47 protein-coding genes and 2 pseudogenes (1 of these 49 cut by a window edge) are annotated in these 56,277 nt (G+C 71.0%); 28 read left to right on the plus strand and 21 right to left on the minus strand.

The window, feature by feature from the left end; translation table 11 throughout:
- The first annotated feature begins 191 nt into the window (after positions 1–191).
- Positions 192–518 carry a GYD domain-containing protein gene (locus tag ABZT93_RS25680; RefSeq protein WP_356108646.1) on the plus strand — a complete coding sequence of 109 codons (327 nt, stop codon included), beginning with the start codon at positions 192–194 and terminating at the stop codon, positions 516–518.
- A gap of 105 nt (positions 519–623) precedes the next feature.
- Positions 624–1,025 (plus strand): hypothetical protein, encoded by a 402-nt coding sequence (locus ABZT93_RS25685; RefSeq protein ID WP_356108648.1) that lies wholly within the window; start codon positions 624–626, stop codon positions 1,023–1,025.
- Between the two features lie 278 nt (positions 1,026–1,303).
- On the opposite strand, the gene ABZT93_RS25690 is transcribed toward ABZT93_RS25685, so the two are convergent.
- Entirely contained in the window at positions 1,304–2,203 is a 900-nt protein-coding gene (locus ABZT93_RS25690; protein WP_356108882.1) for a DMT family transporter, read from the minus strand.
- 115 nt (positions 2,204–2,318) lie between these two features.
- On the opposite strand from ABZT93_RS25690, the gene ABZT93_RS25695 reads away from it, so the two are divergent.
- Together ABZT93_RS25695 and ABZT93_RS25700 are read left to right on the plus strand one after the other, a co-directional pair.
- Positions 2,319–2,870, plus strand: a complete 552-nt coding sequence (locus ABZT93_RS25695) for a helix-turn-helix domain-containing protein (RefSeq protein ID WP_356108886.1) — start codon at positions 2,319–2,321, stop codon at positions 2,868–2,870.
- A gap of 54 nt (positions 2,871–2,924) precedes the next feature.
- Complete coding sequence (locus ABZT93_RS25700) at positions 2,925–3,722, plus strand: hypothetical protein (RefSeq protein WP_356108650.1); 798 nt, start codon at positions 2,925–2,927, stop codon at positions 3,720–3,722.
- A gap of 58 nt (positions 3,723–3,780) precedes the next feature.
- Here the strand turns inward: ABZT93_RS25700 and ABZT93_RS25705 are convergent, their stop codons facing one another.
- Positions 3,781–4,479 carry an ANTAR domain-containing protein gene (locus tag ABZT93_RS25705; protein WP_356108652.1) on the minus strand — a complete coding sequence of 233 codons (699 nt, stop codon included), beginning with the start codon at positions 4,477–4,479 and terminating at the stop codon, positions 3,781–3,783.
- Positions 4,480–5,238: 759 nt separating this feature from the next.
- Positions 5,239–6,585, minus strand: coding sequence for a helix-turn-helix transcriptional regulator (locus ABZT93_RS25710; protein ID WP_356108657.1), 1,347 nt, complete (start codon positions 6,583–6,585; stop codon positions 5,239–5,241).
- 90 nt (positions 6,586–6,675) lie between these two features.
- On the opposite strand from ABZT93_RS25710, the gene ABZT93_RS25715 reads away from it, so the two are divergent.
- Positions 6,676–6,882, plus strand: coding sequence for a hypothetical protein (locus tag ABZT93_RS25715; RefSeq protein WP_356108898.1), 207 nt, complete (start codon positions 6,676–6,678; stop codon positions 6,880–6,882).
- A 70-nt stretch (positions 6,883–6,952) separates the two neighbouring features.
- On the opposite strand, the gene ABZT93_RS25720 is transcribed toward ABZT93_RS25715, so the two are convergent.
- Both ABZT93_RS25720 and ABZT93_RS25725 read right to left on the minus strand, forming a co-directional pair.
- On the minus strand, positions 6,953–7,504 hold the full coding sequence (locus ABZT93_RS25720; RefSeq protein WP_356108660.1) for a tellurite resistance TerB family protein: 552 nt from the start codon (positions 7,502–7,504) through the stop codon (positions 6,953–6,955).
- Positions 7,505–7,582: 78 nt separating this feature from the next.
- The gene (locus ABZT93_RS25725; protein ID WP_356108663.1) at positions 7,583–11,326 is read right to left on the minus strand and encodes a hypothetical protein; all 3,744 of its coding nucleotides are present in this window, start codon (positions 11,324–11,326) and stop codon (positions 7,583–7,585) included.
- A 221-nt stretch (positions 11,327–11,547) separates the two neighbouring features.
- On the opposite strand from ABZT93_RS25725, the gene ABZT93_RS25730 reads away from it, so the two are divergent.
- Together ABZT93_RS25730 and ABZT93_RS25735 are read left to right on the plus strand one after the other, a co-directional pair.
- On the plus strand, positions 11,548–12,321 hold the full coding sequence (locus ABZT93_RS25730; protein ID WP_356108666.1) for an NPP1 family protein: 774 nt from the start codon (positions 11,548–11,550) through the stop codon (positions 12,319–12,321).
- Between the two features lie 105 nt (positions 12,322–12,426).
- Entirely contained in the window at positions 12,427–13,662 is a 1,236-nt protein-coding gene (locus ABZT93_RS25735; RefSeq protein ID WP_356108669.1) for an amidohydrolase, read from the plus strand.
- Here the strand turns inward: ABZT93_RS25735 and ABZT93_RS25740 are convergent.
- Positions 13,659–14,834 carry a hypothetical protein gene (locus tag ABZT93_RS25740; protein WP_356108671.1) on the minus strand — a complete coding sequence of 392 codons (1,176 nt, stop codon included), beginning with the start codon at positions 14,832–14,834 and terminating at the stop codon, positions 13,659–13,661. The two genes, ABZT93_RS25735 and ABZT93_RS25740, sit on opposite strands and share 4 nt — an antisense overlap.
- Positions 14,835–15,082: 248 nt before the next feature.
- On the opposite strand from ABZT93_RS25740, the gene ABZT93_RS25745 reads away from it, so the two are divergent.
- Together ABZT93_RS25745 and ABZT93_RS25750 are read left to right on the plus strand one after the other, a co-directional pair.
- The gene (locus ABZT93_RS25745) at positions 15,083–15,511 is read left to right on the plus strand and encodes a hypothetical protein (protein ID WP_356108673.1); all 429 of its coding nucleotides are present in this window, start codon (positions 15,083–15,085) and stop codon (positions 15,509–15,511) included.
- Between the two features lie 286 nt (positions 15,512–15,797).
- Positions 15,798–16,628 (plus strand): hypothetical protein, encoded by an 831-nt coding sequence (locus ABZT93_RS25750; RefSeq protein ID WP_356108676.1) that lies wholly within the window; start codon positions 15,798–15,800, stop codon positions 16,626–16,628.
- Here the strand turns inward: ABZT93_RS25750 and ABZT93_RS25755 are convergent.
- Entirely contained in the window at positions 16,537–17,865 is a 1,329-nt protein-coding gene (locus ABZT93_RS25755) for a PLP-dependent aminotransferase family protein (RefSeq protein WP_356108678.1), read from the minus strand. The genes ABZT93_RS25750 and ABZT93_RS25755 overlap by 92 nt on opposite strands.
- A gap of 76 nt (positions 17,866–17,941) precedes the next feature.
- Here ABZT93_RS25755 and ABZT93_RS25760 point away from each other — a divergent pair, with 76 nt between their 5' ends.
- The 3 genes from ABZT93_RS25760 to ABZT93_RS25770 are packed head-to-tail and all read left to right on the plus strand — an operon-like array spanning position 17,942 to position 21,588.
- Entirely contained in the window at positions 17,942–18,688 is a 747-nt protein-coding gene (locus ABZT93_RS25760; protein WP_356108681.1) for an alpha/beta hydrolase, read from the plus strand.
- 10 nt (positions 18,689–18,698) lie between these two features.
- Positions 18,699–19,649, plus strand: coding sequence for an endonuclease/exonuclease/phosphatase family protein (locus ABZT93_RS25765; RefSeq protein WP_356108684.1), 951 nt, complete (start codon positions 18,699–18,701; stop codon positions 19,647–19,649).
- Positions 19,650–19,671: 22 nt separating this feature from the next.
- Positions 19,672–21,588, plus strand: coding sequence for an FUSC family protein (locus tag ABZT93_RS25770; RefSeq protein WP_356108687.1), 1,917 nt, complete (start codon positions 19,672–19,674; stop codon positions 21,586–21,588).
- Between the two features lie 82 nt (positions 21,589–21,670).
- Here the strand turns inward: ABZT93_RS25770 and ABZT93_RS25775 are convergent.
- Positions 21,671–21,990, minus strand: a pseudogene (locus ABZT93_RS25775) (snapalysin family zinc-dependent metalloprotease); the annotation flags it as partial.
- Here ABZT93_RS25775 and ABZT93_RS25780 point away from each other — a divergent pair.
- From ABZT93_RS25780 to metG (ABZT93_RS25790), 3 genes and pseudogenes are all read left to right on the plus strand, one after another.
- Positions 21,953–22,463 (plus strand): annotated as a pseudogene (locus ABZT93_RS25780) (LysR family transcriptional regulator); the annotation flags it as partial. The pseudogenes ABZT93_RS25775 and ABZT93_RS25780 overlap by 38 nt on opposite strands.
- 285 nt (positions 22,464–22,748) lie before the next feature.
- A complete protein-coding gene (locus tag ABZT93_RS25785) occupies positions 22,749–24,620 on the plus strand; it encodes a VWA domain-containing protein (RefSeq protein WP_356108690.1) in 1,872 nt (623 codons plus the stop codon).
- Positions 24,621–24,693: 73 nt separating this feature from the next.
- Positions 24,694–26,301: a methionine--tRNA ligase gene (gene metG, locus ABZT93_RS25790; protein WP_356108693.1), complete on the plus strand. Its 1,608-nt coding sequence runs from the start codon at positions 24,694–24,696 to the stop codon at positions 26,299–26,301.
- 4 nt (positions 26,302–26,305) lie between these two features.
- Here the strand turns inward: metG (ABZT93_RS25790) and ABZT93_RS25795 are convergent, their stop codons facing one another.
- The gene (locus tag ABZT93_RS25795; RefSeq protein WP_356108695.1) at positions 26,306–26,725 is read right to left on the minus strand and encodes a PIN domain nuclease; all 420 of its coding nucleotides are present in this window, start codon (positions 26,723–26,725) and stop codon (positions 26,306–26,308) included.
- Complete coding sequence (locus ABZT93_RS25800; RefSeq protein WP_356108699.1) at positions 26,722–26,931, minus strand: type II toxin-antitoxin system VapB family antitoxin; 210 nt, start codon at positions 26,929–26,931, stop codon at positions 26,722–26,724. Before ABZT93_RS25800 ends, ABZT93_RS25795 begins: the two co-directional genes overlap by 4 nt.
- Positions 26,932–27,066: 135 nt before the next feature.
- On the opposite strand from ABZT93_RS25800, the gene metG (ABZT93_RS25805) reads away from it, so the two are divergent.
- Both metG (ABZT93_RS25805) and ABZT93_RS25810 read left to right on the plus strand, forming a co-directional pair.
- Positions 27,067–28,782, plus strand: coding sequence for a methionine--tRNA ligase (gene metG / locus ABZT93_RS25805; RefSeq protein ID WP_356108702.1), 1,716 nt, complete (start codon positions 27,067–27,069; stop codon positions 28,780–28,782).
- A gap of 77 nt (positions 28,783–28,859) precedes the next feature.
- Entirely contained in the window at positions 28,860–29,336 is a 477-nt protein-coding gene (locus tag ABZT93_RS25810) for a hypothetical protein (RefSeq protein ID WP_356108705.1), read from the plus strand.
- A gap of 100 nt (positions 29,337–29,436) precedes the next feature.
- Here ABZT93_RS25810 and ABZT93_RS25815 read toward each other — a convergent pair whose 3' ends face one another.
- The gene (locus ABZT93_RS25815; RefSeq protein WP_356108707.1) at positions 29,437–30,789 is read right to left on the minus strand and encodes a polysaccharide lyase family 1 protein; all 1,353 of its coding nucleotides are present in this window, start codon (positions 30,787–30,789) and stop codon (positions 29,437–29,439) included.
- Between the two features lie 261 nt (positions 30,790–31,050).
- Here ABZT93_RS25815 and ABZT93_RS25820 point away from each other — a divergent pair, with 261 nt between their 5' ends.
- On the plus strand, positions 31,051–34,107 hold the full coding sequence (locus ABZT93_RS25820; protein ID WP_356108710.1) for a VCBS repeat-containing protein: 3,057 nt from the start codon (positions 31,051–31,053) through the stop codon (positions 34,105–34,107).
- Between the two features lie 86 nt (positions 34,108–34,193).
- On the opposite strand, the gene ABZT93_RS25825 is transcribed toward ABZT93_RS25820, so the two are convergent.
- Entirely contained in the window at positions 34,194–35,111 is a 918-nt protein-coding gene (locus ABZT93_RS25825; protein WP_356108713.1) for an intradiol ring-cleavage dioxygenase, read from the minus strand.
- A gap of 131 nt (positions 35,112–35,242) precedes the next feature.
- A complete protein-coding gene (aspS, locus tag ABZT93_RS25830) occupies positions 35,243–37,006 on the minus strand; it encodes an aspartate--tRNA ligase (RefSeq protein WP_356108716.1) in 1,764 nt (587 codons plus the stop codon).
- 144 nt (positions 37,007–37,150) lie between these two features.
- Between aspS and ABZT93_RS25835 the strand changes: the two genes are divergently transcribed.
- Together ABZT93_RS25835 and ABZT93_RS25840 are read left to right on the plus strand one after the other, a co-directional pair.
- Positions 37,151–39,301, plus strand: a complete 2,151-nt coding sequence (locus ABZT93_RS25835; protein WP_356108719.1) for a SpoIIE family protein phosphatase — start codon at positions 37,151–37,153, stop codon at positions 39,299–39,301.
- Positions 39,302–39,426: 125 nt separating this feature from the next.
- A complete protein-coding gene (locus ABZT93_RS25840; RefSeq protein WP_356108722.1) occupies positions 39,427–40,167 on the plus strand; it encodes a hypothetical protein in 741 nt (246 codons plus the stop codon).
- A gap of 83 nt (positions 40,168–40,250) precedes the next feature.
- Here the strand turns inward: ABZT93_RS25840 and ABZT93_RS25845 are convergent, their stop codons facing one another.
- Both ABZT93_RS25845 and ABZT93_RS25850 read right to left on the minus strand, forming a co-directional pair.
- The gene (locus tag ABZT93_RS25845; RefSeq protein WP_356108725.1) at positions 40,251–41,222 is read right to left on the minus strand and encodes a pirin family protein; all 972 of its coding nucleotides are present in this window, start codon (positions 41,220–41,222) and stop codon (positions 40,251–40,253) included.
- Between the two features lie 120 nt (positions 41,223–41,342).
- Positions 41,343–42,833: an MFS transporter gene (locus ABZT93_RS25850; protein ID WP_356108728.1), complete on the minus strand. Its 1,491-nt coding sequence runs from the start codon at positions 42,831–42,833 to the stop codon at positions 41,343–41,345.
- Positions 42,834–42,976: 143 nt separating this feature from the next.
- On the opposite strand from ABZT93_RS25850, the gene ABZT93_RS25855 reads away from it, so the two are divergent.
- On the plus strand, positions 42,977–43,714 hold the full coding sequence (locus ABZT93_RS25855; protein WP_356108731.1) for a TetR/AcrR family transcriptional regulator C-terminal domain-containing protein: 738 nt from the start codon (positions 42,977–42,979) through the stop codon (positions 43,712–43,714).
- A 45-nt stretch (positions 43,715–43,759) separates the two neighbouring features.
- On the opposite strand, the gene ABZT93_RS25860 is transcribed toward ABZT93_RS25855, so the two are convergent.
- Complete coding sequence (locus ABZT93_RS25860) at positions 43,760–44,236, minus strand: SseB family protein (RefSeq protein ID WP_330265677.1); 477 nt, start codon at positions 44,234–44,236, stop codon at positions 43,760–43,762.
- A 120-nt stretch (positions 44,237–44,356) separates the two neighbouring features.
- Here ABZT93_RS25860 and ABZT93_RS25865 point away from each other — a divergent pair, with 120 nt between their 5' ends.
- From ABZT93_RS25865 to ABZT93_RS25880, 4 genes are all read left to right on the plus strand, one after another.
- Complete coding sequence (locus tag ABZT93_RS25865; RefSeq protein WP_356108734.1) at positions 44,357–45,181, plus strand: intradiol ring-cleavage dioxygenase; 825 nt, start codon at positions 44,357–44,359, stop codon at positions 45,179–45,181.
- 129 nt (positions 45,182–45,310) lie between these two features.
- Entirely contained in the window at positions 45,311–47,137 is a 1,827-nt protein-coding gene (locus ABZT93_RS25870) for an acyl-CoA dehydrogenase (protein ID WP_356108737.1), read from the plus strand.
- Positions 47,138–47,225: 88 nt separating this feature from the next.
- On the plus strand, positions 47,226–48,521 hold the full coding sequence (locus ABZT93_RS25875; protein WP_356108740.1) for a M18 family aminopeptidase: 1,296 nt from the start codon (positions 47,226–47,228) through the stop codon (positions 48,519–48,521).
- A gap of 68 nt (positions 48,522–48,589) precedes the next feature.
- Entirely contained in the window at positions 48,590–48,832 is a 243-nt protein-coding gene (locus ABZT93_RS25880) for a DUF6458 family protein (protein ID WP_355750145.1), read from the plus strand.
- Positions 48,833–48,960: 128 nt separating this feature from the next.
- On the opposite strand, the gene ABZT93_RS25885 is transcribed toward ABZT93_RS25880, so the two are convergent.
- Both ABZT93_RS25885 and ABZT93_RS25890 read right to left on the minus strand, forming a co-directional pair.
- Positions 48,961–50,814, minus strand: coding sequence for an NHL domain-containing thioredoxin family protein (locus tag ABZT93_RS25885; RefSeq protein WP_356108743.1), 1,854 nt, complete (start codon positions 50,812–50,814; stop codon positions 48,961–48,963).
- A 29-nt stretch (positions 50,815–50,843) separates the two neighbouring features.
- Positions 50,844–51,236, minus strand: coding sequence for a cupin domain-containing protein (locus ABZT93_RS25890; RefSeq protein WP_356108745.1), 393 nt, complete (start codon positions 51,234–51,236; stop codon positions 50,844–50,846).
- A gap of 52 nt (positions 51,237–51,288) precedes the next feature.
- Between ABZT93_RS25890 and ABZT93_RS25895 the strand changes: the two genes are divergently transcribed.
- Together ABZT93_RS25895 and ABZT93_RS25900 are read left to right on the plus strand one after the other, a co-directional pair.
- Entirely contained in the window at positions 51,289–52,272 is a 984-nt protein-coding gene (locus ABZT93_RS25895) for a helix-turn-helix domain-containing protein (protein WP_356108748.1), read from the plus strand.
- Complete coding sequence (locus ABZT93_RS25900; protein ID WP_356108751.1) at positions 52,269–52,766, plus strand: LURP-one-related family protein; 498 nt, start codon at positions 52,269–52,271, stop codon at positions 52,764–52,766. The genes ABZT93_RS25895 and ABZT93_RS25900 overlap by 4 nt, the downstream gene beginning before the upstream one ends.
- A gap of 67 nt (positions 52,767–52,833) precedes the next feature.
- Here ABZT93_RS25900 and ABZT93_RS25905 read toward each other — a convergent pair whose 3' ends face one another.
- Positions 52,834–53,607, minus strand: coding sequence for a carbon-nitrogen family hydrolase (locus ABZT93_RS25905; RefSeq protein ID WP_356108753.1), 774 nt, complete (start codon positions 53,605–53,607; stop codon positions 52,834–52,836).
- 182 nt (positions 53,608–53,789) lie between these two features.
- On the opposite strand from ABZT93_RS25905, the gene ABZT93_RS25910 reads away from it, so the two are divergent.
- On the plus strand, positions 53,790–54,614 hold the full coding sequence (locus ABZT93_RS25910) for a maleylpyruvate isomerase family mycothiol-dependent enzyme (protein WP_356108756.1): 825 nt from the start codon (positions 53,790–53,792) through the stop codon (positions 54,612–54,614).
- A gap of 85 nt (positions 54,615–54,699) precedes the next feature.
- Here the strand turns inward: ABZT93_RS25910 and ABZT93_RS25915 are convergent, their stop codons facing one another.
- The gene (locus tag ABZT93_RS25915; RefSeq protein ID WP_356108759.1) at positions 54,700–55,995 is read right to left on the minus strand and encodes an MFS transporter; all 1,296 of its coding nucleotides are present in this window, start codon (positions 55,993–55,995) and stop codon (positions 54,700–54,702) included.
- A protein-coding gene (locus ABZT93_RS25920) for a GntR family transcriptional regulator (protein ID WP_356108762.1) crosses the window boundary here: on the minus strand, positions 55,992–56,277 show its 3' end. It continues 377 nt past the right edge of the window; the window shows 286 of its 663 coding nt (coding positions 378–663); the start codon falls outside the window, past its right edge; it ends in the stop codon at positions 55,992–55,994. The genes ABZT93_RS25915 and ABZT93_RS25920 overlap by 4 nt, the downstream gene beginning before the upstream one ends.

The following is a 56,277-nucleotide window of genomic DNA, read 5'->3' on the forward strand; positions in this document are numbered from 1 at the left end:
GAACTGGCCTTTTCGCATGATCGCGGCCGTGCCCATGGCACCTCCCACCCAAAGTCCCTCCACGGCCCGCTCACCCGTCGACTGTAGGCCGTGCTGGTCATCGTCTCTGACTGTTCGGGGGATACGCGGGCCCCTCCGGCGCCTCTCCCGCTCAGCGGGGACATCTCTTGATGAAACGAAACGGAGGCACGATGCCGCTCTATCTATCGAGGTTCAGCTACACGCCGGAGACTTGGGCGAGGCTGATCGGCCATCCCGAGGACCGTGCAAAGGCTGCTCAGTCGTACATCGAGTCCGTCGGCGGGAAGCTCCATGGCTTCTGGTATGCCTTCGGCACGAACGACGGCTACAACCTGTGGGAGGCTCCCGATAACGTGTCCATGGCCGCCGTTGCGCTGGCGATCAGTGGGGGCGGCGCGCTTAGCTCGTTTGAGACGAGCGTTCTCCTGACCATCGATGAAACGATGGATGCCTTGCGCAAAGCCGAGCGAATCCAGTACCGGGCTCCTGGCGCGTAACGGTGAACTGTGGACTATCTGTGTACAGCTGGTCCCTCAGAGAGCCTTGGCGGCTGTGTGCCATCACCGAGCAGCGTCGTCAGTGGCCGGCTGTACGTTCCGCCCATGAGCGAACGACCCACGACAGGTTGGCGCAAGGGCATAGAGAAGGAGCAGCGCGAGCTGGCTGCCGGCACGTTGGATCCCGATTGTGCGTGTATGGCACAGCTGTTCCCAGAGCAACTGATCACCAGAACCGACAGCGTCCTGGACGCGTTCGAAGCCGAGGTCTCAGCACTCCAAGATGCTGCCGATGAGCGCGTCTTCGCTGCGGTTCAGCGTGTTGTCCTGGCCCTGAACGCCGTCAACGACGAGCACGACGGTGCCGCTTACGACACCGACGAACGTGAGCAACTGTGCCACTACATCGACGAAGCCTTCACCGAGCAGGGAGTCGATGTCGTTGCCCTGACCGCACGACACGGCTTGGGGCGCTACGAACTCACGGACCAGTGGCGCGACTGGTAACGACGCCGCCTCGTCGAATGCGTGTCGGAGCGAGCTCCCCAGCCAATAGCGCAAACGGAAGTACGCAGTTCAGGCGATTTCCTCTCCCTTACCGACCAAGCGCCTTCCAAGCGCCAGGCCGCAGTTTTGGCGATCCAGTGCGATCAGTCAGGGACGGCCCGCGTGGGGCGAACCGCGGCGCCGGGTGACAGCATTCCGTGTGCGCGAGCACGGCGGCGACAACGTGCTGTGGAGGTCACAGCGGCGTCCCCGCCGAGTAGCGGTGTCTCCGGGGCCCGTCAGCGGGTCCGGGCAGCCTCCGCCTCCCCCGTCCGAGAGCTCGCTCCGCGTACCACGGCCACCGCCGCGAGGCCGACCGCCAGGCCCGCCGCGGTCTGGACGGTGAAGGGCTCGCCGAACATCAGGGCGCCCCAGACGGCGGTGACGGGGGCCATGAGGAACATGAGGGTGTTGACCTCGGTGACTCCGGAGCGCTGGAGGACGAGCCAGTACAGGCCGTAGCCGCCGAAGGTGGAGAGGGTCACGAGCCAGATCGTCGCCAGCCAGAAGGATCCGGTCGTGGGCGGGGTCGCCGTGCCGGTCGCCACGGCGGCTGCCGTGAAGACGACCGCGCTGGTGGCGCAGTGGACGGTCATCGACACGGCCGGGGTCGCCGGGGTGCGGGAGCGCCGTTCGAGAAAGGTGGCCGCGACCAGCGAGAGCATCCCGGCGAACGGGACGAGGTAGGTCCACCAGGCCACGCCCGTCGTCGAGGCGGCGTCGGCCGTGGTGACCAGGACGACTCCGCCGAGGCCCAGGCACAGGCCCAGCCACTGCCGGGCCGAGACGTACTCGCGCAGCAGGGGGCCGGCGAGCGCTCCCGCCACCAGCGGCTGGGTGCCGTCGATCAGGGCCGTCGTACCGCTGGAGACACCGAGCTGGATGGCGTAGTAGACGGTGAGCAGGTAGCCGCTCTGGGAGAGCAGGCCGATCAGGACCTGCCGTGCGATGTCGCGGGGCGCGAGACCACGCCATCGGGCGCGGCCCCGGTGGACGGCGAACACGGCGAGGACCGCCGACAGCGGCAGGAACCGCCACATCAGGAGGGTCATCGCACCGGCATCCTGCGTGCCCAGCTTGGCGCCGACGAATCCCGAGCTCCAGCACACGACGAAGGCGGCGGAGAGCAGGACGTTCATTGAGGTCACCACCCGAAACTAAACAGATCTGTATATGACCTTGGCCCCGCCGACTATACAGATCGGTATAGTGGTGTGGGTGGGAGACCAAACACACGGGGGCCGGCGGATCAGCATGACTCCGGGCGCGCGACGCGCCCTCGCGGCGGCGTCCCGGCTGTTCTACGAGCGCGGCATCCACGCGGTCGGCGTGGACCTGATCGCCGCCGAGGCCGGGGTGACGAAGAAGACGCTCTACGACCGGTTCGGCTCCAAGGAGCAGATCGTCGTGGAGTACCTCGCCGACCGGGACGAGCGCTGGCGGACGTACGTCACGGAGCGGCTGGAGGCGGCGGGGCCGGGAGCCGCCGACCGGGTCCGCGCGGTCTTCGAGGCCTCCCGCGAGTGGATGGACGACAACAGTCCCAAGGGGTGCGGCATGGTCAACGCCCACGCCGAGATCAGCGATCCCGCCCACCCGGCGTACGCCGTCATCATCGGCCAGAAGCAGTGGATGCTCCGCCTCTTCACCGACCTGGCCCCCGGAGGGGGCCGCACGCTCATGCTGCTGCACGAGGGCGCACTGGTCGCCCACGGGCTGCGCGTCTTCGAAGATCCGATCGGGCAGGCCTGCGAGCAGGCGATGAGGGTGGTGGAGGGCGGCGGAGACGCTCGACACACCCGGTAACCCGTACGGCCCAGACCGCTGGTGACCTCCGTGAACACGGTGATCACTTGAACCATGACCCCGCCCCGCGCCGCCCGCGCCGTCGCCTCCGCTCTCGCCGTCTCCGGGCTCCTCGCCGCCACCGCCTGTTCCGCGCTCTCCACTCCCCCCACCGCTCCCAAGCCGCCGATCACGCCGCCCAGCAGCGCGCCTCCGCCCTCTGCCAAGGCGTCTCCCAGGTCGTCCTCCGCCGCGTCCTCGGGCCTCACCGAGGCCATGGCGCAGGCCGCGCTGGTCACCGACGCGGACCTCGGTGAGCCCTGGACGCCGACCCAGGGGGTGGCCACCTGGCACGACGAGGTGCTGAAGGCGAAGGCCGACCGGCAGGACTGTCAGCGGCTGCTGGACGCGCTGTACGCGGACGAGTTGTTCGGGGCCGGTGTCGAGCCCCGTGCGGTCGTCGGGATGGACGACATGTGGAACCAGGCGCAGATGCGGTATCAGGTGCTCGGGCGTCCGTCGGCGGAGATCGACAAGACGCTGGCCTGGCTGCGGAGCCTTCCCGGCAAGTGCGCGCAGTTCGCCGCCACCACGACCACAGGGGCCGTGCTGGGAGTACAGGTCACCGAGATGCCGTTGCCGGACGCGGGGGACGCCCGGCAGGGGCTGCGGGTGCTGCTGACCGGGCAGTCGCCGGGCCGCGAGCCGATGACGCTCACGCTGGACGTCGCGGCGCTCCGCGTGGGACAGGATGCGATCAGTGTGACGAACGGGGGCTTCGGTGAGGTACTGACGCAGGCCACGCAGGCGGCCGTACAGCTGGGTGCCGAGCGGCTGACGGAGGTGCGGAGGCAGGGGCGGGTGCAGGTGTGAGCGGTCGATGAGCAGCCGATAGCGGGGGACGACCGGTCACTGAGCGGTCGGTGAGCGGTCAGTCCCGGTCGAACCGCTTCCGGTGCCGGACCACGTCGTGCGCCACCTCGAGCGCGGTGCGGCCGTGCGCGAAGGCGTGCGCACGCAGCCGGGCCAGGGCCTCGTCCGAATCGACGCCGAGCTGCACCATGATCATGCCGACGGCCTGGTACACCTCGTCGTGCGCGGTGGCCAGGCCACTGAGCCAGGGGTCGTCGCCGTCGGGGCCGTTCTCCGCCCCCCGGGGCAGGGCCATCAGTGCCACCGTCATGGCACCGGCCACGAGCTCGGCGACGCGCAGTTCACGCCGGGTGAGCTCGCCGGGGACGTCGCGGTAGAGGTCGAGGGTGCCCACGCACACGGTGTCGTTCCCGAGCGGCATCGAGTACACCGCCCGTATCCCGGCGGCGGTGGCCTGCTGGGCGAAGACCGGCCAGCGGCCGGCGTCCCGGCCGGCCGTCAGATCGGTGGCCGACACGGCGGCGCCGGTCGCCGCGGCGGCCGTGCAGGGGCCGTCTCCCAGGGTGGCCTGCATGTCCGACAGTCGAGCGGCCCGGTCACTGCTGGCGCTGAGCTGAACGGGCATGCCGTCGCTGCGCAGCGACACGCTCGCACCGGCCACCGGCAGCAGCTCGCAAGCGGCGACACACAGCCTGCCGGGGATCTCCGCGGGCTCGGCGCCCCGCACCCCCGCCGCGATCACATCGGAGACCCGCACGTGGTCCTGCGGGGGCTGGGGGGCGGGTTCGTGGCCCGGCTCGCTTTCGTTGCCGTGAGGGGTTTCGTCGCTGGGGCGGGCGTCGCGAGCGGGTTCGGCTTCGTGGTCGTGGCCGGCTTCCTCCCGGTTCCGAACGGCCCCACACCCACGCCCGCCGCCGCGGTCCCGCTCCCGTCCGACCAGACCTTCGCGTTGTGGCTCGTGTCCCGGTCGGCGCCGCACGGTCACCGCCTCCTTCGCCAGAGCGGGGCTGTCCGTCAACGGCCCCCGAGCAGGCTCACCGGGAGCGGGGGGCGCCGCTCGTGGCGCACCGCCCAGGGGCACCGCCCGGCTACCCCTCGTCCACTGGGCGAAACCGCCCGTGGAGACCCCGGTGCACGAGTCCTCTCCTGCGCCCTTCACAGAGAGCACACCCATTCATTACGGTCCTACGTGACGGTCAGGGAGCGGCCGCACAGCGTCGAACCGTGCCGGAGCCGCCCGTGCGCCCCCACCCGTCCCTCTCCCCGCCAGACCTGAGCCGTGCCGTGCTCCACGTCCCTGTTCCGCGACGCCGACCGGGGCGCCTCCCGCCGTCCCGAGCGGGCCGGGGACCTTCCGGGAGGACCGCGTGCGACAGGGCGCGCGTCCCCACCGGGGCGGCCGCCGTCCACTGACGGAGACGGTGGCCGCCCCGGCACCCCGGGGGAGGACGGGGGCGGGGGCGGTGACGGCGGTCCGGGCGATGTTCCCGGGCAGGCCGACCGGCCCTGGTACGCCTCACAGAGGGGGCTGTGCGGGCGCCGGTCCGAGGGTGGTGGTGCCGGGGGCCGTACGGTGTCCGAGGCCGGTGCGGTACGCGTCGAGCGCCGCCTCGACCCTTCCGGTACGGCGGAGCAGATCGCCCAGCAGCCGGCACAGGTCGGCCAGGTCACCGGCGGCACCGGCCCGCTCCAGGAGGCTCAGGGCGCGGACGTAGTGCTCCTCGGCGGCCTCGGTGTCCCGGGCGTCCTCGGCGATGATCCCGAGGAGGCGGTGGGCGGCGGCGGAGTGCAGGGCGCCGCGCTCGGAGCTGAGGTCGCTGAGCACGTCGTGGAGAAGCGCGGCGGCCTCCTCGGACTTGCCGCGCCGGTGCAGCACGTCGGCGAGTTCGACGGCGGCCTGGCTGGAGTACAGAGCGGCCCGCTTGGCGGAGAGCATGGCGAGCGCCTGCCTCAACTCGGCCTCGGCACGCTCCAGTTCGCCGTTCTGGGCGTAGACGTATCCGCGCATCCAGTGGCAGTTGGCGAGTTCCGTACGGAGTTGGAGCCGCCGGTACAGTTCGGCGGCCTTGGCGAGGGAGGCGTCGGCCTCGGCGAGGCGGCCCTCGGCGAGCAGGGTGCGGGCGACGGAGCGGTGCATCCGGGCGACGAGGGCGAGGTCGCCGGACTGCGGGGCGAGGGCGAGGGCGAGTTCGGCGGCCTGGGCGGCGCGCGCGTGGGCGCCCATGTCCATGTAGGGACCGATGACGCTCGCGTAGAGGAGGAGCAGGGCGTCCGGATCGTGGAGGCCACCGCGGTTGAGCTCGTCGATGGTGGATTCCAACAGGTAGACGGAGTAGCGGAGTTCGCCGGTCAGGTAGTGGGCCACGGCGCGTCCGCGCAGGGCGGGGACGCGGGCCGGCAGGGGCGCGTCGACGCCGACGGCCTGTTCGGCCCGCTCGAAGTACTGGCGGGCGGCGCCGAGTTCGCCCGTCTCCACGGCGCACTCCCCGAGCCCGAGCAGGGCGGCGGCCCGCACCTCGGCGAGGTCGAGCGCGTCGGCCTCGGTGAGCAGAGCGGCGTACTGCGTGGCGGACTCCTCGGCCTCGCCGGTGGCGAGGGTGCGCTGGGCCTCGGTGAGGCGGAGCCGCAGATCGGTGACGAGACGGGCCGGACGGCCGGTCGCCAGTTCCTCGAAGCCGACCCCGAGGCGGTCGGCGAGATGCCGGAGCGCGTCGTCGGAGGGCCGCACCCGCCCGGACTCCAGGGTTGAGATGTAGGCCGGCGTGTAGGCCGGTTCGGCCAGCTGTTTCTGGGTCAGCCCGCGGTCCACCCGCAACTGCTGCACCCGTCGCCCGATGACGCCCGGGTCGTCCCGCTCCGACATGGCCAACTCCCCAAGCCCCTCTTGCCGTTCGGCTCCCGCAGCCCCTAGGTTAAACGGCGTATTAACCCTGCTTAATACGCCGTCACCGCCATGGGTACTCACCGCCACCGCTGCGAGGTCGCCGTGCTCGAACGCACCAGCACCACCGCGCGCTACGCCAGGGGTTTCGCCGCCGCGGTCGTGGCCGTGGCCACACTGGTCCTGGCTGCCAACGCGGGGCCGGCGAAGGCGGCGGGACCACCCCCGGCCGAGCAGGTCGCCCAGCTGCAGCACGCGGCCGGGCACACCTCGGACTGAGCCTTCGCCGACTCGGTCGGTCTCCGGACCGGGCATCATGTCCTTGCCGCCGTACGCGTGGAGCGGCTCCTCAGAGCTGGAACTCCGCCGGCGGGACACCGAGGGCCGCGCAGGCCTCCCGCAGGACCGACTGCTCCGCCTGGGAGAAGTGGCCGTCGGCACCGGCGATGACGATGCCGGTCTGGATCACCGCGCGCGCCTCGGTGGGCTTCTTGGCGGCCTTGGCGATCTCCTGGAGCGCCTCGGCCTTGCCCTGCGCGAAGTTGCGGGTCAGCTGGTCCACATGCTTGTGGAAACGGGTGCGCAGCTGCTCCGGCGGGAAGTTCTGCAGCACCTCGTTGCTGAGGATCAGGGACTCCATCTGCTGCATCTCGGCCGCGTCCACCTGGCCGTCCGCGGCCGCGACCAGGGCGCACATCGCCATGCTGGCGTCCCGGTACGCGCCGCTCTTCAGCTCGGCCTTCAGGGAGCCGAGCTGCGTCTTCAGCACACCGACGAGCTGGGCCCGCGAACCGCCGCGCGCGCTGCCCTGTCCGTGCCCGCCGGTCGTCGCGCCGCGCCCGCCCTGCGCCTGCTGCTGCAGGTTCTTGGCCTGGTCCTTGAGCCGGTCGAACAGTGCCATTGACGTCACCTCGGTACTCGTCTGAGTGATCTCACCCGGTCAACGGACACGCCCGGGTAAAGGTTCCACCAAGTGACGTCAGCAGATGTCCCGGTACTCCACGTCGGGAATGTACGTCCGCCACTGCGCCCGGGTCAGCCCGCCGCCCGCGCGGGCGCACACGCTCGTGATCGCGTGGCCGGGGGTGATGACGTACCGCTGGAGCGGGACGTGGGCGCCGCCCGCGTACAGGGAGCTGCCGCCGGGGCTGAAGGCGAGGGCGTCGATGCGCTCGCCCGGGGTGGTCAGCGGGCCGCCGAGCGGCTGGAGGGTGGAGACGTCCCAGAGCTGGAGGCTGCCGGCGTCCCCGGCCACGGCGAGGGTGCGGCCGTCGGGGCTGAAGGCGAGCGCGGAGACGGCTTCCGCGGTGTCGCCGAGCGGGGCGGAGAAGACGTTGCGCAGCACTCCCGCGCGGTGCCTGAGCGTTCTGTCCCACAGGGCGACCCGTCCCGTCTGGTCGCCCGCCGCGAGCCGGGAGCCGTCCGCGCTGAAGGCGAGGGCGCCGACCTGTGCGCCCTGGACCAGGTCGAGGCGGCGCACCTCGGCGGACGGCAGGTGTGCGGCGCGGCCGTCCCCGACGAGGAGCCCGCCGTCCGGGGCGACGGCCAGGTGGACACTCGTCATCCCGCCGAGGACCGCGGTCATGCGGCGGCGGGCCGTGTCCCAGACCTCGCCGCGGATCCGGCCGGCCGGATCGTCGTATCCCGGTTCGCGGGCGGCGTACAGGGTGCGTCCGCCAGGGCCGAGGGCGAGGGTGGAGACAGCCCGTCCGGGCAGGTCCACCGTGGAGCGGACCCTCCCGTGCTTCAGGTCCCACAGGGTGAAGGGCTGGGTCCTGGTGTCGCTGCCGTGGACCGAGACGCCGTAGCCGAAGGTGCCGCCGTCCGGGCTGAACTCCATCAGCGGGAAGGCGTCCGCCGCCTCGACCGGTGTGCCCGGGTCGCTGGAGACGGGCAGGCGCACCGGGGGCAGGGTGCGCGGGGGGAGGCCGGCGGCGGTGGCGAAGAGCCGGAAGAGGTAGTGGTCGCCGGAGCGCCGGACGGTGGCGTAGGTCCGCCCGTCGGGGCTGAATCGCACGTCGTCCACGGGGTCCCGGCGCCAGCCGGAGGCCAGGGCGCTGCCCAGGTCGAGGCTGTGGACCGTGCCGCCCTCCAGATAGCGCAGGACCGGGAGGCGGGGGTCCCAGGCCAGGCCGCCGTACAGGTGCTGGTTGTTGAGGGAGCTGCGGAAGACGGGAGCGGCCGCGTCCGAGAGCCGCCACACGCGCAGTTCCTGGCCGTCGGTCGTGGCGAGGAAGGAGCCGTCCCGGCTGAAGGCGGCGTACGTCACGCGCTGGTCCATGATCTCGGCGACCTCGTCGCCGGAGCCGGTGTCCCAGACGCGGACCTCGTCGGGGGTGACGGCCGCGAACCGCGTGCCGCTGCCGGCGCCCGCCACCAGCATCGAGGTGTCCCAGCCCGCGCAGGCGTCGGCGACGGCCGTCCAGTGACCCGGCAGCACCCGGCCCCCGGTGTCCTGGACCCGGGGCGTGCGCTCCCGCGACGGGCAGACCGCGATGCGTCGGCCGTCCGCGCTCACGGCCACGTCGGACAGGCTCGGCGCCCGCGTCTCGACCAGCACCCGGCCGTCGGTGACCGCGCGCAGGGTCACCGTGTCGTTGTCCATGCGGTCCGTCGTGTAGCCGCGGCCGTCGGCGGTGAAGCGGACGTCGACCGTGTCCTCGGGCAGCGCCGGGGCGGACGTCCAGCGTCCAGCGGCCGTGCTCCACAGCCGTACACCCTTGCCGACGACCTGCACGGCGAGCAGCCCCGCGTCGGGGGAGACGGCGAGCACCGAGCCGCCCTCGGGCAGCGGTCCCGTGGCGATCCGGCGGTGTCCGACCACGTCCCAGGTGCGCCAGGTGCCGTCCTCGGCGCTGAACAGGACTCGGCCGGAGTCGGTGAGGAGGCGGCGTGGGGAGTCGCCGGGCGCGGGGTCGGTGAAGGTGTCGGTCTCTGGCTGGGTGAGGGAGCCGAGCAGGGCCCGCCGGGTCTCGGGCAGCTGGGCCACCTTCCAGGCGGCGGCGCCCAGGAGCTGGGCGGTGCGCGGGTCGGTGGTGCGCATCGCGTCGGCTATCTCGGCGATCCGGCGGGCGCTGTCGTCGGTGCGCCGCCGCTGGTTGTCCCGGTGCTGCTGGAAGGCGGCCAGGCCGCTGACCAGGGCCACCGCCAGCAGGACGGAGAGCGCGGTCCTCAGTCGGCGGCCCCGGCGGGCGGACGTCCGGGCGGCCCGGTCGTCGGCCTCGCGGGCCGCCAGCGCGGCGGTGAGATACGTCCGTTCCCGCGCGGTGAGCAGGGCCGCGCCGGTCTCGTCCGTCAGCAGTTTCGCCGCCTCGTCGAGCCGGGCGCCCCGGTACAGGGCGCCGGGATCGCGCCCACCGGCCTCCCAGTCGGCGGCGGCGTCGCTCAGCCGGCGCCTCCGGCGCAGCAGGTCGCGCTCCTGCTCGATCCAGCCGTGCAGCCTCGGCCAGCAGGTGAGCAGCGCCTCGTGCGCGAGCTGGACGCCCTCCTCGTCCACGGTCAGCAGCCGGGCCCGGGCCAGCCGGTCCACCACGACCGGCACCTCGGGGTCGGCGTACTCGTCGAGTTCGGGCCGACCGAGCGGGCGCCGGGTGTCGGGCGTGCCCTGTCCGGGTTCGACCATCCGCAGCAGCAGCTGCCGGGCGGTGCGGGCCTGGGCCGCGGTCAGCTGCCCGTACACCTCCTCGGCGCTCGTCGCGATCGCGCCGTGCACTCCCCCGGCCGCCTCGTACGCGGCCAGGGTCAGCAGCCGGCCCTTGCGCCGCCGCCAGGTCTCCAGCAGGACGTGGGAGAGCATCGGCAGCCCGCCGGGCTGGTCGATGATGTCGTCGACGAGCCGTGCGGTCAGCTCCCGTTCGACCAGGTGCCCGACCGCCTGCGCGGGCCGCACGACCGCCTCCCGCAGTTCGTCGGCGGTCATCGGCCCGAGCAGCAGTCCGGCGCCGCCCAGGGCGTCCGCGAGGTCGCGGTGCTCGGCGCAGCGGGCGTAGAAGTCGGCCCGTACGGTGATCAGGACCCGCAGCCCGCTGTTCGGGGCGCGGGCGGCGAGAAGCAGCTCGATGAACTGGGAGCGCTCCCGGTGGTCGTGGCAGAGGGTGAAGACCTCCTCGAACTGGTCGACCACGACCCAGCTCTCGGGGTCCCGGGGTCCCGGCGTCAGCAGATGGCCGTAGGTGGCGGCGGGCCGAGCTCCCGGGGTGAGCACGCGCAGCACCGCGGGGCGCTCCCGGCGGGCGATCTCCTCGCGCAGACGGGGGATGAGGCCGGCCCGCAGCAGGGAGGACTTGCCGCTGCCGGACGCCCCGAAGAGCACTGCGAACCGGTGGTCGCACGTGAGGCGCCGGAGCTGCTCGGTCATCCGGTCGCGGCCGAAGAACAGCTCCTGGTCGTGCGGCTCGAAGCGGGCGAGGCCGCGGTAGGGGGGTGGGGTGTCCGCCGGTTCCTCCCGGCCCACCTCGTCCAGCCGGGCCTCCGCCTCCTTCCAGCGGGGCTCCCACTCCCCGGGTTCGCCGCCGCAGGCCCGGACGTATCCCTGGACCACGGCGAGCGAGGGCAGCCGTTCGCCGGCGGCGGCCTGGGACAGCGTGGTCGCCGAGAAGCCCGCCGTCTCGGCCATGGCCCGGTACGACGGGCAGCCCGCCTGCCGGCGCAGTTCCCGCAGGTCGTGGGCGAGGCGCTGGACCGGACCGGCTTCGGGGTCCAGCGGTCGTTCAGGACGTCCCATGGGCGACAACGTACGTTTCCACATGATCCGTCGTAAACGAACACCAGATGTGGGGTTGATGACGGGTCCGGAACGCCACCGCGATCATCCGGGAGCGGTTGATCGGGTTGATTGCCCTGATGAAAGGGGCTGTCGATCAACACTCCGGTTGCCAGGCTCGGTCCCGTCACGCCGGATCCCGGTGTGGCGCCTCCACACTCGCAACCGTCCGGAGCACTCGCATGTCCCAGACCCGCAAGACGAAGTCCCGCCTCGGCAAGGCAGTCCTCGTGCTCGGCAGCGCCGCCGCCCTGGCCGTCGGCATGGCGGGCAGTGCCAGCGCCGGCGTCCTGAACCCCCTCCCGTACAGCGGCGCCACGTTCCAGGCGAAGTACCAGCCGTACTTCGACTACGACTCCGACAGCTGCTTCCCAGCGGCGGCCGTCGACGCCAACGGCAACGTCAACGGTGGCCTCAAGGAGTCCGGCTCGATGACCGGCGGGTGCCGCAGCGGTCACCTCGGCAAGGCGAACACCTACGCGCAGTCGCTGTGCAAGAACGGCTGGTGCGCGTACGCGTACACGCTGTACTTCGAGAAGGACCAGTGCGACCCCACAGGCATCACCAACTGCGGACACCGCCACGACTGGGAGTCCGTCGTGGTCTTCCAGAAGCAGGGCGAGGAGAAGCCGCGCTACCTGGCCGCCTCCCGGCACGGTGGTTACAGCACCCACCCGATCAACGAGGTGCCGATGAACGGCAACCACGTCGAGATCGTCTACCACAAGGACAGCGTGAAGGATCACTCCTTCCGCTTCGCCAAGTGGGGTGAGAAGCCGGTGGCCTGGGGCAACGGTGGCTGGGACACTCCCGCACTGGTCAACTTCACCGGGCTGAGCAGCTTCCTGCAGGGCAAGCTGAACAACACCGACTGGCACAGCGCCAACTTCCAGATCGGCAAGAACTTCATCAGCAACGTCAACAAGGCCCGGCCCTCCGCGGTCCCCGCCTTCTGACGCAGGCCCCCGTACCGCGGCCGCCGACGCCCACTCCCCCCTTGGCGTCGGCGGCCGCTCCCCCGTGTCCTGCGGGGGCCGTCTCCCGGCGCCTACGCTGCCCGCATGACGTCTGCCGCCGCCCGTACCGCGCTGGAGCTCACCGCCGACCTCCCGGTCCCCGGCCTGGAGGACTTCTACCGGGACCTGCACCGCCACCCCGAGCTGTCGACCGAGGAGCACCGCACGGCGGCCCGGCTCGCCGAGCGACTGAAGGCGGCCGGGTTCGAGACGGCCGAGGGCGTCGGCGGCACCGGTGTCGTGGGCGTCCTGCGCAACGGTGACGGACCCACCGTCCTCCTGCGCGCCGACATGGACGCGCTGCCGGTCGAGGAGCGGACCGGGCTGCCGTACGCCTCCCTGACGCCCGGGGTGATGCACGCCTGCGGGCACGACCTGCATGTGACCTGGCTCGCGGGGGCGGCGAAGGCGCTCGCGGACGGCCGGGACGCCTGGTCCGGGACGCTCCTCCTGGTGGGCCAGCCCGCCGAGGAGGCCGGCGGCGGGGCGGCCGCGATGGTCGCCGACGGGCTCTACGACCGCTTCCCGCGCCCGGACGTGCTGCTCGGCCAGCACGCGGTGCCGGGCCTGGCGGGTCTGTACCCGCACGTGCCCGGCCTGATCATGTCGGCGACGACGGACGTGGAGATCGTGGTGCACGGCCGGGGCGGCCACGGCTCGCGCCCCGAGACGACGGTCGACCCGGTGGTGACGGCCGCCTACATCGTCACGCGGCTGCAGACGGTCGTCAGCCGGGAGATCAGGCCGCGCGAGTCGGCCGTCCTGACCGTCGGCCGGATCGAGGCGGGCACGGCCCCGAACCTCATCCCCGCCACCGCCCGTATCTCCCTCAACCTGCGCACCCAGTCCGAGACGGTCCTGGACCGGATGCTGGCCGCGATCCGCCGGATCGCCGAGGGCGAGTGCCATGCGGCGGGCTGCCCGCGCGAGCCCGAGGTCGTCCTGGGCGGCTCGTTCCCGGTCACGGTCAACGACCCGGAGACCGACCACCGGATCGCCGCCGTGCACCGCGAGGTCTTCGGCACCGCCACTGTCTTCGACTCCGGCCCGGCGATGGGCAGCGAGGACTTCTCCGTGCTCGCGCTCGGCGAAATCCCTTACTCCTACTGGTTCGTGACCTCCACCCCCGCCGCGACCTGGGAGGCGGCGCCGGGCGCGGACCTGATGGAGAAGTTCGACGCCGTCCCCAGCAATCACAGCCCGCACTTCGCCCCGGACCTGTCGACGGTGGCGCCGGGGGTGCGGACGCTGGTGTCGGGGGCGCTGGCGATGCTCGGCTAGAACGGCGTCGCCTGCAACTCCCTCAGCTGCTTCTGCACGTTCTCCAGAGCACCGGGGCGGCGGCCCGGGACGCGCGTGCGCAACTGGGCGAGCGGCGCGCCGAGTTCCTGGGCCCTGGACTTGTCGCGTACCTGGCCCCACTGGTGGTGGGCCCGGTCGACGGCCTTCTCCACGGCCGGCGAGTCCGGGGCCTGCCCGGCGGCCAGCCGGGTCTCGGCCACCGTCAGCCAGATCCGGCAGCTGCGCGCCGAGTCTCTGGCGAACATCGCGAGATCCGCCCGGACCTCGGACCAGTGCAGGGCCTGCTCGGAGGCGGGGCCGTGGGCACGGGTGGCGGCCTGCTCGTGCGCGGCGGCCACGGCCTCGGCGTCCTCGTGCCGGCCGGCCTGGACGGCGGCGGTGATGTAGCTATGAGGGTCCACCGGTTGCTGCTGAGGAGGCTGTGCCGGGACCACCAGCCTGTCCTCTGGGCGACTTCGAGGACGAGGCCGTTCGGGCCGATGGGCGGGTCCGGGTGCGAACCCCCCGGGTGCGGCCGCCGGGACGTGTGGCACCGTCAACACCAGGTCCCCGTACGCGTCGCTGCCCAGCCGCCCGAACGCCTGCTGATGCAACTCCGGTTCGGCGGGCCGGTACCCACTGCGCAGAATCGTCGCGATCGTCTTCATGTACGCCGGTCCGGCCACCGTACGCCGGGACGGCGGCGGTGCGATCCGTCCGAACACCGCGTTGTTGCGGCCTGAGTCGAGCGTGTGCGTCCGCAGCCACCCCCACGCGTCGGCGTCGGCGTGCAGGTCGAGGAAGAGCGTCGTCGACCCCGGGGAGCGCAGCCGGAACTCCTCGCGGATCCACTGCCAGGGCAGCGCGGTGTAGCGCACGGTGGCCGGGGTCGTGCGGGCCAGCGCGAGATGGGGCAGGTGCTGGCGGCGGTCCAGGGCGAGCTGACCCGCGATGAACACGGTGAGCGGGCCCGGGGTGGCCGCGACGGCGCGCAGGCGGGTCAGGACGGCCTGCGGTTCCAGGGGGTCGGCGAGCTCGACGACGTTGGCGGTGTCGGTGCCGGAGAGCACGGCCGGCGGCACGGCCGCGAGAACGGGAAGCACGGACGCCGCGTCCACCAGACGGCTCTTGCCCACCGGTGAGGCGGCGAGCAGCAGCACGGTTCCGGGCATCGGTCCCTCCCCATCCCCCGTCGATCACTTACGGCAGCACGGTATCCGCTGCGGCCGCGAAGGGGAGTTCTCAGGACGGCAAACGTCCCTTTCCTGCCCACTCGTCGGCCCTGCGCACCGCGAAGACGGTGGTGTCGTCGCACAGCGACACGGGGCGCTTTCCACCGCCATCCGACTTGCCACCGACCCCTCACAGGTGTGCTCTGGTAGTCGGGGGCGTATCGGGGTGGACAGAGAGGAGTGCTCTCATGGCTCATGCGGCACCCGCGAGCGGGTTCGCCCGGACACCCGATGTCTTCAGCGCCAAGGTGCACATGGCCGCCAGGTACGGCATCCCGGTCGTGCTCGGGCTGGTCTACGGCTACTGGGCCGCGGCGAACCGCCGTGACGGCGGGCCGATCACCGGTTGGAACTGGCTGTTCGGCTGTGTCACGGCGGTCGCGTTCATCGTGCTGTGCATCGCCGTGGCGACGTTCGCCCCGCTGCTGAAGCGGGAACTGCACTCGGCCGTGAAGTCCGGGTTCGCCGGGGCGTCCGTCGGGTTCCTGTACAGCCAGACGGGAGAGAGCGTGCTGCGCTCGACGGCCCTCGGGCTCGCGGTCGCGGCGGGGATCTTCGGCGTGTTCTTCTACCGCTACTACACGCACGAGGACGGCGAGGGGAACCGGATCCGTTAGCGGACGCGCAGGGACCCCGGCCGGAGGTGGCCGGGGTCCGCGGCTTGGCGCATGGACCGCGGGCAGCGCGTCGACGGCAACCCGTACTCGCGACCGGGTGCGGGAGCCGACGGTGCTCCGGACCGGACCGGACCGTGCCACCGTGGCCTTCGGCGTACGTGGGCGGGGCTGCCGCGGCCCCGGCCCCCCTGCCATAAAACACCCGTTCGAGTGAACCCTCCCCCGGAGGGCGCAATCCCCGGCTCCCCGGCTCGCGCGTCCGCCCTCGGCGGTTTTGCCTGGAAGGGTGACCTCCCGTGTCCGTGGCGCCCTGTCGGCCGCCCTGATCGCCCTGGCCTGCCTGCTGGCGCCCTTCGGCGCGCTGGCGGCCTGGGCGGCGTACGGCCTCGCCGACACAGGCCGGTACGTCACGGCGATGGCACCGCTCGCCGACGACCCCGCCGTGCGGGACAGCGTCGTGGACGCCGTGGAGGGCGAGGTCGGCGAGCCGGTACGGCCCTTCGTCCGCGCCCTCACCCGGAGCCGGGCCTTCGGCACCGCGTGGGACGAGGGCAACAGGGCCGTCCACCAGGCGGTGCTGCGGGCCGTCCGGGAGGGCGGCCACCACGAGGTGACCGTCGACATCGCACCCATCGCCGCCCGGGTGGAGCACCGGGTCACCCTGCCCCGCACCGAGGTCGCCGTGCTCCCGGCCTCCGGACTGGACCGTCTCAGGAAGGGCTACGACGTGCTCGAAGTCGCCGGTTTCTGGCTGCCCGTCACGGCCGCCGTCCTCGCCGTGGCCGGCATCGCGGTCGCCGCCTGCCGCCGCCGCGCCCTCACCGCGACCGCCCTCGGCACGGCGCTCGGCGGCGCGCTGCTGGGCCTCGCCATCGCCGTGGGCCGCCATCTCACCCTGACCGATCTGCCCGACCCGGTGCGGCGCCCCGCCGCGGGCGCCGTCTACGACGCCCTGACGGGCACCTTGCGTACGGTCTCCTGGCTGCTGGTGGCCGTCGGCCTGACGGTGGCTCTGACCTGCCGGCTCACCGGCCGGAGCGGCTGGCCGCGAGGCCCGCGAGGGTCCGCAGGGCCCGTTCCAGATCCGGCACAGCGGCCGACGCGAGCCCGAGCCTGACCGCGTCGGGGGTGCGGTTCGGGCCGACGGCGAAGGAAGGGCCGGGCGTGAGCGCGATACCGAGCGCCGCGGCGGCCGCGGTGAAGGTGTCCGCCCGCCAGGGGACCGGGAGTTCCCACCAGGCGTAGTACGCGCGCGGGTCTGACCGTACGGCGAACCCGTCCAGGCAGTCGGCCAGCACCCGCTGCCGGAGCGCCGCGTCGGCCCGCTTCGCCTCGACCAGCCGCGCCACGGTCCCGTCCACCGTCCACCGCGCCCCCGCCTCCAGCGCGAACCGCCCCGCACTCCACCCGCCGGACCGGACGGCGTCCGCCACCGCGTCCACCCGCTCCCGCGGTACGACGAGAAAGCCGACGGTGAGCCCCGGCGCGACCCGCTTGGACAGACCGTCGACGACGTGGGTGAGGGCGGGGGCGTGCACGGCGAACGGGTCGTCGGCCTCCGCCAGGAACGACCAGATGCGGTCCTCCACGACGGGAAGGTCCAGGTCGCTGACGGTGGCGGCGAGTTGGCGCCTGCGCCCGGCGCTCATCGTGACGGAGGTCGGATTGTGCAGGGTCGGCTGTACGTAGAGGGCGGAGAGGGGAGCCGTGCGGTGGGCGGCGGCCACCGAGTCGGGCCGCAGACCGTCCTCGTCCGTGGCCAGCGGCACCAGGGTGATGCCGAGCCGGGCCGCGATGTCCTTGACGACGGGATACGTCAGCTCCTCGACGCCGACCCGGCCGCCCGGCCGCACCAGCGAGGCGAGGGCGGCGGCGACGGACTGGCGAGCGTTGCCCGTGAAGAGGATCCGGGACGGGTCGGGCCGCCAGCCGGGAGTGGTGAGGAGAGCGGCGACGGCCTCGCGGGCGGCCGGGGTGCCGGTGGCGGCGGCCGGGCGGAGGGCCTCGGTCAGGACGTCGGGGCGCAGCAGGGGAGCGAGGGCGTCGGAGAGCAGCTCGGACTGGCCTTCGGCGGACGGGTAGTTGAGCTCCAGGTTGACGGATGTCCCCGCCTCCTCGATGAGGCCTCTGCCGGGCCGCACGGGCGCGGTGGCCCTCACGAAGGTGCCGCGTCCGACCTCCCCTACGACCAGCCCCCGCCGGACGAGTTCGCCGTACGCCCGCTCCGCCGTCGACGCGGCGATCCCGTGCCGGCGCGCGAACTTGCGCTGCGGGGGCAGGCGTTCGCCCGGGCGGAGCCGTCCGGTGGTGATGTCGGCGGCTATGCGGTCGGCGATACGCCGGTAGTCGTGCACGAGGAGCCCCCTGTGATTGCACTGAGGGCAAAGATTTTATTGCACCGAGAAGTCGGGCCGACCTAGGGTCGGCGCCATGACGGCGATCCCCCTGGTCCTGGTCCACGGCCACCCCTTCGACCACACGATGTGGCGCCCGCAGATCGAGGCGTTCTCCGCCTCCCGCCGCGTTCTCGCCCCGGATCTGCGCGGCTACGGCAGCGCGGCGGGGCTTTCCGAGGTCGAGCGGTTCGAGCGGTTCGCGCGGGACATCGAGGCGCTGCTGGACGAACTGGACGTCTCGGCCTGCGTGTTGGCGGGCCTGTCCATGGGCGGCCAGATCGCCATGGACTGCTACCGGCTCTTCCCCGAGCGGATCCGCGGTCTGGTCCTCGCCGACACCTTCCCGGCGGCGGAGACCCCCGAGGGGGTGCGGGTCCGGCATGCCATGGCTGACCGGCTGGAGCGCGAGGGGATGCGCGGGTACGCGGACGAGGTGCTGGCGAAGATGGTCGCGCCGTACGCCTCCCCCGAGGTCAAGGCACACGTCCACGGCATGATGACGGCCACCCGTCCCGCCTCCGCGGCGGCGGCCCTTCGTGCCCGCGCCGCCCGCGCCGACCACCGCGAGCTGCTCACCCGGGTCTCGGTCCCGGCGCTGGTGCTGGTGGGCGCCGACGACAGTTACACACCGGTCTCCGACGCCGAGGCCATGCACGCGCTGCTCCCGGATTCGGAACTGCATGTCTTCGAGGGGGCGGCCCACCTGCCGAACCTGGAACGGGCGGGGGAGTTCAACTCCGTGCTCGGGGAGTTCCTGGCGAAGGTCGACGCCCGCTCGTAGGCTCGGGACGGTGACCCGCCGAAGACTCGGTATCCGGACCGCCGCCCTGCTCTTCGCCGCCGTGAGCGTGATCCTGGGCTGCCGGCTCGCCGACACGGACGGCGTCACCCCCGTCCCCCAGTTCCTCGCCTTCCTGCCCTGGCTGCTCGCGCCCGCCGCGGCGGGACTGACCCTCACCCTGCTCACCCGCTGGTGGGCCGGGACGATCTGGGCGGTCGTCGTCCTCGGACTGCTGGCGTGGTTCATCGCCCCGTACGGCCGGGGCGGCGAGCCGGACGGCCGGGTGCTCACCTCCCTGCGCGTCCTCACCTCGAACGTCGAGTTCGGACGGGCCACCGACGCCCTCGTCACCGCCGTCCGCGAGGAGAGACCGGACGTCGTGTTCGTGGAGGAGTGCGAGTACGGCTGCTCGGCGACGCTGCGGCGGTCCCTGTCCGAGGACTACCCGTACCGGCGGTCCGTGGAGGGCGACGGCTCGACGGGCTCCGTCGTCCTCAGCCGCTTCCCCCTGAGGCCCGCCGCCGGGATCCCGGACGGCACCATGGGCATGCCCGGGGCCGTCGCCGACGTGCGCGGTCACACCGTACGGCTGCAACTCGCGCATCCGATGCCCCCACTGCCCGGCCAACTGGGCGTATGGCGGCGGGAGTTGCGGCGGCTGCGGGACTTCGCCGCTGCCGCGGGCGAGGCGCCCACCGTCCTGGCCGGCGACTTCAACGCCTCCCAGGACCACGCGGCCTTCCGCGCGATCCTCGACACCGGACTGCGCGACGCCGCCCGCCTCGCCGGCTCCGGACGCACGCCCAGCTGGCCGGCCCGCACCGCGCCGGTGATCGGCGCGCAGATCGACCACGTGCTGGTGTCGGCGGACTTCTCGGCCAGCGACGCCCGCTTCCTGGACCTGGCGGACACCGACCACCGTGCCCTGCTGGTGGACATCGCACTGCATGGGCCCGCCTGACCCGGGTGTTCATAATGACCCCATGTCCCGCATCGGCCTCACCCCGCCCGACTGGCTGGTCCGGAACCTCCAACCGCAACAGGCGCCCGTCAACCGGCCCGCCGTGGCCCGCGCGGCGATCGCGATGACCCTCCCCCTGGCGATCGGCCTCTGGATCGACCGGCCCCTGTACGGCGCCCTCGCCTCCATGGGCGCCCTGTCCGGAGTCATCGGCGACACCGCGGACGCGTACCGCATGCGGATCCTCAACATCGCGATCCCCCAACTGTTCGGCGCGGTCGGCGTGACCCTCGGTTCACTGGTGTACGGCCAGGGATGGCTCGCCGTCTGCGTGGTCACCGGTGTCGCCCTCGTCTCCGGGATGATCTCGACGATCGGCGCGGTCGCCTCCGTCTCAGGACTGCTCCTGCTGCTGAACTCCGTGGTGGGCGCGGGCCTGCCGATGCCGGGCGACTGGTGGCTGGCCCCGCTGCTGATGACCGGGGGCGGGCTGCTCGTCCTGCTGCTGGCCCTGCTGGCCTGGCCGCTGAGATCCGGGGTGCCGGAACGCACGGCGGTCGCGGACACGTACCGGACGGTGGCCGACCTGATGGCAGCCTGCGGTCGCGCGGAGTACGACGCGGCACGGCACGCCGTCACGCGGTCCCTGAACCAGTCGTACGACCTCGTCCTCGCCCGGCGCGCCCGCCACCACGGCCGCAGCCCCGAACTGACCCGTCTGCTGTCCCAGTTGAACGCGATCACCCCGGTGGTGGAGGCGGCCCCGGCGGCCCACCTGTCCGGCAGGCCGCTGGCACCGGAGATCCCGGAGGCGGTCCGCCACCTCGCCCGGGCGGTGGAGACGGGCTACACGGGTCCCATAGGCCTGAATCTGCCGGTTCCGGTGTCGGAGACGTCCCGGGCCGTCGACCACGCACTGCGCCACGCCGCCGAGGTCGTCGCCGTACCCGATGTGGACCCGCGCGGCATCGACGACCGCCTCGGCCGTCCGGCCGCGCTCGAGGTCCGGGCCGCCCGCGCCGCACGGAACGTCGCCCTGTCGGCGGCCTCCTGGCGCTACGGCCTGCGGCTGGCCCTGTGTATCGGCCTGGCCCAGGCGCTGGTCTCGCTGGTCCCCGTCCCCCGCTCCTACTGGGTGGCGCTGACGATCACGTTCGTGCTGAAGCCGGACTTCGGTTCGGTGTTCTCGCGGGCCCTGCTGCGGGCGCTGGGCACGGTGGCCGGGCTCGTGGTCGCGGCGGCGGTGCTCTCGCAGGTCCCGCGCGGCTGGTGGGACGTGCCGGTGATGCTGGTCCTGGCCCCGCTGATCCCCGCCTTGACCCCGCGGGGGTACGGCTACCAGACGGCCGCGATCACCCCGGTGATCCTGCTCCTGTCGGACGTCCTCAACCACCAGGGCACGGCCCTGTTGATGCCCCGCCTGCTGGACTCCCTGATGGGCTGCGCCATCGCCCTGGTCGCGGGGTATCTGCTGTGGCCGGAGAGCTGGCACACGCGGGTCGGTGACCGGCTGGCGGACGCGGTGGCGGACACGGCCCGCTATGTGGATTCCGCGTTCGGAGACTCTTCCGAGGGGGCTCGGATGCGCCGCCGTCTCTACCGCGATCTCTCCGTCATCCGCACCGAGTTCCAGCGCGCGCTGACCGAACCGCCGCCCACCGGACGCCGGGCCGCGGCCTGGTGGCCGCTGGTCGTCGCGGTGGAACGCATCGTGGACGCGACGACGGCGGCCAGGGTCCGCGTACGGCACGGCGCCCAGCCCCCGTCACCGGCCGAGGTCGTCCAGGTGACGCTGCAACTGAGGGAGTTGGCCGACGGCCTGCGCGAGGCGAAGACCCTCTACGAGGTCCGTACCGACCTCACCGGGCCCGCCGGCAGTGTGCTGGAGCCGGTACGCCAGGAGGTGGCGGCGGCGCGGGCGATCACGTCACCGCGCTGACCGCCGGCATGCCGGTGCGGGGTGGCGGTCAGCGGTCGGACTTGTGCAGGGCCTTGTCCATCGCCGCGGCCAGGCCGTTGGCTCACAGCTGGTTGACCCGGTTCCGCTCGGCGGAGTTCGGGATGGAGTTGGTGCAGGACGTGCCGGGGCCGCCGCCCGACATCAGCTCGCTGCACGGACCGGAGTAGTGGTCCGGCAGGCCGAGCACACGGCCTGTCTCGTGGGCGGTGACACGGGTCCGTCGGTCGAGGCGTACGAACCGCGCGAGTCGTTGCCCTCGCGGTAGGAGAAGTCGGTGTTCGCCGACGACCCCGACTGGAGTCTGACGTTGGACACCGAGCTGTTCCATATCTGGGCGCTGCGGCTTGTCCGGGCGCTGAACGACGGCCAGCTCGACGTGGCGTTCGTGCACGAGGTCGAGGGCTGCCCGCTGCACATCCCGCGGGAACTGTGCCTGCGGGTCCTGGTGGAACGCGAGCCGCCAGTTCGTGTCGTTGCCGGCGGACCATCCTGCGGCCGACCCCCTCTGGGGGAGGGCCACCGTGCAGCGGATGTTCCGCGCGGCCGGCGTCAACCCCGTGGTCCTGCAAGGCGACTACCACACGACCGACGCCCTGGTCGCGACCGGCGAGGTCGTCACGGTCTGCCAGCCGACCCGGGTGCCCCGCCCCGACACGGCGGTACGGCGGCTGCACGGCGACCCGCTCGGCGTACGGCTGCTGCTCGCGGCCCGCACCGAGACGGACCTGGACGGGGTCCGTCCCGCGCTGGAGGAGGCGTACTGGGAGAGCGCGCGGCAGGCACCGGCGTACCGGGAATGGCTGGAAGAGGACGGCCACCGGGAGAGGCGACCGGCGGTTCCGGCCATCCCCTGAACGGGGTCGCGCCGTCGCCGACGCCCCGTCGGCCACGTGCTCGCCGGCTTCTCCACCGTCGCCCCGCTGGTTGTCCCCCACGAGCCGAGTGGTGAACGGTGGATGGAATTGGGGGTGAATGTAACGGGGTGGACGTCCCTCGCGGGTGAAGTCCGGAAGTAGGTCTTGACGGCCGAGGCCCCCGTCACCTGCCCCTGCCCAAGATCGCGATCCGGTGCCGCTAACCTTACGTGTCCGTCCTGGCCAGGGATTGACGGGCTACAACTCATGCGAAGGGTTGCGCACATGGGCATTCTCACTCTCCTGCGGAACGCGTTCGGCGGCCGATCACGCAAGGGCGCTGCCACCGAGGCAGAGGGTGCGGTTCCTTCGCAGGAGGCGACGGAACCGAAGCTTCCGGCCCCGGCGACCGAGCCGACACCTCCCACCCCGGCGACGGCCACGGTCCCCGAGCCCCGCACCGCCACACTCTCCACCGAGTCCGAGCACGAGCTGGTCGCGGCCGCCTTCGACAAGGTGGCGGTCCCGAAACAGGGGTCTTCGACCGAGGAGGACCCGGCGCCGGCCGAGAAGACGGACACGGCAACGGACCCCGAGCCGGCGTCGGCCGAGAAGGCAGGCCCGGCAACGGAGCCCGAGCCGGCGTCGGCCGAGAAGGCAGGCCCGGCAACGGAGCCCGAGCCGGCGTCGGCCGAGAAGGCAGGCCCGGCAACGGAGCCCGAGTCGGCGTCGGCCGAGGAACCGGTGACCGAGACCGGGCGGGCCGCCGAGAAGCCGGCGGCAGAGGCCGAGGCGACCGACCAGGAACAGATCGCCGACGTTGCGACGCCTGAGGAGCCGACGGCTGCGTCCGCGCTGCCCGGCGAGGAGCCGGTCACTGCGGAGGAGGCGGCTGAGGCCGGGGCATCTGCGGAGGAGCCGGTGGCCGAAGAGCCGGTGGCGGAGAAGACGGACGTCGAGTCGCCGGTCGCGGACGAGCCGGTCGCGGAGGCACCGGTCACTGAGGAACCGGCCACTGAGGCGAGCGCCCCCGAGAAGCCGGTCGCAGAGACCCCGGACGTCGAGATCCCGGACGTCGAGGAACCGGTCGCTGTGGCCGCCTCCGAGGAGCCCGTCTCCGAGGAACCCCCCTCCGACGAGACCACGCCCGAGAAGTCCGCCTCCGAGCAGCCCGCCCCCGAAGCGCCTGCCGTTGAGGAGCCGGCGTCCGAGGAGCCCGTCGCCGAAGCGGAACCGGCCGCGGAGGTCGAGGCAACCGCTGAGGAGCCGGCCTCGGTGGAGGAATCGAAGCCGCAAGCCGCGAAGGCGGAGACGGAAGCCGCCGCAGAGGCCGAGACCGCCGTGGAACCGGAACCGGAACCGGCAGCCGAGGCCGTCCCCGATGCCGAGCCCGAAGCGACTCCGCAGCCCGAGACGGTCGTACCGCCGAAGACCGAGCCGCAGCCGACCGCCGAGGTCACCGCCGAGGTCACCGCCGCGGCAGCAGACGTGGCGCCCGCAGGTGGTGCGGGTGGGAACACCAAGGCCGTACCCGCCACCCTCCGCACGGCCTACGACGCCGCCGAGGCCACTCTCTCCACCCACGACCTCGCCGGCACCACCGCGAAGACGTACCTCGTGCTGGACCGCTCCGCGAGCATGCGCCCGTACTACAAGGACGGCTCCGCGCAGGCCCTGGGCGAGCAGACCCTCGCCCTCGCCGCCCACCTGGACCCCGAGTCCAAGGTGCCCGTCGTCTTCTTCTCCACCGAACTCGACGGCACCGGCGAGCTCACCCTCGCCGACCACGAGAACAAGATCGACGAGCTCCACGCGGGCCTCGGCCGCATGGGCCGTACCAGCTACCACGCGGCCGTCGAGGAAGTCCTCGCGCACCACACCAAGGAGTCCCCCGACACCCCCGCCCTGGTCGTCTTCCAGACCGACGGCGCCCCGGACGCGAAGACCCCGGCCACCCAGGCCCTCACGGAGGCGGCGAAGACCCACCCCGCCGTCTTCTTCTCCTTCGTCGCCTTCGGCGACCCGGAGAACAAGGCCTTCGACTACCTCCGCAAGCTCAAGCTCACGAACACGTCCCACTTCCTCGCCGGCGAGACCCCGAAGGAACTCACGGACGCGGAGGTCTACGAGGGCATCCTGGCCAACTGGCGCCCGTGACAGAAGCGGCAGCGCAGGACGGGGCCCGGCAACCGCCGGGCCCCGTCCCCGTTCCGCCACTACGCTTCCGCCCATGGCGGCCACCGGATCAGCGAAGCAGGGCGAGAAGGCGTACTACGTCTCCACCCCCATCTACTACGTCAACGACGCTCCTCACCTGGGCCACGCCTACACGACCGTCGCGGGCGACGTGCTCACGCGCTGGCATCGTCAGCGCGGCGAGAGGGTGTGGTACCTCACCGGTACGGACGAGCACGGTCAGAAGATCATGCGGACCGCCGAGGCGAACGGCGTCAGTCCGCAGGAGTGGTGCGACAAGCTCGTGGGGGAGGCCTGGAAGCCCCTCTGGGAGCACCTGGAGATCGCGAACGACGACTTCATCCGCACCACGGAGAGGCGCCACACGGACCGTGTCCAGGAGTTCGTCCAGGACCTGCACGACAAGGGCGAGATCTACAAGGGCGGTTACGAGGGCCCGTACTGCGTCGGCTGCGAGGAGTACAAGCTGCCCGGCGACCTCATCGAGGCCGAGGACGGCACACAGCTGTGTGCCATCCACAAGAAGCCGGTGGAGCTCCTCAAGGAGGAGAACTACTTCTTCAGGCTGAGCGAGTACGGCGACCGGCTCCTCGCCCACTACGAGGCCGAGCCCGGCTTCATCCAGCCCGAGTCGGCCCGCAACGAGGTCGTGAACTTCGTACGCCAGGGCCTGCAGGACCTGTCCATCTCGCGCTCCACCTTCGACTGGGGCGTCCCGGTCCCCTTCGACGACAAGCACGTCATCTATGTGTGGATCGACGCCCTGCTGAACTACGCGACGGCGGTCGGCTACAACGAGAACCCGGCGAAGTTCGAGAACACCTTCCCCGCCGACGTCCACCTCGTCGGCAAGGACATCCTCCGTTTCCACGCGATCATCTGGCCCGCGATGCTGATGGCCCAGGGCCTCCCGCTCCCCGGAAGGATCGCGGCCAACGGCTGGCTGATGGTCGGCGGCGAGAAGATGTCCAAGTCCAACCTGACGGGCATCAAACCCCAGGACCTGACCTCCCACTTCGGTGTGGACGCGTACCGCTGGTACTTCCTGCGCGCGATCGCGTTCGGCCAGGACGGCTCGTTCTCCTGGGAGGACTTCTCCGCCCGCTACACGAGCGAGCTGGCGAACGACTACGGCAACCTCGCGTCGCGCGTGGCCGCGATGGTCGGCAAGTACTTCGGCGGTGTGCTCCCCGAGGCATCGGCAGCGGGCGACGCCGAGAAGGCGATCCGGGCGGGGCTGGCGAATACCGTCACCGAAGCCGACCGGCGCATCGGCGACGACCTCGACTTCCAGGGCGGCATCCTCGCGATCTTCGACTTCGTGAAGCAGGTCAACGGCTACCTCACGGAGCAGGAACCGTGGAAGGTGGCCAAGGACGATTCACCTGAGGGCCGAGCCCGCCTGGCGACCGTCCTCTACACGGCGGCGGAGGCGCTCCGCGCGATGGCGGTCCTCCTCAACCCGGTCATGCCGGACACCTCCCACAAACTCTGGGACTCCCTCGGCGCGGAGGCCGCCCTGGGCGCCCTCGCGGACCAGAAGGTCCAGGAAGCGGGCCAGTGGGGCCGGCTCCGCCCCGGTGCGACGGTCACCAAGGGCGCGGTGCTCTTCCCTCGCCTGGAGGAGAAGCCGAGCGCGTAGTGGCTCAGGACTCGGGCTCGGCCAGCCAGGCGGTCGACTGGCCCGTACGACCGGCGATGGTCTCGAAGTCCCGGTCGTGGTGGAGCAGGGTCAGACCCGACAGCTCGGCCGTGGCGGCGAGGAGCAGGTCGAACGGTCCGGCCGAGCGGTGCTCGCCGTTGTCGGTGAGGAGCTGCTGAACCTCGCGGGCGCGCTGGTAGATGCCGTCCGGCATGAGGGTCCAGCTGAACAGTTGCCGCAGCTCCTCCTGGATGCCCTCACGGTCCGCTCGGCCGCGCGCGGAGAAGAGGATCTCCAACTCGGTCAGATCACAGAGCGCGACCAGACCGTTGTCGAGCAGTTGCCCCCACTGCTCGTCGTACGCATCGCTGCTGAGCAGGCGCACGGCAGCCGAGGTGTCGACCAGATACGGGACATCACTCATCGTCGGTGGTTCCTCTTGTCCAGGAGGATGTCGAAGTCGCCGCGCGCCCCCCTCTCACGGAGCTTGGCCAGCGCCACGGCCCGCCTGCGCCGCTTGGCGACTTCCAGCAACGCGGTGTTGACGGTGTCCTTCTTGGTCTTCGTGCCGAGCAGGAGCTGGGCTTCCGCCAGAGCCTCGTCGTCAACCTCGATGAGCAGCTTCGACATGACGGACCTCCGTATATAGACCATCTGAAGCGCAGATATATTACAGGTCCTGGCAATCCTCCCGGTCGACTACGATTTCAGAGTTCGTACGACAGCCCGGCCCCGCAGCCGGCAGCGACCTGGGAGCAGCCCCCGATGGCTCGACACCTCATCACCAGCGCCCTTCCGTACATCAACGGGATCAAGCACCTGGGCAACATGGTGGGGTCCATGCTCCCGGCGGACGTCTACTCCCGTTACCTGCGCCAGCGCGGCCACGACGTGCTCTACATCTGCGCGACGGACGAGCACGGCACCCCGGCGGAGCTGGCCGCGAAGGAGCAGGGGCTGCCGGTCGACGAGTTCTGCGCGCAGGCGCACGACGCGCAGAAGGCGGTCTACGACGGCTTCGCGCTGGCCTTCGACTACTTCGGCCGCAGCTCCAGCGAGCAGAACGTCGAGATCACCCAGCACTTCGCCCGCCGCCTCAACGAGAACGGGTTCATCGAGGAGCGGGCGATCCGCCAGGTGTACTCCCCGACCGACGGCCGTTTCCTCCCGGACCGCTATGTCGAGGGCACCTGCCCGCACTGCGGCTACGACAAGGCCCGCGGCGACCAGTGCGAGAACTGCACGCGCGTCCTGGACCCCACCGATCTGATCAACCCTCGCTCGGCGATCTCCGGCTCCACCGATCTGGAGGTCCGCGAGACCAAGCACCTCTTCCTCCTCCAGTCCAAGCTCCAGCACGAGGTCGAGGAGTGGGTCTCCCGGCACGAGGCGGACTGGCCGCAGCTGGCCTCCTCCATCGCCCGCAAGTGGCTGACCGAGGGCCTGCACGACCGCGCGATCACCCGTGACCTGGACTGGGGCGTCCCCGTCCCCTCCGACACCTGGCCGGAACTCGCGGCGGAGGGCAAGGTCTTCTACGTCTGGTTCGACGCCCCGATCGAGTACATCGGCGCGACGAAGGAGTGGGCGGACCTGGACCCGGAGAACCGGGACTGGAAGTCCTGGTGGTACGAGGCGGACGACACCGTCCGCTACACCGAGTTCATGGCGAAGGACAACGTCCCCTTCCACACGGTGATGTTCCCGGCCACCGAGCTCGGTGTGCGCGAGCCGTGGAAGAAGGTCGACTACGTCAAGGCCTTCAACTGGCTGACGTACTACGGCGGGAAGTTCTCCACGTCCCAGAAGCGGGGCGTCTTCACCGACCAGGCCCTGGACATCCTCCCGGCCGACTACTGGCGCTACTTCCTGATCGCCAACGCCCCCGAGTCGGACGACTCGTCCTTCACCTGGGAGCACTTCACGGCGACGGTGAACAAGGACCTCGCCGACACCCTCGGCAACTTCGTCAACCGCGTCCTGTCCTTCTCCAAGAAGCGCTTCGGCGAGGAGGTCCCGGCGGGCGGCGAGCCCGGTGAGGCGGAGGCGAAGCTGGGCGAGGAGATCGCCCGCCTCCTCGCGGAGTACGAGACCCAGATGGAGGCGCTCCAGTTCCGCAAGGCGGCGGCGGCGCTGCGCGCCCTGTGGTCGGCGGGCAACTCCTACCTGGAGGAGAAGGCCCCCTGGCTGGAGATCAAGACCGACAAGGACGGCGCGGCGCTGACCCTGCGCACCGCGATGAACCTGATCCACCTGTACGCGGTGGTCTCGGAGCCCTTCATCCCGGCGACGGCGAAGGCCATGCGCGAGGCGTTCTCCCTGGAGGCAGACACCGCCACCTGGGTCACCGCCGACGAGGCCCGCGCCCTGACCGCCCTCACCCCCGGCACTCCCTTCACCGTCCCCCCGGTCCTCTTCGCCAAGCTGACCGACGAGGACCTGGAGACGTACAAGGAGCGCTTCGGCGGCTCCCCGGAGTAGTCCGGAAGCCGCCCCTGGACAGTCCGGATACCGACCCGGGCATCGCCGTGTCCGCGCCAAGCCGTATGGTTTGCGCCATGGCAGTGCCCGGGGTCATTCCTGTCGCGTACGAGCCGAAGCACCGCACCGAGACGATCGGGCGGTATGCGGAGGGTCAGTTCCTGGCGTCGATCACATATGCCTTCCCTGAGGGATTTCACCTCGAGGAGGGCTGGGAAGATCAGAAACGCCTGTACGCGGTACTGCACACCTTCGACACGGAGGGCAATTACCGCGACTCGGACATCTGGTGCGCCGGCACCTGGGCGGAGCAGCAGCGCGACCCGAGCGGCGAGGCCTCGCCCCTCACCCGCGCCCAGGTGCACCGGGCGACCCTGCTCCGCAGTCTTCCCCGCCGCTCCTACACGGACATCGCGATCCGCCCCTTCAGCATCTCCCACGAGGGTGTGCGCTTCGGCCTGGTGATCCGCGAGGACGAGGGCGAGCAGTGGGCGGAGCTCTACCCTGACCGCCTCGCCTTCGCGGAGCCCTGGGACGGGACGTACGACACCTGAGCGGTGCGGCCGGCAGAGCACTCCGGAGCCCGTCGTCGTTGTGCCTCGGTACGCGAGGGCCGGGGGCTCGTGGTCCCCCGGCCCCCGCGCGTCTCGTGTGCTACTTGAGCACGCCCGCGCCGGTCGTCGTGGCCAGGGACATCGGGAGGTTCTTCACCGCGGATGCCGACGACTCCAGGCCCGCCGTCAGGGTCGGCATCCAGTTCACGCTCGTCTTCAGGTCCTTCGAGGACACGGCGTTGTACGCGGCGACCAGGTCCGTGACCGTGCCGTTGACCTGGTTGCCGGAGCCCGCGATCGCGCCCGTGCCGTCACCGCTGAGGAGCTTGGACACCTTGACGGTGGACGGGACCTTCCAGTAGTTGTCCGCCGCGACGACCTGGGCCTTGGCGCGGGAGTTGATGCTGTACTGCAGCGCGTAGCCGTTGAGCGTCGTCACGTCGTAGAAGTTGTCGTAGATGTGGATCTGGCCGACGCGGGACAGGGGCGCCCGCTGGACGATGCCCTTCCACACGTTGTGGTGGATCGAGACCCGCAGCTTGCCGCTGGGCTCGCTGTCGCTGCTGCCGATCAGCATGGTCTTGTCGTGGTTGGTGAACTGGTTGCGGGAGACGGTCACCAGGTCCGAGCTCTTGGTGATGTCCAGCGCCCCGTCGTGGATCTGGTACTCACGGCCGAAGTACTTCGGGTTGGCGGTGTCCAGGTGCGGCGCGTCCGTGAACGAGTTGTGGTCCGCCCAGACATGGGTCGCGCCGCGCAGGGTCACCGAGTCGTAGTTGGAGTTCCAGTTGCCGTCGGCGCCGTCCGTCGGGTCCCACTGCGGGAAGCAGTCCTCGGTGGCGGCGAAGGCGAGGTTGCGGACGATGACGTTGTCCACGTTCTGGATCTGGAGCATGCCACCGGAGATCCCGGCCTTCGTGCCCGGCTCCCCCACGATCGTGGTGTTCGCGGGCACCTTGAAGACGATGTTCGCTGCCTGCTTCTTCTGCGCGGCGGCACGCGCGGTCTCCTGTGTGCCGGACGGCAGCTTCGAACGGCCGTAGGTCGCCGGGTCGAACGCCTTCAGGTAGGAGGAGAGCGAGTAGCCCGTCCCGGACGCGTAGTTCGCGCAGGTCAGCTTCTTGCCGGCGGCGTCGGTGTTGGCGTCGATCGTGCCCTTGACCTTGATGATCCGCGGGGTGGTGTCGGACGCGGACCCGAGCGCCTTCACGAGCTGCGCCCGCGTGGAGACGGTGAAGGTGTGCGCGGAGTCGGCCTTCGTGCCACCGGTCGTGCCCGTGCCGGACGACGCCCAGCCGTCCTTCGCGGCGAGCGTCTGGTGGTACAGGTCCACGGCCTGGGCGTTCGCGTTCATCACGACGGCACCGGCACCGACGCCCGCGGCCACCACGGCGGCGGAGACGACCAGGGTGCGGCGGGTGCGGAGGGACCGGCGGTGGGAGGCAGAGGCCACGGGGGGATTCCTTACGAGCGGTGGTGGGACATGTGCGTTTCATGGAGCACCGGTGAAGGCGCTTCCGTCCTCAAGTAGCCGCCGGGATCAAGGGGGTTGCCGCGACGCACATTTTTTTCGTACTGCCTCCCCACGCGTCTCCACCCAGCCTTCACGGGACTCCGGCCTCCTCCGCGCCTCACACCCGCCCCTCCTTACCCGGCCTTCACCCCTCTCTTACCTGTGGGTAAGGTTTGCTGACTCATAGGAAAGGACCCTCAGTTGGGCAGACACGCCCCGAGACGAGCGGGCCGTGCCACGCTCGTCTCCGCCCTGGCCGTAGCGGTGGCGGCCGGTTCGATCACCCTGTTCTCCAGCACCGAGGACACCGGCGCGCAGGCGGCCACGACCGCGTCCGGCGGCACCACCGAGATCGTCCTGGACGATCCCCGCAGCACCACCCCCCGCACCGATCGCCTGCTTGCCGCGGGCGCGACCGGCTTCCTGCACCGCCGGTCGGGGGTCGCGGGCCTGCTGTGGACGGGCTATGGGGACGGCATCACCGTCCCCGTCGAGGGCCCGACCGGGGTCTACCAGCCGACCACCACCAGCTGCTACGACATCTCCGCGCGCTGTGCCTCGGGCGTGTTCGGGCAGGCCGCCGACACCGTGGCCCTGCCCCACCGCACCTACGGCGACCCGGTGTCGCTGTGGAGCCCGGGCGGCGGCGCCCTCAGGACCGTGGACCTCCGCCAGTCGGCCACCCGGGTGGGCACCTACGGCGAGACCACCGTCACGGTCGAGTGGAACGGTGTCGTCGAAGGCCAGGAGCTGGACGGCTATGTGCTGCACCTGGTCGACCTGGTCGACGGTCAGCAGCGCGACCGCGTGGTCTCCGGCCTGCCCGCCGACGGGACCTGGGAGGGCAACACCGGGCGCACCGGCGACGCGAAGGGCGCCCTGCTGAGCTACCCGGTCCGCGACGAGAACGGCGACTTCACGTCGTACACCGTCGGCTACCTCGACTTCGCCACCGCCGAGCTGACCCCGGCCTTCACCGGACTGTCCCGGGAGTCGGTGCCGGAGGTCGTGCTCACCGAGGACCACGTCGGCTGGTACACCGAGGCCTCCGGCCTGCACCTCAAGCCCCGCGCCGACCTCACCGCCGCCGAGAGCACCCCGGTGGCCGGCGAGGACCTGCCCGGCACCCCGGTGCCCGTCCTGACCGACGACTGGCTGGTCCTCGCCACCGACGGCGGCCCCGTCCGGGCCGTCTCCCTGGCCGACGGCACCACGAAGACCCTGCTGACGTGGTCGTACGGCACCCCCCTGGCCGCCCCCGACGGGACCGCGCTGGTCACCGGCGGCTCCGCCGCGGCCGACTGGTGGGTCCAGCGCGTCGTCACCGGCGCGGACGGCACCCCGCAGCTGAAGAAGATCGCCAAGGTGCCCCCGCTGGAGAACGCCAAGACGGGCGTCGCCCTGAGCCGGGGCAGCCTGCGGGTGGCGGAGGACAGCTCCACCAGCTCCATGGACACCACCTCGGTCCGCGCCCTCACCACCGACGGCAGCACCGGGCTGACCGCCTCCGCGGCCACGGCCGGCGACTCGGTGGCCGCCAAGTGCCCCTACCCGGGCACCACCTGCTCCGCACTGTGGGGCAACAGCGTCACGGGCCCCGAGGACGTCTTCCTCAACACGTTCGCCGACGTCAACGAGGGCGGCAGCGGCCTGGAGAACGCCGACCAGCTCGTCGCCATCAGCGACGGCACGTCCAACAACACGCTGACGTACGGCACCCAGGACGGCACGATCGTCGACGTCTCCGACAACTACGCCGTCTACAACTCGGGCGGTACGACCCCGACGCAGTACATCGGTGAGTTCGGTTACGGCGATCCGCTCAAGCGCTCGGTCCGCGCCGCCGCCCTGAACGGGTCCGTCCTGTGGAGCGCGACCACCACCGCGGGCAGGCTGACCTCGTACAGCCTGACCGCCAAGAAGACCCTCGCCACGGTCGACGTCCCGAACCTCGGCTGTGTGCCGGACGAGCTCCAGGCGGCGGGCCGCTGGGTGTACTGGTCCTGCGCCGGCGCCCCGGCGGGCGTCTACGACACCAAGGCCGCCAGGTCGGTCGCAGTCACCCCCGGTGACGTCCTGCTCGGCGACGGCTTCACGGTCCGCCACGACCACGGGACCGACCAGCTGGTCCTCACCGACACGACGACCGGTGCCACCCGCGTCGTCGCCTCCGGTCTGCCCGACTCGGGTCTCTCCGTGGACCGCCGCTTCCGGTGGACGGTCGACGAGTACACGGGCCTGGTCGCCTGGTTCGACACGTTCGAGCAGACCCATGTGGCCACCACCGGCATCACCCCGTCCGCGGTGACGGCGTTCCGCACCGAAGCCGAGGGCTACGTGGAGCCCGGCTCCACGACGGCCTGGACCGGCCAGTGGGAACTGTCCCGCCCGGTCACCTCCTGGTCGCTGACCTTCACCTCGGTGCAGAGCGGCGCGACCGGCAGGGCCACCCGCACCCTCACCGGCGGCGCCGCCTCGGCGGAGGTCACGGCGAACTGGAACGGCAAGACGTCGAGCGGGATCCCCTTCCCCCACGGCGGCTTCACCTGGACGCTGAAGGCGACCGGCCTGGGCACGACCGCCCCGGTCACGGTGACGAGCGGCGAGGGCTACCTGTTGCACGGCTCGGCGGTCCGCCACGACTTCGTCAGCCCCGACGGCCCGGACGGCCGCGGCGACCTGCTCACCCTCAACTCCTCCGGCGGGCTGACGTTCCAGGGCGGCACCGGCACAGGGAAGTTCGGCGAGAAGGTCAGCGCCGGCGGCTGGCCCACCACCATCAGGGCGATCCCCTTCGGCGACCTGAGCGGCGACCGCTGCAACGACGTCCTGGTCCGGCTGAGCAGCGGCGCCCTGCGCCTGTACAAGCCCGGCTGCGGCTCGGCGGTCAAGCCGTCGACGTCGTACACGACCCTGAACGCCGGCGGCTGGAACCAGTACGACGTGCTGACCTCGCCCGGTGACCTCAGCGGCGACGGGCGCCCGGACCTGATCGCGCGAGGGGCGTCCAGCGGCACGGTCTACCTCTACAAGGGCACCAGCACCGGCAAGCTCTCCGCACGCGTGAAGCTCTACGACAACTGGAAGGGCTACAAGAAGATCGTCGGCGCCGGCGACCTCAACGGCGACGGCAGGGCGGACCTCGTCTCCCGCGACACCGGCGGTGCACTGTGGCGCAACAGCGGTGACGGCAAGGGGTCGTTCGGGGCGAGAGCGAAGATCGCGACCGGCTTCGGCAGCTACAAGTTCCTTTCATAGAGGGGGAAGTCCACCGGCGGTGATATTGCCGAGGGCGCCCGGGGCCATGCGGTCCCGGGCGCCCTCGTATGTGGTCGCGGAGGGCGTCAATTGTTGTCGTTCGTCGCGTCCGGGTCGACGCCCATCGTGATCGAGCCGATGACGCCCTTGGCGATGTTCTTCTTGTTGTACTTCAGCTTGAGCAGGCCGCCGGTGGTGCCGCTCTGGTCGTAGATCGTGTCCTCGGTGAGCGTGGTGCGCTCGGTGGTGCTGGTCGAGTACGGCTCGACCTCGGCGGAGGCCAGCACGGACTCCTCGTCGAAGAAGAACTGGCCGGTGTGGCAGGTGTTGCCGCCCTCGTACCCGGCGTCCGTCCACTCGCCGTTGACGTGCACCTTGGTGTGGATGTGCACACAACGACCCCGGTACCAGCCCGGGAAGATCGTCCTGAAGGTGACCTGGCCGTGCCTGTCCGTCTTCCAGGTGCCGCGCAGATAGCGCTCGTCGTCGGTGGGCTCCTCGTGGCCCCCGCCGCCGGTGCCTCCGGTCGGAGCGCCCGACGGCGGCTCGCCCGTGGGGGTGCCGGAGGGGGTGCCGGACGGTGCGTCGGTCGGGGCGGTGCCGCCACCGCCGGTCGACAGGCTCTCGTAGCCCGAGTAGATGCCGAGCGCGTCGCAGTGCCAGATGTCCACGGCCGCGTCGCGGATCGGCTTGCAGGTCTCGGAGTCGATCACCTTGAGCTGGAGGGTGAGGGGGATACCCTCCTTGTCCTCGGTGATGTCCTGGCGGATCTTGTCCGCGTCGATGTAGTACGGCCCCTCGGTGGTCTCCGAGGTGAGCTTGTAGCAGGCCTCGGCGGCGGTGGAGGTGCTGCTCGCGGCCGCACTCGTGCTCGTCTCGCCCGCGAAGGCACCCGACGCGGCGAGGGTGCCGCCCGCGCCCACCGCCACGGCCGCGCCCGCTCCGGCGACGACGACCTTGCGTCGCGTGAGGTCCTTCTTGTGTTTCGGCTGGTTTCCCGTCATGAAAGGCGAAGTTAGGTAAGAAGGCTGTCCTCAGCATGGGAGCGGACTGTGGCTTGCTGTGCGCGGCGGAGACGCACGCGGAGGGGCCCGAAACCGGTGCCGGTTTCGGGCCCCTCCGGAAGAAATGCCGCCTACTTCGGCTGCGGCTTGCGCACCGACAGGTGCAGCTCCCTCAGCCGGGCCTCCTCCAGCTCCGTCGGCGCACCCATCATCAGGTCCTGGGCGTTGCCGTTGAGCGGGAAGGAGATGGTCTCGCGGATGTTCGGCTCGTCCGCGAGGAGCATGACGATGCGGTCGACACCGGGGGCGATGCCGCCGTGCGGCGGGGCGCCGAAACGGAACGCGCGCAGCATGCCCGCGAACTTCTCCTCGACGGTCTCGCGGTCGTAGCCCGCGATCTCGAAGGCCTTGAGCATGATCTCGGGCTCGTGGTTCCGGATCGCGCCGGAGGACAGCTCGACGCCGTTGCAGACGATGTCGTACTGCCAGCCGAGGATGTCCAGCGGGTCCTGGGTCTCCAGGGCCTCAAGGCCGCCCTGCGGCATGGAGAACGGGTTGTGCGAGAAGTCGATCGCGCCGGTCTCCTCGTCCTTCTCGTACATCGGGAAGTCGACGATCCAGCAGAACCGGAAGACGTTCTCCTCGAAGTGCCCGGCGCGCTTGGCGGCCTCGACGCGGACCGCACCCATGATCTTGGAGACCTCGTCGAACTCGCCCGCGCCGAAGAACACGGCGTGACCGGCGGCCAGGTTCAGGCGCTTGGTCAGCTCGGCGACGTTCTCCTCGGTGAGGAACTTCGCGATCGGGCCGGTCAGTGAACCGTCCTCGGTCACCCGCACCCAGGCCAGGCCCTTGGCGCCCTGCGAGACCGCGAAGTCACCGAGCTGGTCGAAGAACTTGCGCGGCTGCGCGGAGACGTCCGGCACCGCCAGCGCGCGCACATGCTTGCCGGCGAACGCCTTGAACTCCGAGCCCTCGAAGACATCGGTGATGTCGACGAGCTCCAGCTGGGCACGCAGGTCCGGCTTGTCGGAGCCGTACTTCAGCATCGCCTCGCGGAACGGGATCCGCGGGAACGGGGACGTGACGTGACGGCCGTTGCCGAACTCCTCGAAGAGTTCGGTCATGAGCTTCTCGATCGGCTGGAAGACGTCCTCCTGCTCGACGAAGCTCATCTCGACGTCGAGCTGGTAGAACTCGCCCGGCGAACGGTCCGCGCGCGCGTCCTCGTCACGGAAGCAGGGCGCGATCTGGAAGTAGCGGTCGAAGCCGGAGATCATCAGCAGCTGCTTGAACTGCTGCGGCGCCTGCGGGAGGGCGTAGAACTTGCCCGGGTTCAGTCGAGAGGGGACCACGAAGTCACGGGCGCCCTCGGGGGAGGTCGCGGACAGGATCGGGGTCGCCATCTCGTTGAAGCCGAGGGCGACCATCTTCGAGCGGATCGAGGCGATCACCGACGACCGCAGCATGATGTTCTTGTGCATGCGCTCGCGGCGCAGGTCGAGGAAGCGGTACTCCAGGCGCCGCTCCTCGTTGACGCCGTCCTCGGTGTTGATCGTGAACGGCAGCGGGGCGGCCGCGCCGAGCAGCTCGACCTCGCCGACCTCGACCTCGATCTCACCGGTGGGCAGGTCCGTGTTGACGTTCTCGGTGCCGCGGGAGACGACCTTGCCGTCGACGCGGACCGTGGACTCCTTGGTCAGCTTGTCGAGGGCCTCGTACGCGGGCGTGCCGGGACGGGCGACCAGCTGCGTGATGCCGTAGTGATCGCGCAGATCGATGAAGAGGATGCCGCCCAGGTCGCGCCGATTGTGCAGCCAGCCACTCAGTCGGACGTCGGTGCCGACGTCAGAGGAGCGGAGCTCGCCGCAGGTGTGGGACCTGTACCGATGCATCGTCGTTCATCCAGTCTTCGCGGATCGGGGGCGTGTTTCACGTGAAACAGCTCCCAGCCTACCGGGGCCCCCGAGATCGCCTCCCCATGATTACGACTCGGCCAACAGTGGCACTCCCGGATCTCCTGTTCTTAAAGTGGGGCAATGCGCACTGGTGAGCCCCTGCCCGCCGTGGGGGACGTCCTCACCGCCCTCGCGACCGGCCTGTGGCACTGGGACACGGCCACGGAACTGGTCACGGTCGATGCCGAGGCCGCTCGGCTGCTCGGCCTGCCCCCGGAACCGGCAACCCTCACGGAAGCCCAGGCCAGGGCACGTCTGCATCCGGTCGACTGGAACGAGATCATCAGCGTCGTCGGGCTCGCCGTCGCCGAGGACACGCTCGCCGAGGTCCGCATCAGGATCATGGACGAGCGGGGCCATGTGACTCGTACCGTGCGCAGCCGCTCCAAGCCGTCGTACGACGCGGACAAGAAGTCGTTCCGGCTCATCGGCACCCTCCAGGAGGTCACCGAGCCGACGCCCGGCACCCCCGCCGGACGCACCGCCGTCACCGGTGACTGGCGCCGCTCCCGCGAGGCCTTCCTGCTGGACGCGGGCCGCGCCCTGGCCGAGGCCCGCTCCACCGCCGAGGTGCTTCGGGTGGCCGCGGGCCTGTCCATGCCGGGCTTCAGCCCCGACGGCCTGGCCGTCTTCGGCGTCGAGGGCGACCGTCTGACGATCATCGGCCACCACGGCCAGCAGCCCGGCGACGAGAGCCCCTTCTCCCACATGTCCCTGGAGACGGACTACCCGGCCGCCGAGGTCGTGCGCACCGGCCGTGCCGTCTATCTCTCCAGTCCCGAGGCCTACCGCACCCGCTACCCGGTCACCTGGCCGCTCGCCCAGCGCTTCGACCGCCAGTCCTGGGCGTTCCTGCCGCTGACGGTGGCCGGCCGCACGATGGGCGCGTGGATGGCGGGCTTCGCCTACCCGGTCGCGTTCACACCCGACGAGCGCTCGGTGCTCACCACGGTGGCACGCATGCTGGCCCAGGCGCTGTCCCGCGCGGGCCTGGCCGAGTCGGAACGCGAACTGACCGACGGCCTCCAGCGCTCGATGCTCCCCACCCTGGGCCCGGAGATACCGGGCATGACCGTCGCCGCCCGCTATGTCCCCACCGGCGGCGGCCTGCAGGTCGGCGGCGACTGGTACGACATGATCCCGCTGCCCGGCGGCACCTCCCGGACGAAGCCCGGGGAAGGACGGTTCGCCCTGGTCATCGGGGACGTCCAGGGCCATGACGTGCGGGCGGCGGGCCTGATGGGCCAGCTCCGCATCGCGCTGCGCGCCTACGCCGCCGAGGGCCACCGCCCCGACGCGGTCCTCTCCCGAGCCTCACGCTTCCTCAACGGCATGACCTACGGCGTCGACGACCCCTCCGACACGCGCTTCGCGACCTGCCTGTACGTCGAGGTCGACCCGGTGACCGGCGTCCTGGAGGTGGCGCGGGCAGGCCACCCCGACCCGGCGACCCGCAAGGCCGACGGCACCGTCCTGGCCCGCCGTACGGCCGGCGGCCTCCCCCTCGGCATCGACCCGGACGCCGACTACCCCACGACCCGGATCGCGCTGGAGCCCGGCGAGACGCTGCTGCTGTGCACCGACGGACTGATCGAGACCGGCGGCCACGACTTCGAGACCGGCTGGAAGCGCATCCGCACCATCCTGGAGAGCCACGACGGCGACCTGGAGGAACTCGCCGACGCCCTGGTCCAGGCCGTCCACGGCCCCTCCTCCCACCACACCATCGGCCCACTCGTCGACCGCCGCGAGGACGACATCGCGGTCCTGCTGCTGTGCCGGCAGGGAGACGCCTCCTGCGGGGACACGGTCGTCGCGGCGCCGACGGTCCGCCGCACGATGCTCTCGGTGGCGCAGGCGGAACCCGAACGGGTCGCGGTCGCCCGCCAGCAACTGCGCGAGCTGCTGCACGACTGGCCCTCCGCCGACCAGGTCGACTCGGCGGTCCTGCTGCTGTCCGAGATGCTGACCAACGTCCTCGTCCACACCGACGCGGACGCGCTGCTGCTCGCGGAGGTCCGCGGCGAGACGGGCGAGCGCAGGATGCGGATCGAGGTCACCGACACCAGCGACGACCTCCCGCACAAACGCCGCCCCGGCGAACTGGCCTCCTCGGGCCGCGGCCTGATGCTGATCGAACTGCTCGCGGACGGGTGGGGAGTGGACCCCCAGGGCGAGGGCAAGAGCATCTGGTTCGAGCTCTACGAGTCCTCGGGCGAGCCCTCCATGTAACGCACGTCAACGCTCGACACGTCGTCACCCGTTCGGGTGTGCACCGAGCGACTGGCGGCGACGGCCACCGCACCGCCTGCACGATGAGTGCCCTGCCGTGATCCCACCGCACGCAAGGAAGTCGCATGGGCAAGCCCGCATCCCCGAAGGACCGTGCCAAGGGGTCCTCGTTCTCGCTGTCGTACGAAGGCGCCCAGCGTGACCCCTCCCCGTCCAACCACATCAAGCTGGGGACCGGCGGATTCTCTTTCAAGGGTTCGACCAAGGCCCTGATCGCCCTCGCGGTGCTGACCTTGGCCGGCGGGGCGACCTATCTGACGCTGACGACCGGTCAGGATCAGGGCAACCCGAGCGGCGCGAGCGTGACACCGGGCACGAGCGCGACATCGAGCGGGGGAGGCAGCGTCGCGGAGGCGCCGACGAAGTCCGGCTCGCCGACGTCCCCGACGTCGGGTGTCACTCAGGCAGCCGGCGCGGCAGTGGCGACCGTACGGGAGCACCGCAAGGTCGTCCTGCGATCCGGATCCAACGTGGATCTGGACTTCACCAACTCCCTTCCCGACATCATCTTCTCCCTCCCGGCGAACACCGCCGACGGCTACACCATCGCCGGCGAGAACGGCGACCTCGCCACCGTCAACGGCCCCGCGACCGCCGAGAGCTGCGCCGCGGCCACCGACTTCGGGTTCGCCATCGACCAGAAGAACATCCGCAAGGGACTCACGGCGTGCGTCCTCACCGACGAGAACCGGGTCGCGGCCATCACCGTCCTCGGCTGGCAGACGGACGACGTGAACTACGAGGGCGGCTTGTCGTCCGTCACCATGGATGTCACCACCTGGGACAAGCCCCAAGGCGCGGCCTGACGCCCGGGCGAGCGATCCATACCGTTCTCTGCCCCCTCGGGTGACCCGAGGGGGCAGAACGAGCATCCATGCCGGAGGAGGACCTACAGCCCGCCCTCGGTCATTCCGTGAACGGCCGGTACCGTCCCCAGCCGCCCCTTCTGGAAGTCGTCGAACGCCTGCTGGAGCTCCTCGCGGGTGTTCATGACGAACGGGCCGTAGTGGGCCATCGGCTCACGGATGGGCCGGCCGCCCAGCAGCACGACCTCCATGTCCGGTGTGTGGGAGTCCTGCTTCTCGTCCGCGCGGACGGTCAGCGAACCGCCGGCGCCGAAGACCGCGGTCTGGCCCAGATGGATCGGACGACGCTCGGCACCCACCGAGCCCTTGCCCGCCAGCACGTACGCCAGCCCGTTGAAGTCCTCCCGCCACGGCAAGGTGATCTCGGCACCCGGCGCCACCGTCGCGTGGATCATCGTGATCGGGGTGTGCGTGATACCGGGACCCTGGTGACCGTCCAGCTCACCGGCGATGACGCGGAGCAGCGCGCCTCCGTCCGGCGTCGACAGCAGCTGCACGCTGCCGCCCCGGATGTCCTGGTACCGCGGCGCCATCATCTTGTCCTTGGCCGGCAGGTTCACCCACAGCTGGAGACCGTGGAAGAGTCCGCCGGACATGACGAGCGCCTCCGGCGGCGCCTCGATGTGGAGAAGACCCGAGCCGGCCGTCATCCACTGGGTGTCGCCGTTGGTGATGGTGCCGCCACCACCCTGTGAGTCCTGGTGGTCAAAGATCCCGTCGATGATGTACGTGACGGTCTCGAAGCCGCGGTGCGGGTGCCACGGGGTCCCCTTCGGTTCCCCTGGCGCGTAGTCCACCTCACCCATCTGGTCCATCATGATGAACGGGTCCAGATGCCGGTAATGGATCCCGGCGAACGCCCGGCGCACCGGGAAACCCTCGCCCTCGAAACCACTCGGCGCGGTCGTCACGCCGAGGACGGGACGGGCCACCGCGTCCGCCGTCGCGGCCACGCGCGGCAGGGTCAGCGGGTTGTCGACAGTCACTGCAGGCATGTCGGTACCTCCTTGTGGAACGAGTTTAGTTGAGCGTTGAACTTTCTGCCACCTCTAACGGCAGAAGCCCGGAGGGCATTCCCTCCAGGCTTCTCCGCGGTCCCACAACCCCTGAAGAGGTCAGGCAGCGAGTTCCGGTTCCCGATCGGCGGCCTTCTCCGGGGTCGGCCGGTCCTCCCGCATCACCAGCGCCGCCAGCAGCGCCGCCGCCAGGACACCGATCGCGCTGACCGTGAAGGTCGTCGCCATGGAGGCGGTGAAGGCTTCGCGGGCCGCTGTCACCAGCCCCGGGTCCTGCAGGGCGACCGCTCCGGCTATCGAGTGCCTCGCCTGCTCCGGCGTCCCCTCCGGCATCCGGTCCGCGAAGCCGCTCGACAGGAGCGAACCCAGGATCGCGATGCCGAGAGCGGTGCCGGCCTGCTGGACCGTGTCGTTCAGGGCCGAGCCGACGCCCGCCTTGTCCTCGGGGATGGTGCCCATCAGCGCCGCCACCGCGGCGGGCATCGCCAGGCCCGCGCCGAGCCCGAGCAGGCCGAGTGCGACCGCCGGGACGGTGAAGCCGGAGTCCGCCGAGACGGTGGTCAGCAGGGCGAAGCAGGCCACCATCACCAGCATGCCCGCAAGGATCACCCGTCGGTTGCCGTACCTCGCGGCGAGCTTGACGCCGACGCCGTTTCCCAGCAGGGCCGTGACCGCCAGCGGCAGGAAGGCCAGTCCCGCTTTCACCGGTGAATAGCCGAGCACGAACTGGAGGTACTGGGTGAGAACGAGCAGCAGACCTCCGTTGCCCGTCTGAACCAGGGCCAGCGAGAGCGAACCGCCGCTGAAGTTGCGGTGCTTGAAGAGGACCAGCGGGACCATGGGGGACTTGGTGACGTTCTCCCAGATGACGAAGCCGACCAGGGAGCCGAGGGCCACGGGCAGGGCGGCCGTCCACACGCCGTGCTGCGGGAGCTCGATGATCCACCAGACCAGTGCGGTCATCCCGGCGGCCGACAGCACCGCGCCCAGCGGGTCTGCCTTCTGCCAGGGCGCCTTCGACTCCGGCATCAGGATCAGACCGGCGACGATCGCGAGGCCTACCACCGGCACGTTGAGAAGGAAGATCGACTGCCAGGAGAAGTGGTCGATCAGGAGGCCGCCGAGCACCGGGCTGCCGACCAGGCCGAGCATCGCCACCGAGCTCCAGGCCGCCATCGCCCTGCCGCGCTCGTCCTCGTCGAAGACGGTGATGAGGATCGAGAGCGTGGACGGCATGATCAGCGCGCCACCGACGCCCATCGCGACGCGGACGGCTATCACCTCGCCGGGCGTGGTGCACCAGAGCGCGGCCAGCGAGGCGGCCCCGAAGAGCAGGAGTCCGATCAGCATCACCTTGCGGCGGCCGAACCGGTCGCCGAGGCTGCCCGAGGTGAGCAGCAGGCCGGCGAAGACCAGGATGTAGGAGTCCAGGATCCACTGGGTGTCCTGGGCGCTCGCTCCGATCTCCTCCGTCATGACCGGCACCGCGACGGTCAGCGCCATGCTGTCGACGACGAGCACCAGGCTGCTCAGGCAGAGCACGACCAGGATCCACCAGCGGCGTGGATTGCGGACTTCCAGGGTGTTCATGACGTTCCCCTCCGACTTCGTGACACCGTTCCCTCGATGCGAACACTGTACGCATAGTGGAACGGTGTTCGCAAGCATCGATTGTTGTACGCTGATCGCGAACGTCGTACGCAGCAGGTCGGGCCGCAAGAGCAGGAGTAGCGATGACGACGAAGCCGCCCCCCATCCCCTCCGTCTGGGCCCGCCCCCAGCGGGAGCCCGACCAGCCGGCGCTCAGCCGTGCCGCCATCGTGCGCGAGGCGATCGTCATGCTGGACGCGGAGGGCGTCGAAGCCCTGAGCATGCGCAAGCTCGCCACCCGGCTGAACGCGGGCGCGGCCTCGCTCTACCGGCACGTGGCCACGAAGGACGAGCTGATGGAGCTGGCGGTGGACGAGGTCGCCGCGGAGATCCACGTCCCCTCGGCCGACGGGACGGACTGGCGGGCGGCCGTCACGGAGGCGGCCCGCTCCTTCCGTACGACGGCCCTACGGCACCCGTGGCTGCCCCCGGTCCTCGGCCAGGCGGGCCTCGCCTATCTGGGCCCCAACCTGATGTCCTACTCGGAGCGGCTGGCGGCCCTGTTCACGGCCGCCGGATTCCCGGACCCGGGCACGGCGATCGACGCGGTGCTGTCGTACGTGATCGGCATGAGCACCACGGAGGCCGCCTGGCTCACCACGGTCACCCGGTCCGGCGACTCAGAGTCGGGCCTCATCGCCCGGCTCCTGCCCGCGGTACAGCAGGCCACGGCCCCGCACAGCCATCTGGCCCAGGGCTACACCGAGACGGAGGAGGCGGCCACGACCGACCCGGCGGCCCTACGGGAAGCGAAATTCGAGGCCGCCCTGGGGATCGTCCTGGACGGCCTGTCACTGCGGCTGCGAGCACCGGGTTCCTGACGGCGACGCGGTGAGCGCCGAGGGCCCCGGCGGCCCGGGCACGCGCTACCCGTACATCCGGCGCATCGCGAACTCGACCATCTGCTCCACGGCCTTCGCGTCGAAGACGATCCGGTGCTCGCCCTCCATGTCGAGGACGAAGCCGTAGCCCGTCGGCAGCAGGTCGAGGACCTCCGCGCCGGTGATGACGAAGTACTTGGACTCCTTGCCCGCGTACCGCCGCAGTTCCTTGAGCGTGGTGAACATGGGGATCACCGGCTGCTGGGTGTTGTGCAGGGCGAGGAAGCCGGGGTTGTCACCGCGCGGGCAGTACACCTTGGACGTGGCGAAGACCTGCTGGAAGTCCTCCGCCGCCATCTGCCCGGTGGTGAAGGCACGCACCGCGTCGGCGAGCGAGGGCGGGGACGGCTCGGGGTACAGCGGCGGCTGCTGGCCGTACCCGCCCACACCGCCGGCCATGGGCTGCTGCGGCGGGACGCCGTACTGCTGCTGGGCACCAGCGTTCTGGTCGTAGCCGTACATGGGCGTAAGAGTACCGAGGGGAGTGGGGCGGCGGGCGGCTACCGTCACCCCGGAAACCGACAGCGACCCGACAGCGGCCGGCCCTGGGTTTCGGGCGGCCCGCGCTCGTAGCGTCGATGCATGCACAGACACGGTGACGACGAGGTCCACGAGCACGACAGAGGGCTCTCCCACGACCTTCCCGTGCTCGCCCGCCGACGGATGATCCGGCTGCTGGCGGGCGCGGGGGCGGGGGCCGGCCTGGCGGCCCTGGTGGGCTGTACCGCCGAGGACAGCTCTTCCGACCAGACCTCCGCCTCCACCTCCGCGGCGGACTGCGCCCCCGTCCCCGAGGAGACGGCCGGCCCCTACCCCGGCGACGGCTCGAACGGCGTGAACGTACTGAAGGAGAGCGGGGTCGTCCGCACCGACATCACGCACAGCTTCGGTGATTCCGCGGGCGGGACCGCCGAGGGCGTCCCCCTGACCTTCACACTCACGGTCGTGGACGCCGACTCCGGCTGCGGGACCCCGCGCAAGGGCGCCGCCGTCTACGTCTGGCACTGCGACCGCGAGGGCGGCTACTCCCTGTACACGGAAGGCGTCACCGACGAGAACTACCTGCGGGGCGTCCAGGAGACCGACGCGCGGGGGCGGGTGACGTTCACCAGCGTCTTCCCCGGCTGCTACACCGGCCGCTGGCCGCACATCCACTTCGAGGTCTACGGCAGCCTGGCGGACGCCACGAGGGCCACCGCGATCACCAGCACCTCACAGCTCGCCCTCCCCAAGGACGTCTGCGACACCGTGTACGCCACCGAGGGTTACGAGCGGAGCGTGGACAATCTCGGCCGGCTCTCCCTGGAGTCGGACAGCGTCTTCAGGGACGGCCACGACCAGCAGCTCGCGGCGGTGGAGGGGAGCGTCGAGGCGGGGTACACCGCCACGTTGACCATCGCGGTGTGAACCGTCACAGATGGCCGGATCGGGGTTGCAACTTATTACCGACGGGTAGCATCATCGTAGCTACTTGTTGGTACGTGAACTAGCGCGAGGAACCAAGTGCCTCGCCGATCTCTTGACGGAGCCGTCGCCATGGGGCACTACAAGTCGAATCTGCGCGACATCGAGTTCAACCTCTTCGAAGTACTCGGTCGCGACAAGCTGTACGGGACCGGGCCCTTCGCGGAGATGGACGTCGAGACCGCGAAGAGCATCCTGGAGGAGCTGACCCGCCTCTCCGAGAACGAGCTGGCGGAGTCCTTCGCGGACGCCGACCGCAACCCGCCGGTCTTCGACCCCGAGACGAACACCGCGCCGGTCCCGGCGTCCTTCAAGAAGAGCTACAAGGCCTTCATGGACTCCGAGTACTGGCGGCTCGGCCTGCCCGAGGAGATCGGCGGCACCACCGCGCCCCGCTCCCTCATCTGGGCCTACGCGGAGCTGATCCTCGGCGCCAACCCGGCCGTGTGGATGTACTCCTCCGGCCCGGCCTTCGCGGGCATCCTCTTCGACGAGGGCAACGACGTGCAGAAGCACATCGCGAAGATCGCCGTGGAGAAGCAGTGGGGCTCCACCATGGTCCTCACCGAGCCGGACGCCGGCTCGGACGTGGGCGCCGGCCGCACCAAGGCGGTCCAGCAGGAGGACGGCTCCTGGCACATCGAGGGCGTCAAGCGCTTCATCACGTCCGGTGAGCACGACATGGAGGAGAACATCCTCCACTACGTGCTCGCGCGGCCCGAGGGCGCCGGTCCCGGCACCAAGGGGCTGTCCCTCTTCCTCGTCCCCAAGTACCTCTTCGACTTCGAGACCGGCGAGCTGGGCGAGCGCAACGGCGTCTACGCCACCAACGTCGAGCACAAGATGGGCCTGAAGGCCTCCAACACCTGCGAGATGACCTTCGGCGACCGCCACCCCGCCAAGGGCTGGCTCATCGGCGACAAGCACGACGGCATCCGCCAGATGTTCCGCATCATCGAGTTCGCCCGCATGATGGTCGGCACGAAGGCGATCTCCACGCTCTCCACCGGCTACCTCAACGCGCTGGAGTACGCCAAGGAGCGCGTCCAGGGTCCGGACCTGGCCAACTTCATGGACAAGACCGCGCCCAAGGTCACCATCACCCACCACCCCGACGTACGCCGCTCGCTGATGACGCAGAAGGCGTACGCGGAGGGCATGCGCGCCCTCGTGATGTACACCGCGGCCGTCCAGGACGAGATCCAGGTCAAGGAGGCGAACGGCGAGGACGTCTCCGTCGAGAACGCCCTCAACGACCTGCTCCTGCCGATCGTGAAGGGCTACGGCTCCGAGAAGGCCTACGAGCTGCTCGCCCAGTCCCTGCAGACCTTCGGCGGCTCCGGCTTCCTGCAGGAGTACCCGATCGAGCAGTACATCCGGGACTCCAAGATCGACACCCTGTACGAGGGCACCACCGCGATCCAGGGCCAGGACTTCTTCTTCCGGAAGATCGTCCGCAACCAGGGCTCCGCGCTGAACTCGCTCGCCGAGGACATCAAGAAGTTCCTCGCCCTCGGCACCGGCGGCGAGGAGCTGGCCGGCGCCCGCGAGCACCTCGCCAAGGCGGCCGTCGAGCTGGAGGCCATCGTCGGTCTGATGCTGACCGACCTCGCGGCCACCGAGCAGGACGTCAAGAACATCTACAAGGTGGGCCTCAACACCACCCGCCTGCTGATGGCCTCCGGTGACGTCGTCGTCGGCTACCTGCTCCTCAAGGGCGCCGCGATCGCCGCCGAGAAGCTGGAGACCGCCTCCGCGAAGGACAAGGCGTTCTACACGGGCAAGATCGCGGCGGCGAAGTTCTTCGCGGCCAACGTGCTGCCCGGCGTGACCCTGGCCCGCAAGGTCGCCGAGGGCGTCGAGCTGGACCTCATGGAGCTGGACGAGGCCGCGTTCTAGGACACACCTGTACAGCTGCACGCAGTCCTCACGAGGGCCCGCTTCCATCGCCGGGAGCGGGCCCTCGTACGTCGTTAAGGTGAACCCCATGAGCGCACCCCACCGCTTCGACCGCGGCCACACCGACGACCTCATGACCTTCCTGGCGGCGAGCCCCACGCCGTACCACGCGGTGGCGAACGCCGCCGAGCGGCTGGAGAAGGCAGGCTTCCGCCAGGTCTCGGAGACGGACGCCTGGGACGGATCGAGCGGCGGCAAGTACGTGCTGCGCGGCGGTGCGATCATCGCCTGGTACGTCCCCGAGGACGCGGCGCCCCACACGCCGTACCGCATCGTCGGCGCGCACACCGACTCCCCGAACCTGCGGGTCAAGCCGCTGCCGGACACCGGGGCGCACGGCTGGCGCCAGGTCGCCGTGGAGATCTACGGCGGTCCCCTGATGAACTCCTGGCTGGACCGGGACCTGGGGCTGGCCGGCCGGCTGACGCTGCGGGACGGCTCGACGCGGCTGGTGAACGTGGACCGGCCGCTGCTGAGGGTGCCGCAGCTGGCCATCCACCTGGACCGCGCGGTGTCGTCGGACGGTCTCAAGCTCGACAAGCAGCGGCACCTCCAGCCCGTCTGGGGCCTCGGCCACGACGTGCGCGACGGCGACCTGATCGCCTTCCTGGAGGAGGAACTGGAGCTCGGCGCGGGTGAGGTGACCGGCTGGGACCTGATGACGCACTCCGTGGAGGCGCCCGCCTACCTGGGCCGGGACAAGGAGCTGGTGGCCGGTCCCCGGATGGACAACCTGCTGTCCGTGCACGCGGCGGTGGCCGCCCTGACCGCGGTGTCCGGCGCTCCCCGGCTGCCGTACATCCCCGTCCTCGCCGCCTTCGACCACGAGGAGAACGGTTCGCAGTCGGACACCGGCGCCGACGGGCCGCTGCTCGGCCAGGTCCTGGAGCGCTCGGTGTTCGCGCGGGGCGGGGCGTACGAGGACCGGGCGCGGGCCTTCGCGGGGACGGTCTGTCTGTCCTCCGACACCGGGCACGCCGTGCACCCCAACTACGCGGAGCGGCACGACCCGACGCACCACCCGCGCGTCAACGGCGGCCCGATCCTCAAGGTCAACGTCAACAACCGCTACGCCACGGACGGTTCGGGCCGTGCCGTGTGGGCGGCCGCCTGCGAGCGGGCCGACGTGCCCTTCCAGTCCTTCGTCTCCAACAACTCCATGCCCTGCGGCACGACGATCGGCCCGATCACCGCGGCCCGGCACGGCATCAAGACCGTCGACATCGGGGTGGCGATCCTGTCGATGCACAGCGTGCGGGAGTTGTGCGGCGCGGACGACCCGCATCTGCTGGCGAACGCTCTGGTGGCGTTCCTGGAGGGGTAGTTCGGGGAAAGTGGGGGTACCCGGATGTCCGGGCCGGAACTACCGGACCGGACAGGGAGGCGACACTCATGGGCCTCGGCGGGTGCATCATCCTCATCGCCGTGGGAGCAATCCTCACGTTCGCCACCGACTGGCACATGCAGGGGGTCAACCTCGACCTGGTCGGTGTGATCCTGATGATCGTGGGACTGATCGGCGTGACGACGTTCAGCAGCATCGCCCGGCGGCGGCGCGTGGTGGTACCGCCCACCACGCAGACGGTCGTCGAGGAACGGCGCCGGGACGGATACTCCGACGGATACGGCGTGTAAGAAACATCGAGCGTCACGACGGCCGGACAGGGCTGTGGCCGAACAGCATGGCGATGGTGGTGGCGGCCACGACGTTGGTAGCGGCGGGAGTCGCGCTGTTCAAGCTGGTTCCGCGCAGGCGGTAGGACCTACGAGTCCTCGTCCGTCCCGGCGAGGATCAGCGCAAGCCGGTCCGTTCCCGTCCGGGTCAGGCGGACCGGAACCCCCCAGTCCTGCTGGTGGAGGTGACAGGCCGGGTACTCGTTCGCGAGACCCGCGGCGGAGCCGCTGTCGGATGCCGTGTCGCAGGACGCGGCCATGGCCGAGATGTGCAGGACGCCCTGCTCGATCGCGGGGTTCAGTTCGAGGGTGCGGGACAGGTCTGTTCCCGCACCCTCGCCGTCTTTCAGCAGCTCGGGCGGGGTGGAGGACACGAGCAGGCGGGTCGAGGGGCCGTATCGGGTGTCCAGCTTCCGGCCCGCCGGGGCCTGGAAGACCACGTCCAACCGGAGTGTGCCCGGAGCGACTTCGGTGGCCGCGCGCTGCGTGCGGTGGGCCTTCGACTCGACGCGTACGGCCTCCTCGGGCAGCCTGAGCCGGGTCAGCCGGTGCCGGGCAGACTCGACGACCACGATCTCCTCGCCGACCAGGACCGCGTCGCTCGGCTCGCGCAGATCCGTGGCGAGGGTGGTGACCTGGCCGGTCGCCGGGTCGTAGCGGCGCAGGGCGTGGTTGTAGGTGTCGCTGACCGCGACCGAGCCGTCGGGCAGCGCGGTGACACCCAAGGGGTGCTGGAGTAGCGCCTGTTCGGCGGCGCCGTCGCGGTGCCCGAAGTCGAAGAGGCCGGTGCCGACGGCGGTGTGGACGGCTCCGTCCAGGTCGACCCAGCGCAGGGCGGAGGTCTCGGAGTCGGCGAGCCACAGGCGCTCGCCGTCCGGTGACACCGCGAGGCCGGAGGGCTGGGCGAACCAGGCCTCGGCGCCGGGCCCGTCGACCAGACCCTCGTTGGTGGTTCCGGCCACGGCCGCGACGGTCTCGTCGCCCGGGTCGTACGCCCACAGCTGGTGGACGCCCGCCATCGCGATCCACACCAGGCCGTGCCACACGGCCACGTCCCACGGGGAGGACAGGTCGGTCTCGCGCGCGGGGCCGGTAGTGGGGGAGCCCCGCCACCACTGGCGTCCGGTGCCGGCCAGGGTGGTGACCTCGCCGGTGTCGAGGTCGAGGCGGCGCAGGGCGTGGTTGACGGTGTCGGCGACGACCACGGAGCCCTCGTCCAGGAGGGCGAGCCCCTGCGGTTCATTGAAGCCGGCCGTTTTCGCCGTACCGTCGGCGAACCCGCGCGCGCCGGATCCGATCCGTCGTACGACGCTCTCACCGTCCGCGGCGAACTCCACCAGTTGGTGCCGGGTGGTGTCGCTGACCAGGAGATTTCCGGACGGCAGCGGGAGTGCCCGGCCCGGGAAGCGCAGGGTGGTCGGCTCGGGCTCCGGCGCCACATACGGCCCGTCGCCGCGCCGCAGGGTGCCCTTCGCGCCGTGCTCGGCCTCCAGCTCCGTCACCAGCCGGTCGATCGCGTGCACATGCCCCTCACCGGCATGTTGCGCGACGACGTACCCCTCCGGGTCGATGACGACAAGCGTCGGCCAGGCGCGGACCGCGTACTGCTTCCAGGTCGCGAGCTCCGGGTCGTCGAGGACGGGATGCCCGACGCCGTACCGCTCCACGGCGTCCGCCACCGCCGCGTGCTCCGCCTCGTGCACGAACTTCGGCGAGTGCACACCGATCACCACGACGGTGTCGGAGTGCTTCTCCTCCAGCTCCCTCAGCTCGTCGAGGACATGCAGGCAGTTCACACAGCAAAAGGTCCAGAAGTCGAGGATCACGATGCGACCTCGCAGGTCGGCGAGGGTGTACCGCTTCCCGCCCGTGTTCAGCCAGCCGCCCTTGCCGATCAGCTCGGGGGCGCGGACACGGACGCGACGGGGTGCGGAATCGCTCATGGATCAAGGGTGCCACCCGGCACCGACAGTCACCTCAGCGCGTGACCCGTCGTCACGTCCACATGACCGGGGACCTCGTCGTGGCGGTCGCCGACCGTGGAGGTGCCGGTCGGTTCGAGAAGGAGAATGTCGGTGGGGACGGGGGCGTACGGCTTGTGCTCGACGCCTCGCGGGACGGTGAAGACGGACAGCTTCGGCAGGACGACCGTGCGTTCGCCGGCCGGCTCGCGCAGGGAGATGTGCAGTTCGCCGTCGAGGACCAGGAAGAACTCGTCGGTGTCGTCGTGGACGTGCCAGAGGTGCTCCCCCTCGACGTGCGTGACGCGGACGTCGTAGTCGTTGACGGCGGTGACGATACGGGGGCTCCACTGCTCGGTGAAGGAGGCGAGGGCGGTGGGCAGGGAGACGGGTTCAGTTGCCATGGCGTCATCGTGCGGGGTGGCCCGGCCGACGTACGAGTGCTAGGAATCGCGTATGCCGCAAGGATCCTCTCACCGCGTCGTCCTGATCGTGGACGAGAACTCGAACCCGTTCGAGATGAGCTGCGCCATCGAGGTCTTCGGCCTGCGCCGACCCGAACTCGGGCGTCAGCTGTACGACTTCACGCTGTGCGCCGCCGAGCCGCACACCCGTATGCGGGACGGCTTCTTCACGCTCACCGGAGTCGCCGGTCTGGAGGCGGCGGACGGGGCGGACACGCTGATCGTGCCGAACCGGCCCGACACCGACACCCCGCGCTCGCCCCGGGTGCTGGACGCGGTACGCCGGGCACACGCGCGTGGCGCCCGGCTCGTCGGCTTCTGCTCGGGTGCGTTCACCCTGGCGGAGGCCGGGCTGCTGGACGGGCGGCGGGCCGCCTGCCACTGGATGTGGACCGACTCGTTCCGGTCCCGCTTCCCGCAGGTCCGGTTGGAGCCCGACGTCCTGTTCGTCGACGACGGCGACATCCTCACGGCGTCCGGCAGTGCCTCGGCACTCGACCTGGGGCTGCACCTCGTCCGCCGGGACCACGGTGCCGAGATCGCCAACCACGTCTCCCGCAGGCTCGTCTTCGCCGCCCACCGCGACGGCGGACAGCGGCAGTTCGTGGAGCGGCCCGTGCCCGAGGTGCGGGACGAGTCGCTGGGCCCGCTGCTCGCCTGGGCGCAGGGACGGCTGGGGGAACCGCTGACCGTCGCCGACCTGGCGGCCCGCGCCGCCGTCTCCCCCGCGACCCTGCACCGCCGCTTCCAGGCGCAGCTCGGTACGACTCCGCTGGCCTGGCTGACGGGGGAGAGGGTGGCGCTGGCGTGCCGGCTCATCGAGCGCGGGGAGGAGCGGCTGGACGTGGTGGCCGCGCGGAGCGGTCTGGGGACGGCCGCGAACCTCCGCGCGCGGGTGCGGCGCGAGACGGGACTCAGCCCGTCGGCCTATCGACGGCGTTTCGGGACCGGCGCCGGGGAAGCGGTAACAGCATGAGATTCCTCGTACGCGACCGGCTCCTCGGCATCGGTGACGACTATTGGATCGAGGACGACCGGGGCAACAAGGTCTTCCTCGTCGACGGCAAGGCCATGCGGGTCCGGGACACCTTCGAGCTGAAGGACACCCATGGGCGGGTCCTGATCGACATCCACCAGAAGATGTTCGCCCTGCGCGACACCATGGTGATCGAGCGGGACGGCGAGCCGCTGGCGACGATCAAGCGGAAGCGCCTGTCGCTGCTGCGCAACCACTACCGGGTGGCCCTCGCCGACGGCAGCACCGAACTCGACGTCAGCGGCAAGATCCTCGACCGGGAGTTCGCCGTCGAGTACGACGGTGAGCTGCTCGCGGTGGTCTCGCGGCGCTGGCTGCACGTCCGCGAGACCTACGGCGTCGACATCGTCCGGGACGACGCGGATCCGGCGCTGCTCATCGCGGTGGCGGTGTGCGTGATCCACCTCGCGGAGAAGGAGCGGGGGGACGACTGACGCGGCGAGGGAGAATCGGAGCACCCGGTCCGACCGGGGGATCGGAGCACCCGGTTCGGTCGGGCCGTCAGAGCACCCGGTCCTTCAGGGCCGGGAACTGCTCCCTGGTCACGGCCACCTTCCCGGGGTCGAACTCCACCGTGAGGACCTCCTCGTCGGCGCCCGCCTCCGCGAGGACCTGGCCCCACGGATCCACCACGATCGAGTGACCGGCCTGCGGAACTCGTGCGTGCGTCCCGGCCGTTCCACAAGCGAGCACGAACGCCTGGTTCTCGACCGCCCGCGCCCGGGCCAGCAGCGTCCAGTGATCGCGGCGGCGTTCCGGCCAGCCCGCCGGGATCACCAGGGTCTCGGCGCCCGCGTCCACGAGACCGCGGAAGAGTTCGGGGAAGCGGAGGTCGTAACAGGTGGCGACGCCGAGGGTCGTCTCGGGCAGACGGACCGTCACCAGGTCCTCGCCCCGGCCCATCAGGACGGCCTCGCCCTTGTCGAAGCCGAAGCGGTGGATCTTGCGGTAGGAGGCGGCGAGTTCACCGGTGGGTGAGAAGAGGAGGGAGGTGTTGTAGAGGGTGCCGTCCTGGACCCGCTCGGGGATCGAGCCCGCGTGCAGCCACACGCCCGCGTCGCTCGCGGCCTTCGCCATGACCTCGTGGGTCGGTCCTTCCAGGGGCTCGGCCGCGCCGGCGAACTCCTCGAAGGCGAACGCCCCGGTGGTCCACAGCTCCGGCAGCACGACGAGGTCGGCTTCGGCCTGTTCCCGTACCAGTGACGCCATGCGACGCCGACGCGATTCGACCGATTCGTCCTCATCCACGGCGATCTGGATCAGAGAGGCGCGCACACTACCACCGTCCTGGCATTCGAGCCGTCCATCACGGGCCTACGATCGTCACACGAAAGCACTGCCGGGGTGCCTCACAGCAGCGTAACTTAGCGTTCCAAGACACCCGCCGACAGCCACCGCCTCCACTGGCAACGACGCCATCACCAGCCCGTGCTCCGACCGCCGAGGGGTCCCGTTCCGTGAGTCTGCATCCCACCCTCCAGCCCTACGCCGACGCCTGGACCCACTCCATCGAAGCGATATCCGAGCTGGTGAACCCCCTCGTGGAGGGAGAGTGGAACCGCCGCACCCCCTGCCCCGGCTGGTCCGTGAGGGATGTGGTGTCCCATGTGATCGGCCTGGACTGCGAGATGCTGGGCGACCCGCGCCCGATCCACACCCTCCCCCGCGACCTCTTCCACGTCACCAACGACCACCAGCGGTACATGGAGATGCAGGTCGACGTCCGCCGCCACCACACGGCCCCGGAGATGACCTCCGAGCTGGAGTACGTCATCATCCGCCGCAACCGCCAGCTGCGGAACGACTCCCGCGACCCCGGCACGAAGGTGCGCGGCCCGCTGGGCACCGAACTGACCCTCGCGGAGTCCATGCGCCAGCACGCCTTCGACGTCTGGGTGCACGAGCAGGACCTGCGGACCGCCCTCGGCCGGCCCGGCAACCTCGACTCGCCCGGCGCGCACATCGCCCGTGACGTCCTCCTCGCCGCGCTCCCCGACATAGTGGCCGTCAAGGCCGACGCCCCGCGCAGCTCGGCGATCGTCTTCGACGTCCACGGCCCCATCGAGTTCCTTCGCACCATCCGCGTCGACATCCAGGGCCGCGGCACCCTGGAGACCGCCCCCGCCCTCGGTCCGGCCGCCTCCCTCAGTCTCGACTGGGAGACCTACGTCCGCCTGGCCTGCGGTCGTGTGTCCCTGGAGGCGGTGACGGACCGGGTGAAGGCGGAGGGCGACCCGGAACTGACGTCGGCGATCCTGAGGAACTTCACGGTGACGCGGTAGCGGGTACCGAAGCCCGTCCCGGCGGGTGTGGCGGGCCCGGTGCGCCGACGTCCGGTCAGCTGACGTCCGTTCGGCTGACGTCCGCTCAGGCGGGCACGTGGACCGTCTCCACCCGGCTCGCCACCAGGCGCTCCCGCTCCCGCCGGGCCGCCCGCCCGCGCAGCCGCAGGATCTGGCTGACGCCGAGCGCCTGGAGCACGAAGACGGAGGAGAAGGCGACGGTGTAGTTGTCGTCGGTCGCGTCCAGGAGCACACCGACGGCGAACAGGGTGGTCATCGACGCGACGAACCCGCCCATGTTGGTGATCCCGGACGCGGTCCCCTGCCGCTCCGGCGGGTTCGCCGGCCGCGCGAAGTCGAAGCCGAGCATCGACGCCGGCCCGCACGAGCCGAGCACCACACACAGCACGATCAGCAGCCACATCGGCACGCGCTCGCCGGGGTAGGCCAGCGTGGCCGCCCACAGCAGCGCCGTCGCCCCCACGGTTCCGAGGGCGAGCGGCAGCCGCGCCCCGTGGTGCCGGGCGACGACCTGGCCGTAGACCAGACCGACGGCCATGTTGGACAGCACGACGAGCGTGAGCAGTTCGCCCGCCACCGTCCGGGACAGGCCCTGCGCCTCGACCAGGAACGGCAGCCCCCACAGCAGCAGGAACACCATCGCCGGGAACTGGGTGGTGAAGTGCACCCACAGCCCGAGCCGGGTGCCGGGCTCCCGCCAGGACGCGGCGATCTGCCGCCGTACGTAGGCCGCCCCCTGGTGCGGGAAGGGTTCCGGTTCGTGCCCCTCGGGGTGGTCCTTGAGGAAGACCAGCAGCAGGACCAGTACGACGACCCCGGCCAGCGAGCTGCCCGCGAACGCGGGTGTCCAGCCGACGCCGTGCAGCAGCCGGGCGAGGACCAGCGTGGAGACGAGGTTGCCCGCCATGCCGGCGAGTCCGGCGAGCTGTGCGACCAGCGGTCCGCGCCGGGCCGGGAACCAGCGGCTGCCCAGGCGCAGCACGCTGATGAAGGTCATCGCGTCGCCGCAGCCGAGCAGGGCGCGCGAGGCGAGGGCAGTGCCGTACGACGGTGAGAACGCGAAGCCGAGCTGTCCCGCCGTGAAGAGCACCACGCCGAGCGTCAGGACCTTCTTGGTGCCGAGCCGGTCGACGAGCAGGCCGACGGGTATCTGCATGCCGGCGTAGACGAGGAGCTGGAGGATCGAGAAGGTCGACAGGGCCGAGGCGTTGACATGGAAGCGGTCGGCGGCGTCGAGGCCGGCGACGCCGAGGGAGGTACGGAAGATGACCGCGACGAAGTAGACGGAGACGCCGATGCCCCACACGGCCATCGCGCGCCGGCCGCCCGGTGGGTCGCCGGGGAGCCTGGTGTGGCTCATCGGACCTCACCTCGGGCGAGGTGGGAGAACCACTCGACATGCCCGTGGATCAGATCTACGACCGCCTCCGCGTCGCCGGAGCGCAGTGCGTCGAGGATCTGCTCGTGCTCGGTGAGCGTCTTGGTGATGCGGTCCGGGTGGGCGTGCATGACGGCGACGCCCATCCTGAGCTGACGGTCGCGGAGCTGGTCGTAGAGCCGGCTGAGGATCTCGTTGCCACCGCTGCGGACGATCTCGGCGTGGAAGCAGCGGTCGGTGACGGCGGCGCCGGCCAGATCCCCG

The sequence above is a fragment of the Streptomyces sp. NPDC005303 genome (assembly GCF_040607335.1).
In the GTDB taxonomy this organism is placed as follows: domain Bacteria; phylum Actinomycetota; class Actinomycetes; order Streptomycetales; family Streptomycetaceae; genus Streptomyces.

Bases quoted from the DNA above. Each gene is read 5' to 3' on its own strand.
- ABZT93_RS25680 (WP_356108646.1), top strand. From the start codon at position 192: ATGCCGCTCTATCTATCGAGGTTCAGCTACACGCCGGAGACTTGGGCG.
- ABZT93_RS25685 (WP_356108648.1), top strand. From the start codon at position 624: ATGAGCGAACGACCCACGACAGGTTGGCGCAAGGGCATAGAGAAGGAG.
- ABZT93_RS25690 (WP_356108882.1), bottom strand. From the start codon at position 2,203: ATGAACGTCCTGCTCTCCGCCGCCTTCGTCGTGTGCTGGAGCTCGGGA.
- ABZT93_RS25695 (WP_356108886.1), top strand. From the start codon at position 2,319: ATGACTCCGGGCGCGCGACGCGCCCTCGCGGCGGCGTCCCGGCTGTTC.
- ABZT93_RS25700 (WP_356108650.1), top strand. From the start codon at position 2,925: ATGACCCCGCCCCGCGCCGCCCGCGCCGTCGCCTCCGCTCTCGCCGTC.
- ABZT93_RS25710 (WP_356108657.1), bottom strand. From the start codon at position 6,585: ATGTCGGAGCGGGACGACCCGGGCGTCATCGGGCGACGGGTGCAGCAG.
- ABZT93_RS25715 (WP_356108898.1), top strand. From the start codon at position 6,676: ATGGGTACTCACCGCCACCGCTGCGAGGTCGCCGTGCTCGAACGCACC.
- ABZT93_RS25720 (WP_356108660.1), bottom strand. From the start codon at position 7,504: ATGGCACTGTTCGACCGGCTCAAGGACCAGGCCAAGAACCTGCAGCAG.
- ABZT93_RS25725 (WP_356108663.1), bottom strand. From the start codon at position 11,326: ATGGGACGTCCTGAACGACCGCTGGACCCCGAAGCCGGTCCGGTCCAG.
- ABZT93_RS25730 (WP_356108666.1), top strand. From the start codon at position 11,548: ATGTCCCAGACCCGCAAGACGAAGTCCCGCCTCGGCAAGGCAGTCCTC.
- ABZT93_RS25735 (WP_356108669.1), top strand. From the start codon at position 12,427: ATGACGTCTGCCGCCGCCCGTACCGCGCTGGAGCTCACCGCCGACCTC.
- ABZT93_RS25740 (WP_356108671.1), bottom strand. From the start codon at position 14,834: ATGCCCGGAACCGTGCTGCTGCTCGCCGCCTCACCGGTGGGCAAGAGC.
- ABZT93_RS25745 (WP_356108673.1), top strand. From the start codon at position 15,083: ATGGCTCATGCGGCACCCGCGAGCGGGTTCGCCCGGACACCCGATGTC.
- ABZT93_RS25760 (WP_356108681.1), top strand. From the start codon at position 17,942: ATGACGGCGATCCCCCTGGTCCTGGTCCACGGCCACCCCTTCGACCAC.
- ABZT93_RS25770 (WP_356108687.1), top strand. From the start codon at position 19,672: ATGTCCCGCATCGGCCTCACCCCGCCCGACTGGCTGGTCCGGAACCTC.
- ABZT93_RS25785 (WP_356108690.1), top strand. From the start codon at position 22,749: ATGGGCATTCTCACTCTCCTGCGGAACGCGTTCGGCGGCCGATCACGC.
- metG (WP_356108693.1), top strand. From the start codon at position 24,694: ATGGCGGCCACCGGATCAGCGAAGCAGGGCGAGAAGGCGTACTACGTC.
- ABZT93_RS25795 (WP_356108695.1), bottom strand. From the start codon at position 26,725: ATGAGTGATGTCCCGTATCTGGTCGACACCTCGGCTGCCGTGCGCCTG.
- ABZT93_RS25800 (WP_356108699.1), bottom strand. From the start codon at position 26,931: ATGTCGAAGCTGCTCATCGAGGTTGACGACGAGGCTCTGGCGGAAGCC.
- metG (WP_356108702.1), top strand. From the start codon at position 27,067: ATGGCTCGACACCTCATCACCAGCGCCCTTCCGTACATCAACGGGATC.
- ABZT93_RS25810 (WP_356108705.1), top strand. From the start codon at position 28,860: ATGGCAGTGCCCGGGGTCATTCCTGTCGCGTACGAGCCGAAGCACCGC.
- ABZT93_RS25825 (WP_356108713.1), bottom strand. From the start codon at position 35,111: ATGACGGGAAACCAGCCGAAACACAAGAAGGACCTCACGCGACGCAAG.
- aspS (WP_356108716.1), bottom strand. From the start codon at position 37,006: ATGCATCGGTACAGGTCCCACACCTGCGGCGAGCTCCGCTCCTCTGAC.
- ABZT93_RS25835 (WP_356108719.1), top strand. From the start codon at position 37,151: ATGCGCACTGGTGAGCCCCTGCCCGCCGTGGGGGACGTCCTCACCGCC.
- ABZT93_RS25840 (WP_356108722.1), top strand. From the start codon at position 39,427: ATGGGCAAGCCCGCATCCCCGAAGGACCGTGCCAAGGGGTCCTCGTTC.
- ABZT93_RS25845 (WP_356108725.1), bottom strand. From the start codon at position 41,222: ATGCCTGCAGTGACTGTCGACAACCCGCTGACCCTGCCGCGCGTGGCC.
- ABZT93_RS25850 (WP_356108728.1), bottom strand. From the start codon at position 42,833: ATGAACACCCTGGAAGTCCGCAATCCACGCCGCTGGTGGATCCTGGTC.
- ABZT93_RS25855 (WP_356108731.1), top strand. From the start codon at position 42,977: ATGACGACGAAGCCGCCCCCCATCCCCTCCGTCTGGGCCCGCCCCCAG.
- ABZT93_RS25860 (WP_330265677.1), bottom strand. From the start codon at position 44,236: ATGTACGGCTACGACCAGAACGCTGGTGCCCAGCAGCAGTACGGCGTC.
- ABZT93_RS25865 (WP_356108734.1), top strand. From the start codon at position 44,357: ATGCACAGACACGGTGACGACGAGGTCCACGAGCACGACAGAGGGCTC.
- ABZT93_RS25870 (WP_356108737.1), top strand. From the start codon at position 45,311: ATGGGGCACTACAAGTCGAATCTGCGCGACATCGAGTTCAACCTCTTC.
- ABZT93_RS25875 (WP_356108740.1), top strand. From the start codon at position 47,226: ATGAGCGCACCCCACCGCTTCGACCGCGGCCACACCGACGACCTCATG.
- ABZT93_RS25880 (WP_355750145.1), top strand. From the start codon at position 48,590: ATGGGCCTCGGCGGGTGCATCATCCTCATCGCCGTGGGAGCAATCCTC.
- ABZT93_RS25885 (WP_356108743.1), bottom strand. From the start codon at position 50,814: ATGAGCGATTCCGCACCCCGTCGCGTCCGTGTCCGCGCCCCCGAGCTG.
- ABZT93_RS25890 (WP_356108745.1), bottom strand. From the start codon at position 51,236: ATGGCAACTGAACCCGTCTCCCTGCCCACCGCCCTCGCCTCCTTCACC.
- ABZT93_RS25895 (WP_356108748.1), top strand. From the start codon at position 51,289: ATGCCGCAAGGATCCTCTCACCGCGTCGTCCTGATCGTGGACGAGAAC.
- ABZT93_RS25900 (WP_356108751.1), top strand. From the start codon at position 52,269: ATGAGATTCCTCGTACGCGACCGGCTCCTCGGCATCGGTGACGACTAT.
- ABZT93_RS25915 (WP_356108759.1), bottom strand. From the start codon at position 55,995: ATGAGCCACACCAGGCTCCCCGGCGACCCACCGGGCGGCCGGCGCGCG.